The organism is Achromobacter sp. D7-1 (genome assembly GCF_059760445.1).
On the sequence record NZ_JCBAMT010000029.1, the window covers coordinates 1 to 56186 of the forward strand.

Genomic DNA, 56186 nt, shown 5'->3' on the forward strand with positions numbered 1-56186 from the left:
GTCTTCCGGCCCGGCTTTTTTGTTCTTCCGTCGGGCGGCGGAACCGGCGGTAGGCTTCCCGGTCGAACGCCCGTCCGCCGCGATTGCGTAGAATGCGGCGCCATCGACCTCACTTTTTTCTGTCTGGACACCATGACCAAGGCCTTGTTAGTCGAAGACGATCCGAAACTGTCGCGCCTGATCGCGCAGTTCCTGGAGCAGCACGGGTTCAATGTGGCCCAGGCCTACCGCGGCGATCACGCGGTGGAGGCTTTCCGCAGGCATGACCCGGCCATCACCATCCTGGACCTGATGCTGCCCGGCCGTGACGGCCTGCAGGTCTGCCGCGACCTGCGCGCGTTCTCGTCGGCGCCCATCCTGATGCTGACTGCCCGCGAAGACGACCTGGACCAGATCCTGGGCCTGGAATCGGGCGCGGACGACTACGTCATCAAGCCCGTGGAACCCCGCGTGCTGCTGGCGCGGATCCGGGCGCTGCTGCGGCGGCACAGCCAGCTGGACGAGCCGCCGGAGCGCCTGGAGTTCGGTCCCCTGGTCATAGACCGGCGCACGCGCGCCGTGGTCCATGCCGGCTCTGAAGTGGACCTGACCACGATGGAGTTCGAAATGCTGTGGGCGCTGGCCAGCCAGGCCGGCCAGGTGCTGACCCGCGACGACCTGCTCAATGCGGTGCGCGGCATCGAATTCAACGGGCTGGACCGCAGCGTCGATGTCTGCGTCAGCAAGCTGCGGCGCAAGCTGGACGACGATCCGCGCGACCCCGCGCGCATCAAGACCGTGTGGGGCAAGGGCTATCTGTTCTCGCCCAAGGCACACGAGGGCGGTGATGCTTAAGTTTGTCCTGCGGCTGTTCGTGGTGTTGGCGATAGGCTTCGTCATTTCCAACGAAGTGGTGGACCGGTCGGCCAATTACTTCTTCGAACCCGTCAGCGATGCTTACACGCGCGAAGCGGTGCGGGGCCAGATCCACAGCCTGGTGCAGGAACTGGGCGGCGTGCCGCCCGCCGAGCGCGAGGCGCACGTGCGCGACGCGCTGGCGCCGCATTACGGCCTGGCGCTAAAGGTGGTCGACGCCGACAGCTACGGGGCTACCGAAGACGAGCGCGCCATGGTGGAGTCCGGCAGCTTCTTCGTGCGCGACAAGCAGCAGACCTTCGTGGCGGCGATTCCGGGCCCGGGCAAGCAATGGCTCGAGGTCAAACTGCCGCCCGAACCGTCCATCGGCCCCTGGCTGATGGCGGCGGTGTATTCCGCCCTGGGCCTGCTGCTGTGCGCCTTCATGCTGGTGTGGGCCTTGCCCATCTGGCGCGACCTGGAGGCCCTGAAGACCGCAGCCCTGCGCATGGGGCAGGGCGATCTGCAGGCGCGCGCGCGCCTCTCGCGCCATTCCAGCATCCGCAACCTGGGCGATACCTTCAACCAGATGTCCGACCGCATCAGCGCCCTGGTAGGCAACCAGCGCGACCTGACCAACGCCGTGTCGCACGAACTGCGCACGCCGATTGCGCGCCTGTCGTTCGAGCTGGACATGATGGACCGGGAGGAGGACCCGGCCGCCCGCAAGCGGCTGGTCGAGGAAATGAAGAGCGACGTGGCCGAACTGGATGCCATGGCTTCCGAGTTGCTGATGTACGCCCGCCTGGAGCACAAGGGCGACGGCGTGGCGCTGCAGGCGCAGGATGCGCGCGGCTGGCTGGATTCGGTGGTGCAGCATGCCGCATTCGAGGCCGGGGTCTCGGGCGTGCGTTGCGAGGTGGCGCTGTGCCAGGTACCCGAGGTACACCTGCACCAGCGCTACATGACGCGCGCCTTGCTCAACCTGCTGCAGAACGCCATCCGGCATGCCGGCCGGCAGGTCCAGGTCAGCCTGATCAGTCCTGGCGCGCGCGAGTACGTGCTGATCGTGGACGACGACGGCCCAGGCATCCCGCCGGCGGACCGCGAGCGAGTTTTCGAGCCTTTCATCCGCCTGGACGAAAGCCGCGACCGCGGCACGGGCGGGGTGGGGCTGGGCCTGGCCATCGTCAGTCGGGTGGCACGCTGGCACAACGGCACGGTGCAGGCCAGCGACAGCCCCCTGGGCGGCGCGCGGTTCGTGATCAACTGGAAGACCGCCTGACGGCGCGGCGCGGCACACGTAAACAAACTTCACAAACCGCCGCCGCAATCTTCACAAACTCCATACAAAGCGGGAAAGATCGCGAATACGCGCGTGGCTAGCATGACGGCAGTTCTCTACAGAGGTCTTGCCGCTAGCCATGTTTTCCCTCAGCCGCCTGGTTGCCGTAGGTATGTTGCTGGTCGCCGCGGGCGGTTGCCAGGGCGTGCCTCCCGACACGCCGCCGCCGATCGCGCAGGGCGACTACCAGGCGGTCGTCGGCTATCTGGCCCAGCGCATCCCCTATGACATGGATGCGTCCGGCGTGCCGGGCCTGTCGATCGCCATCGTCGACGACCAGCGCGTGGTGTGGAGCACCGGCTTCGGCTACGCGGATCCGCTGCGCCACCGCAGCGCCACCAGCGACACGCTGTACCGCGTAGGAAGCATTACCAAGATCGTCACCGCGGCGGGCGTGCTGCGCGCCGCCGATGACGGACGCCTGGCGCTGGACCAGCCGGCCTCGCAGGCGCTGCCCGATTGGGACATCCAGCCGCGCCGTGGCGCCATGCAATGGCTGGGCACGCATCCCTTCACCGCCCGCAACCTGCTGGCCGTGCACCCGGGATCGCTGGAAGACACCATGGGACGCGCGCGTGCCGACATGGCTTACGCCTTGCTGGGGGACATGGTCGCGCACGTGGCCAGCGAGCCCTTCGACGCCTATGTGCGCCGCACGATCATGCAGCCCTTGAACATGCCGCGAGCCGGCTTTCATCCCAGCTCCCGCATGCTCGATCTGCGCGCCTCGGGCTACCGCCGCGGCGCGCCCTGGACCGAGGCGCCGCAGCCGAATGAGGCCGCGGACGGCCTGTGGCTCAGCACCTCCGAGATGGCGCGCTTCTCCAGCATGCTTTTCGCCGACGGCCTCTACCAGGGCCGCCGAGTGCTGAATGCCGAGTCGGCCCGCGCCGTGCTCGACATGGAAACGGTGGAGGGCGGCCTGGCGCTGGAATGCCGCCTGGCGCTGTCGTGGCTGGCGGCGCCCTGTGGCGAGGACATCGCCGGCGCGCCTTTGCGCCAGCACAGCGGCGCCACCGAAGCCTTTCATTCGCGCTTTGTGCTGGCGCCGCGCGACAAGCTTGCCGTGCTCGTCATGAGCAATTCCGACACCAGCGAACCGCTGGTCGCCGCGGTGTCGACGATGGCAATGGCGCTGATGCGCCAGGCCAAGCAGGGCGCTGTCACTCAATAGATCGGGCCGTCCTCGGCTCTACGGTTTTACCCCCTCAACCTCGTTTCTTGGAAGCTGTTATGAAGCGAAAAATCCGTTCTTCCCTGTTTACGCGCGGCGCCGGCGCCGCGTGCCTGCTGGCATTAGTTCCGGGACTATCCCTGGCCGATGACGCTGCGACCAGTTCCGTCTACGGCCAGCGCGGGGCCAGTTCGCGCGGGTTGACGGTAGCGACCGGAGAGGGGCCGGCCGAAGAATGGCTGTTCTACGGCACGCTGGGCGCCGGTTACGCGCCGCGCTATAGCGGCAGCGACGAATATTCCGCCGTGCCCATCATCGGCCTGGGCGTGCGCAGCCCGGGCGGCTTCTTCCTCGGCACCGACCATGGCCTGGGCTGGGAAACGCAGGCGCTGGACAGCACCTTCCGCTTCTATCTTGCGCCCAGCGCCTCGCGCAAGGACCACAAGAAAGGGTTCCAGGGGTCGGACAAGCTGCGCGGCATGGGCGACATCGAAAGCCGCGCGCAGATCGGCATGGACGCTGAAACGACGCTGGGCCCGGTGACCCTGTCGGCGACGGTGGCGCACGCGTTCAAGAAGGGCGACAACCGCGATGTGGGCAGCGCCTACACCATGTTCAATCTGGGTGCCAGCACCACGGTGTACGAGGGCAGCGCGGGAGCGATTTCGCTGGCGCTGTCCGGCACCTTCGGCGACGGCAATTACATGCGCACCTGGTACGGCGTGAGCGGCAACCAGTCGGCGAAGTCCGGCTATCGCAAGTACACGCCCAAGGGCGGCCTAGAGAGCGTGGGCCTGGGCGCGACCTGGACGGTGCCGCTGAGCAAGTCCTGGTCTTGGACCACGGCGGCGGAAGCGCGGCGCCTGTTTGGCGACGCCGCGGACAGCCCCATCGTGAAGGACCGCGCGCAGTACACCATAGGCACCATGATGACGTACTCGTACTGATCGGGGGAGAACCCGTTTCCGACTGGAAACGGGCGGGGCGGATCCGGACGGGCAGCGCCGCCGGTTCCGCCTGTGAATGTGTTTACAGGCCTTGCACGCGGCGGCCGGTGTCGGCTTCGAACCAGTGCAGCGGATGGCGGCCGTCCGGGCCCAGGTTGACGCGGTCGCCTACCTTGGCCGACGACTCGGACAACTGGCGCGTAGTGCAGCGCACGACCAGCATGGACTTGCCGCAGCGGCTGTGGACCAGTTGCTCGGAGCCCAGCGTTTCGACCATCTCGACTTCGGCCGGCACGCCCTGGGTGTTCAGCAGCATGTGCTCGGGGCGCATGCCCATGATGACCTTGCGGCCGCGCACCTGCGAGGGCACTTGCAGTGGAGAGATTTCCAGCGCGGTGCCGTCCAGCGTCTGCACCGTGCCGTCGCCGGCCACGTTTACTTCCATCAGGTTCATCGGCGGCGAGCCGATGAAGCCGGCGACGAAGGTGGATGCGGGCTTTTCGAACACTTCCATCGGCGTGCCGATCTGCTCGGGCACGCCCTGGTACATGACGATCATGCGGTGGGCCAAGGTCATGGCCTCGACCTGGTCGTGGGTCACGTACAGGCTGGTGGTGCCCAGGCGGCGGTGCAGCTTCATGATTTCCAGGCGCATCGCCACGCGCAGCTTGGCGTCCAGGTTCGACAGCGGTTCGTCGAACAGGAACACCTTGGGTTCGCGCACGATGGCGCGGCCCATGGCCACGCGCTGGCGCTGGCCGCCGGACAGCGCGCGCGGGCGGCGGTCCAGCAGGTGGCTCAGTTCCAGGATCTGCGCGGCCACGTCCACGCGCTTCTTGATCTCGTCCTTGGAGAACTTGCGGATCTTCAAGCCGTAGGCCATGTTCTCGAACACGGTCATGTGCGGGTAGAGCGCGTAGTTCTGGAACACCATCGCGATGTCGCGCTCGGCGGGTTCCAGGTTGTTGACGACCTTGTCGTCGATGACGATGTCGCCGCTGGTGACGGTTTCCAGGCCGGCGACCATGCGCATCAGCGTGGACTTGCCGCAGCCCGACGGGCCGACGATGACGATGAATTCACCGTCCTTGACGTCCATGTCGATGCCATGGATGACCGGCACGTTGCCGGCGTAGGTTTTCTTGACGTTGCGAAAGCTGAGAGTAGCCATGAGTTATTCGTGTTCGGAGTCGTGTTCGGGTGGGCGAGCGTGGGTAAGCGTCACTTTTCAGTGTCGACCAGACCCTTGACGAACCATTTCTGCATCAGGATGACGACCAGCGCCGGCGGGATCATCGCGAGCATGGCGGTGGCCATGGTGATGTTCCATTCGGTCACGCTGTCGCCGCCGCTGATCATCCGCTTGATGCCGATGACGACGGGGTACATGTCTTCCTGCGTAGTCACCAGCAGCGGCCACAGGTACTGGTTCCAGCCGTAGATGAACTGGATCACGAACAGCGCGGCGATGCTGGTCTTGGACAGGGGCAGCAGCACGTCGCGGAAGAATCGCACCGGGCCCGCGCCGTCGATGCGCGCGGCCTCGATCAGCTCGTCCGGCACCGTCAGGAAAAACTGGCGGAACAGGAAGGTGGCGGTCGCCGAGGCGATCAGCGGCAGGGTCAGGCCGGCATAGCTGTTGAGCAGGCCGAGATCGGCCACGACCTTGTAGGTGGGCGCGATGCGGACTTCAACCGGCAGCATCAGGGTGACGAAGATCATCCAGAAGAAGAACATGCGGCCGGGGAAGCGGAAGTACACCACTGCGAAGGCCGACAGCAACGAGATGGCGATCTTGCCGATGGAAATCGCCAGCGCCATGATCAGGCTGACGTACATCATGCGGCCCACGGGCGCGCCCGAGGAACCGCCGGACGAGCCGCCGAACAGCGCCTGCATGTAGTTGTCGACGAAATGCTTGCCGGGGATGAGGGACATCGGCGCGGAAGCCACTTCTTGCGCGGTCTGGGTGGACGCGACGAAAGTGACGTAGAGCGGAAATGCCACCATCGCCACGCCGCAGAGCAGAATGACGTGGGCCAGAATATCCAGCCAGGGACGGCGTTCAACCATTGTTTATAGCCTCGGACAAAATCAATACTGCACTTTGCGGTCGACGTAGCGGAACTGCACGACCGTCAAGGCAATCACAATGAACATCAGCACCACCGACTGGGCCGCGGACGAACCGAGGTCCAGGCCGCGGAAGCCGTCGCTGTACACCTTGTAGACCAGGATCGAGGTCGACGTGCCCGGACCGCCCTGCGTGGTCGTGTCCACCACGGCGAAGGTGTCAAAGAAGGCATAGATGATGTTGACCACCAGCAGGAAGAACGTGGTGGGCGAGAGCAGCGGGAACACGATGCTCCAGAAGCGGCGCGACGGGCTGGCGCCGTCGATCGCGGCGGCTTCGATGAGCGAGCGCGGAATCGATTGCAGGCCGGCCAGGAAGAACAGGAAGTTGTACGAAACCTGCTTCCACACGGCGGCGATCAGCACCAGGGTCATGGCCTGGTTGCCGTTCAGACGCGGGTTCCAGTTGACGCCGGAGTGGTTCAGCGCCACGGCCAGGATGCCGACCGAAGGCGAAAACAGGAACAGCCACAGCACGCCAACGACGGCGGGCGCCACGGCGTATGGCCAGATCAGCAGGGTCTTGTAGAGGCCGGCGCCGCGGATGACGCGATCTGCCATGACGGCCAGCAGCAAGGACACGCTCAGCCCGACAACCGCCACCAGGATCGAGAACACGGCGGTGACGCGGAAGGAATCCAGGTAGGCCTGTTGCGAGAACAGTTCCATGAAGTTGTCCAGTCCGACGAACTCGGAGGACAGTCCGAAAGCATCTTCCAGCCGCAGCGATTGCCACATGGCCTGGCCGGCAGGCAGGAAGAAGAAGACCACGGTAATGATGATCTGCGGCAGGAGCAGCAGATAGGGCAAGGTCTTGTGCCCGAATACAACGCGTTTTTCCATAGGGGGAACCCAAGGTACAGAAAAGCGGCGGTTGGAGTAACCGCCGCCTGAAACCGCCTTCGTAAAATACGAGAGGCTTAAAGCCCTGAAAATGCCGGGCCTTAAGCCTTGTACTGCGTGCTGCCGAAGCGCCCAAGTCCTTGTTACGGCATGGAAAATACCGATTGACAGGACTTGGTCGGTATTTCAGAAGGGCGTTACTTTACACTCTTCTCGAACTTTTCCAGCAGTTCGTTGCCGCGCTTGACGATGCTTTCGGCGCCGTCCTTGGCGCTGACCTTGCCGGAGACGATGCGCTCGATTTCAGCGTCTTCGATTTCACGGATCTGCGGCAGGAAGCCCAGGCGCAGGCCGCGCGATTGCGCGGTGGTTTCGACGTTCAGCTGCTTGACGCCGACTTCGGTGCCCGGGTTCTTGTCGTAGAAGCCGTCCTTCTTGGTCAGCTCGTAGGCGGCCTTGGTGACAGGCACGTAGCCGGTCTGCTGGTGCCAGCGGGCGGCGATTTCCGGGCTGGCCAGGAACTTGAAGAACGCGGTCACGCCCTTGTAGGTTTCCGGCTTCTTGTTGGCGAAGACCCACAGCGAAGCGCCGCCGATGATGGTGTTCTGCGGCGCGCCTTGCACGTCGGCGTAGTAGGGCAGGGTCGAGGTGCCGAATTCGAACTTGGCGTTCTTGGCGATGTTGGCGCGCAGGCCGGACGAACCGGTGATCATGGCGCACTTGCCGCTGATGAACAGCGAGTTCGGCTCGTCGCCGCGGCCGCCGTACATGAAGATGCCTTCCTTGCCCAGCTTGGCCAGGTTGTCCAGGTGGCGCACGTGCAGCGGGGTATTGATGGCGATGCGCGCATCCAGGCCGCCGAAACCATTGTCCTTGGTGGCGTAGGGCACGTTATGCCAGGCCGAGAACGTTTCCAGCTGGACCCACGACGGCCAGGATGTGGTGTAGCCGCATTCCTGGCCGGCTGCCTTCAGCTTCTGGCCGGCGGCGGCCAGTTCTTCCCAGGTCTTGGGCGGCTTGTCGGCGTCCAGGCCGGCCTTCTTGAAGGCGTCCTTGTTGTAGTAGAACACCACGGTCGAGCTGTTGAAGGGCATCGACACCAGCTTGCCGTCGGCCGACGAGTAGTAGCCGGCCACGGCGCCAATGAATTCCTTGGGGTCGATCGGGTTACCGACTTCCTCGGACATCTGCTGCACCGGCTTGATGGCGCCCTTGGCGTACATCATGGTGGCGGTGCCGACTTCGAACACCTGGAGGATGTCGGGAGCGTTGCCGGCGCGGAACGCGGCGATGCCTGCGTTCATGGATTCACCGTAGTTGCCCTTGTAGACTGCCTTGACTTGGTAGTCGGGGTTCTTTTTGTTGAATTCGTCGACCAGGCCGTTCACGCGGTCGCCCAGGGCGCCTTCCATCGAGTGCCAGAATTGGATCTCGGTGGCGGCATGCGCGGAGGCGCCTGCGAAAGCCGTCATGATGGCGGCAAAGGTTAGTGCAATACGGTGGGATCGCATAGAGAGGTTCCTCCAGTTGGGCGTGACGCGGCCGGGTTGTCCGGACGCGGAAAACACGACACCTTATGAATTGTTTGTGACAAAACCGTGACTTTCACATCACTCTAAACGCCTGTCAAATTGCGCGTTTCAGGCGCGAACGAACATTTTTCTTTTTTTTCCCAACGAGAACTCCCGTTTACAATCGTCTCCTATGAAAAACGAACTTTCGATTGCGTTCATCGGTGGCGGCAATATGGCTGCCGCCCTGGCCTCCGGCCTGGCCGGCAAAGTATGCGCCGCTGGCAACATCCATGTCATTGACATAAACCAGGATGCGCACGCCGCCTGGCAGGCCCGCGGCATGACTACCGCGACGGCCGCCGGCGAGGCCCTGGCGGCATGCCGCGTGTGGGTGTTCGCAGTCAAGCCACAGAACATGAAAGACGTTGTGGCTTCCACGCGTCAATGGCTGCGCGAAGACACTTTGGTGGTAAGCGTGGCGGCCGGCATCCGCGCCGACACGCTGGCCGGCTGGCTGGGCACGCCCGAAGCGCCGTTCAAGCGCCTGGTGCGCTGCATGCCGAATACGCCGGCCCTGGTGGGCGCGGGCATCACCGGCCTGGCGGCGCTGGACGGAGTGGACGCGGCCGACCGCGATCTGGCGGCGCAGCTGTTGTCCAGCGTGGGCGAAGTCGTCTGGGTCGCGGATGACGCCGCGCTCGACGGCGTGACGGCCCTGTCCGGCAGCGGCCCGGCCTATGTCTTCCTGTTCCTGGAAGCGCTGGTCGCGGGCGGCCAGAAGGTCGGCCTGACGGCCGAGCAGGCCAAGCAGCTGGCGCTGGGCACGCTGGCCGGCGCCACGCGCCTGGCGGCCGAATCCTCCGAGCCGCTTGCCACGCTGCGCGAACGCGTCACTTCCAAGGGCGGCACTACGGCTGCGGCGCTCAATGCCTTCGGCGCGGCGGGCTTTGCCGGCATCGTCGAAGAGGCCATGGCCGCTGCCGCGCAACGCTCGCGCGAGCTGGCGGAGGAATTCGGGAAATGACGGCCACGGACGGCAGCGCTGCTGCGCGGCGCTACGCTCTCATGAGCCGGCCGCAGTTCGCCATCGCCGTGCTGTGCATGCTGGTGGTGGTGGTCGGCTCGAACATCCTGGTCCAGGTGCCGCTGAATGATTGGCTGACCTGGGGCGGGCTGTCCTATCCGGTGGCTTTCCTGGTGACCGACGTGCTGAACCGCCGCTTCGGTCCGGCGGCCGCGCGCCGGGTGGTCTGGTTCGGCTTCGCCGCCGCCTTGGTGGTGTCGGTATGGGTGGCGTCGCCGCGCATCGCGCTGGCCTCGGGGCTGGCCTATATCTGCGCCCAGTTGGTCGACATCCAGGTGTTCGACCGCTTGCGCGACCAGCGCTGGTGGCGCGCGCCGCTGGTATCGGGCGTGCTGGGCGCCATCCTGGATACCGCCGTGTTCTTCAGTGTCGCCTTTGCCGCCACCGGCGCGCCGTGGATGACCTGGATGATGGGCGACCTGGCCATCAAGCTGGCGGTCAATATCAGCATGCTGGCGCCGTTCCGCGCGCTGATGTGGAATCTGGCCAAGCCGGCCAATGCTTAAGTAAGAGGCTGGGGCGGGCAGGCATTTTGGCCCGCTTACGCGCTTCAATGCAGTGAATTACTACGCGCGTTAATTATTATTCGTAAGGCTCGCGTAAGCACTGTATTTAAATGCGTCTTTAAACGGCGTATTAATCTGCGCGAATATATATCCTCAAGCACAAATTCTTGCCCCGCGCCAGATATTAAATAAGGCTCGGTCGCCGATTCTCCAGCGATTTCATGGGCTTGCCGCCGCTATCCGTCACGATTAAAGGCGCCGACCAAAATATTGGGGATTACACGCAGTGACAGTATGGCGGCTTGCTTCCAGAATACCGCCCACACCGTGTTTTTGCCCAAGAAGCCGGCGACGGGCGACGAGGATTAACGGATTACCCAACCGATAAACCGCGTCGGACAGAGCCGCTCAAAACCTCGCTGGAGAACTCCGCATGAAGTTTCTGAATCGCCTTACCCCGGTAGCCATGGCGCTTGGGGCACTTGCCTTGGCTGGCGCCGCGCACGCCGCCGACACGATCAAGATCGGCATTCCCCAGCCCATGACCGGCCCCAATACGCAATACGGCGACCAGATCCAGGCCGGCGCATTGACCGCGATCGAGACCATCAACGCCAAGGGCGGCGTCAAGGGCAAGAAGCTCGAACCCATCCTCATCGACGACGGCTGCGAACCCAAGCAGGCCGTGCCGGCCGCCAACCGCGTGGTCAACTCCGGCGCCAAGTTCGCCGTGGCCCATGCCTGCTCGGGCGTGACCGTGGCTGCCGTGAAGGTCTACGAGGAAGAGGGCATCGTCGGCATCACCCCGGGCGCGACCTCGCCGCTGGTCACCGACACGATCAAGCCGCACTTCTTCTTCCGCACCATCGGCCGCGACGACCAGCAAGGCCCGTACGCCGCCAGCTACATCGCCAAGACCTTGAAGCCCAAGAAGGTCGCCGTGCTGCACGACAAGCAGACCTACGGTTCGGGCGTGGCCACCCAGGTCAAGGATTCCCTGGCCAAGGAAGGCGTGAACGTCGCCATGTTCGAAGGCATCAACGTCGGCGACAGCGATTACTCGGCCATCATCACCAAGCTCAAGTCGGCTGGCGTGGACCTGGTGTACTTCGGCGGCTACCACCCGGAACTGGGCCTGTTGCTGCGCCAGTCGCGTGAACAGGGCCTGAAGGTCCAGTTCATGGGTCCGGAAGGCACCGCCAACCAGGATCTGGTGGCGATCGCCGGTCCGGCCATCGACGGCCTGCTGGTCACGCTGCCCGCCGACTTCACCAAGCTGCCCGGCAACGAAAGCATCGTGAAGGCCTTCAAGGACGCCAAGCGCGATCCGGACGGCGCGTTCCAGATGCCGGCGTACGCCGCTGTGCAAATCCTGGCCGACAGCATCAACGCGGTGGGCGAAGACCCCGCCAAGGTGGCCGACTACATGCACAAGACCACCTTCAACACCGGCATCGGCAAGGTCGAGTACGACGCCAAGGGCGATCTGAAGAACTTCGAATTCGCCGTCTATAAATGGGATAAGGACGGCAAGAAGACCCAGCTGTAAACTCGCGATCCGCCGGCACGTCGCCGGCGTGTAGGGCCTGTCGTCCTCGTTCTGCCGTAATCCGCGTAGCGATGCGCCAAAAGCGCTGTGCGGCCGGCAGGCGCAGATGTCAGGCCCTTATAAAATACGCCCAGGTTTCCGGCTCCGGGTCTTACCACCGGGGCCGGAACCATTTGGAGCAAGAGAAATAATGTCTGACCTCATACCCCAACTTACCCAGCAATTCTTCAACGGATTGTCTCTGGGCGCGATCTATGCGTTGATTGCCATCGGCTACACAATGGTCTACGGCATCATCGGTATGATCAACTTCGCTCACGGCGAAATCTATATGATCGGCGCCTATGTCGGCCTGGTCACCTTGACGGCCATCGGCACCAATAGTGGTTTGCCGATACCGTTCATCATCGCGGCCATGCTGGTTGTGGCCATCGTCGTTACCGGCATCTACGGGTTCAGCGTCGAACGCGTCGCTTACCGGCCCGTGCGCGGCAGCCCCCGTCTGGTGGCGCTGATTTCCGCCATCGGCATGTCGATCTTCCTGCAGAACTGGGTGGCCCTGGGCCAGGGCGCGCGCGACATGGCGGTGCCATCGCTGGTGTCGGGCGCCGTGCAGTTCCACATGGGATCCGACTTCGACGTGACGGTGCCGTATTCGCGCATCATGATCATCGTGGTCACGGTGCTGCTGATGATCGGGCTGACGCTGTTCATCAAGTATTCCCGCATGGGCCGCGCCTCGCGCGCCTGCTCGCAGGACATGCACATGGCGAACCTGCTGGGCATCGACACCAACCGCGTGATCTCGTTCACCTTCGTGATGGGCGCGATCCTGGCGGCGGTGGGCGGCGTGCTGATCGCCATCACCATCGGCAAGCTCAACCCCTTCATCGGCTTCCTGGCCGGCATCAAGGCCTTTACCGCGGCAGTGCTGGGCGGCATCGGCAGCATCCCCGGCGCCATGCTGGGCGGCGTGCTGCTGGGGCTGGCCGAGACCTTCGCGGCCGCCTACATCTCCTCGCAGTACAAGGACATCGTGGCGTTCTCGCTGCTGATCCTGATCCTGCTGTTCCGTCCCACCGGGCTGTTGGGCAAACCTGAGGTGGAAAAAGTCTGATGTCGAACAACAATCTGAAAAACGCCACGATGGCGGCCGTGTTGACGGCCGTCATCGTTACCCCCGTCTTCGGCCTGCAGCTGATCCGCCAGGGCGCGCGCACCACGATGGAGTCGAACTGGTCGCTGGTGGCGATTGCCGCCGCGGTGGTGTTCTTCTTCCAACTGCTGCGCCCCTGGATCGCCAAGCCGTTCCAGAAGCTGAAGACCAGCATGCCCACGTTGCCGGCCGCGCCGGCCAGTACCCACAAGCCGCTTGCGCTGCTGCTGTTGGCGATCGCGGTGATCTGGCCGTTCTTCGCCGGGCGCAGCTCGGTGGACATCGCCACGCTGGTGCTGATCTACGTGATGCTGGGCCTGGGCCTGAACATCGTGGTGGGTTTCGCTGGCCTGCTGGACCTGGGCTTCGTGGGCTTCTACGCGGTCGGCGCCTATACCTACGCCTTGCTGTACCACTGGGGCGGCTGGAGCTTCTGGGAAGCGCTGCCGTTTGCGGGCGCCATGTCGGCGCTGTTCGGCTTCATCCTGGGCTTTCCGGTATTGCGGCTGCGCGGCGACTACCTGGCGATCGTGACGCTGGGCTTCGGTGAAATGATCCGCCTGTTGCTGATCAACCTGAATACGTTGACGGGCGGCCCGGATGGCATTTCGGGCATTCCCAAGCCGACGGTGTTCGGCATGGAAATGACGCGCCGCGCCAGCACCGAAGGCGGCACCACGTTCCATGAATTCATGGGCTGGACCTTCCAGAACCAGCACATGGTGGTCTATCTGTACCTGATGGCGCTGCTGCTGGCGCTGGCCACGCTGTTCGTGTCGACCCGGCTGATCCGCATGCCGGTCGGGCGCGCATGGGAAGCGCTGCGCGAAGACGAGATCGCTTGCCGTTCGCTGGGCTTGAACCCCACGCGCATCAAGCTGTCCGCGTTCACGCTGGGCGCCATGTTCGCCGGTTTTGGCGGCGCGTTCTTCGCAGCGCGCCAGGGCATGGTGAACCCGGAGTCCTTCACCTTCATCGAATCTGCGTTGATCCTGGCCATCGTGGTGCTGGGCGGCATGGGCTCGCAGGTGGGCGTGATCCTGGCGGCCGTGCTGCTGACGGTGTTGCCGGAAGTCGCGCGCGAATTCGCCGAGTACCGCATGCTGATGTTCGGCCTGGTGATGGTATTGATGATGATGTGGCGTCCGCAGGGGTTGTTGCCCATGAAGCGTCCCCATGTGGAGTTGGCTAAATGAGCGAGGCATTGCTGAAAGTTTCCGGACTCACCATGCGGTTCGGCGGCCTGCTGGCCGTCGACAGCGTGGCGTTCGAAGTCAAATCCGACGAGGTGTTCGCCATCATCGGCCCCAACGGGGCCGGCAAGACCACCGTGTTCAACTGCGTGGGCGGCTTCTATGCGCCGACGGCGGGCGACATCACCATGGACGGCAAGGCCATCACCGGCCTGCCCAGCCATAAGGTCGCGCGCCACGGGCTGGTGCGCACGTTCCAGAACGTGCGCCTGTTCAAGCAGCTGACCGTGCTGGAAAACCTGCTGGTGGCGCAGCATACCCAGGTGGAATCTCGGCTCTTGCCGGGCCTGCTCAAGCTCAAGTCCTATCGCCAGTCCGAGACCGATGCGCTGGCGCGCGCGGCGCAATGGCTGGATTTCATGGGCTTGCGCGAGTTCGCCAACCGCGAGGCGGGCAACCTGGCCTACGGCCACCAGCGCCGCCTGGAGATCGCGCGCTGCATGATCACCAAGCCGCGACTCCTGATGCTGGACGAACCGGCGGCGGGCCTGAATCCTCAGGAAAAACGCGATCTGCAGTCGCTGATCGACCAGCTGCGGCGCGAGTTCGGCGTCGCGGTGCTGCTGATCGAGCACGACATGAGCCTGATCATGGGCATCTCGGACCGCATCCTGGTCATGGAGCACGGCAAGCCCATCACTACCGGCACCCCCGAGCAGGTGCGCAACGACGAGCGCGTCATCAAAGCGTACCTGGGGGAGGAATAATGCTTAAGCTGGACAACATTCATACCTACTACGGCGCCATCCAGGCGCTGAACGGGGTGTCGGTAGAAGTCAACAAGGGCGAGATCGTTACGCTGATCGGCGCCAACGGCGCGGGCAAGACCACGCTGTTGATGACGGTCTGCGGCAACCCCCGCGCCAAGGAAGGCACGATCACGTTCGAGGGCGAGGACATCACCCACAAGGACACGCACCACATCATGCGCAGTGGCATCGCCATTTCGCCGGAAGGGCGGCGGGTCTTCAAGGACCTGACCGTGGCCGAGAACCTGATGATGGGCGGCTTCTTCGCCAAGCGCGAGGAGATCCAGGCAGGCATCGACCACGTGTACGGACTGTTCCCGCGCCTGAAAGAGCGCGCCAGCCAGCGCGCCGGCCTGATGTCGGGCGGTGAACAGCAGATGCTGGCCATCGGCCGCGCGCTGATGACGCGGCCGCGCCTGTTGCTGCTGGACGAACCGACGCTGGGCCTGGCCCCGCTGGTGATCGCCCAGATCTTCGACATCATCCGCGAGATCCGCGAACAGGGCGTGACGGTGTTCCTGGTCGAACAGAACGCCAACAAGGCGTTGGGCGTGGCCGACCGCGGCTACGTGCTGGAAAACGGGCGCGTGGTGCTGCAGGACACCGGCGCCAACCTGCTGGTCAACGACCAGGTGCGCAAGGCGTATCTGGGCGGTTGATGGCAATTCCCCGCGAAGGGAAATTCGGGCGCATCGCAAGATGCGCTTTTTTTTCGTTTCCCCGCGGACGGGCTGCGGCGGCTCAAGCGGCCGCCAGTTCCTCGGCCTGGTAGTGCGCGATCGCCGCCCGAGCCAGCGCGTCGATCGAATCCGTCAGCGTTACGCCGAGGCTGGGGCGCAGCGCGTGCGGCACCGCCAGCGGCAGTTCGGTGCAGCCCAGCACCACGGCATCCGCGCCGCGCGCCTTGAGGCGGGCGATGCATTCGGCGGCCGGGGCGTAGGCGTCTTCCAGGCGATTGGCCTTGACCGCGCGGATCGAACCCATGCAGTAGCGCTCGACTTCATCGTCGTCCGGCACGATGCATTGGTAGCCTTGCGCTTCCAGATGCTGCTGGTAGAGGCCCAGCTTCAAGGTGGCGGCGGTGCCCATCAGGCCGATGCGGCCGGCGGGCAGGCCCAGGCGGCGCAGGTCGTCGATGACGGCCTGGATGATGTGCAGCACCGGCACGCCGGTGGACGCGGCGATCTGGTCGTACCAGAGGTGGGCCGTGTTGCAGGGAATCGCGATGAGCCGCGCGCCGGCGTCCTGCAGGAAGCGCACGCCTTCCTGCATGTAGGGCAGGGGATTCTCGCCGCCGGCCATGTAGGCGCTGGAGCGGTCGGGGATGCGGGGGTCGTTGCGCAGCAGTGTGGGAATGTGCTGCTGGTCGATCGCGGCGGGCGTAAGTGCCGCCAGGCGCAGGGCAAAGGCCGCGCCGGCCATGGGGCCCATGCCGCCCAATACACCCAGGTAACAACCCTGGGAATAGTTGTTCACGTTATTCACTCCGAGCTAATGCCGTCCCGGGCGTCAGAACCTGGCCCGGGCGTTCGGCGCCGGTTCGTTCCCCGTCCCAGACCTGCTTGCCGTTGACCCAAACTGCCTGGATGCCTTGGCTTGCCTGAATGGGAGCTGAAAAAGTGGCCACATCTGTCACGGTGGCGGGATCGAACAGCACCAGGTCAGCATGATACCCCTCCCGCAGCAGCCCGCGCTCTGCGATGCCGTATTGGTCCGCGGCGAGGCCGGTCATCTTGTGGATGGCGGTCTCCAGCGTCAGCAGGCCTTGTTCGCGCACCATGGCGCGCAGCACGTGGGTGAAAGTGCCCCATTGGCGCGGATGCGGATGCGGGTCGAACGGCAGGCCGTCGGAACCCACCATGGTCAGCGGATGCGAGAAGATGCGGCCGACGTCGGCCGGGTCCATCAGGAAGTAGATGGCGCCGGCGGGCGCCAGGCGGGCGATGGCGGCTTCGTCGTCCAGGCCCAGTTCAGCCATGACGTCGCTGAAGTCGCGGCCGGTGGCCTCGGGGTAGCCCTTGGACCAGGTGATCATGGTGCGGCTGGCCAGCCGCGCCCGGTCCAGCCGCAGCATCGTGGAGGTGGCGGGGTAGGGATGGCAGTCCAGGCACACAGCCTGGGTGGCGGCGGCGTGGCTGATCAGGTCCAGGGTTTCGCGGCTGCGGCCGTGGTTGCGTTCGCCGGCCAGCTTGTGGTGCGAGAACACCACGCGGCAATCGAGTTCGCGGCCGATCAGCAGCGCTTCTTCCATGGCCGGGACGATGTGGTCCGCCTCGTCGCGCAGATGGGTGGCGTACACGCCGGGACGGCCGCGCAGCGGCGCGCAGACGTCGATGATTTCGTCGGTGGGCGCGGCGCTGGCCGGCGGGTAGAAGGTGCCGGTGGAAACGCCGAAGGCGCCCGCGTCCAGCGCTTCTTGCAGCAATTCGCGCATGGCGGCGCGCTCCCCAGCATCGGCGGCGCGCGAGGTGTCCGCCATGACGGCCACGCGCAGCGTAGTGTGGCCGACCAGGGGCGCGACGTTGACGGCGGCGGGCGTGGCGCGCAGCGCGTCCATCCACGCGCGGAAGGTGCCGAAACGGAACAGCTCGGGCGGGCCCAGCAGATCCAGTGGTTGCGGGATCGCGGCGCCGGTCAGCGGCGCCAGGCTGATGCCGCAATTGCCGGTGACCACGGTGGTGATGCCCTGCGAGACCTTGGGCAGCATGTCCGGGTGCGCCAGCAGGTAGCCGTCGTCGTGGGTGTGGGAATCGATGAAGCCCGGCGCCAGCGTCATGCCGCTGGCGTCGATGACGGGGACGCCGGCGGGATGGGCGAACTCGCCCAGCGCCGCGATGCGTCCGTCCAGCACCGCCAGGTCGCCCTGGCGGGCGGGTCCGCCGCTGCCGTCGATGAGCGTGGCGCCTGCCACGATGAAGTCTGCTTGCAGCATGCGCGTGCTCATGTTCAATCGAGTTTCTCGATGCCGGCGCCGTCGATGATCTGTTGCCACTTGGCAGTTTCGCGGTCGATCAGCTGCTTGAAGTCGGCGGGCGAGCCGCTGGCCGGTTCGGCGCCCAGCGTGGCCAGGCCGGTGCGTACGTCAGGCGCCTGCAGCGCCTTCTGGATGGCGACGTTCAGGGTGGCGACCACTTCCGGCGGCGTGCCCTTGGGCGCGACCACGCCGCCCCAGGCGACGGTCTCATAGCCCTTCAGGCCGGCTTCGTCCAGGGTGGGCACGTCGGGCATCAGCGCGAGGCGCTTCAGGCTGCTTACGCCGATGGCGCGGACCTTGCCGCTCTTGACCAGCGGGGTCGCTTCCGAGGTGTTGACGAACAGGTAGTCGAGGCGTCCGCCCAGCAAGTCCTGGATGGCGGCGGGGCCGCCGTTGTAAGGGATGAACATGACGTTGATCTTGGCCATGCTCTTGAACAGTTCGCCGCCCATGTGGCCGGTGGTGCCCACGCCCGAGGCGCCGTAGGACAGGCGGCCGGGTTCCTTGCGGGCGCGGTCGATCAAGTCCTGCACACTCTTGACCGGGGAGTCGGCCGGTACGATCAGCGCGTTGTACAGGTCGAACAGATGCGCCACGGGAGTCAGGTCCGCGTCCACGTCATACGGCAGGCGCTTGAACAGTGAGCGGTTCACGGCCAGCGTGTTGATGTTGCCGTAGCCGACCGTGTAGCCGTCGGGCGCGGCGCGCTTGACCAGGGCGATGCCGATATTGCCGGCGGCGCCGGGGCGGTTTTCGACCACCACGGTGGCGCCGGTGTCGCGCGCCAGCTGGGTCGTGATCAGGCGCGACAGCACGTCGGGCGAGCCGCCCGCGGCGGACGGCACCACGAAGGTGATGGGCTTGTCGGGATAGGCGCCGGCGGTGGCAGTGGCGGTCAGGACGGCGCCGAGCGCCAGCGCGGAAAGGCCGCGGATGACTTTGCTGTGCATGGTGGATTTCCCCTGGTTTTCTAGTGTTGAGGCGGGCAGGTTACACCCCGGGACGGCGCTCGCCCTCATCGAAAAATGTCGAAAACCTATAATCGGGCGTTATCGGTTTGGGGCTGATTTGCCAGGGGAAAAAATGGATGAGCATGCCTACGCGGACGAGGTCGGACCCACTGCCGGTCGGCCTTTGAACCTGCGCCAGATCGAGGTGTTCCGGGCCATCATGATGGCCGGATCGATCAGCGGCGCGGGGCGCATGCTGCATGTGTCGCAGCCCGCGGTAAGCCGCGTGCTGGCGCTGACCGAGAGCCGGCTGGGCTACAAGCTGTTCGAGCGCGTGAAGAGCCGGCTGTCGCCCACGGCCGAGGCGCGCCGGCTGTACGCGGAAGTCGAGCAGGTCTATGGCGGCATCCAACGCGTGAACGATCTGGCGGCCAGCCTTGGCCAATCGGGCGCGGGCATGCTGAAAATCGTCGCCAGCGCCAGTTTCGGCCAGCGCCTGATACCGATGGCGCTGGACCGTTTCCGCGGCCGCAACGCCGACGCGCGGGTCGATTACCGCAGCGTGACCTTCGATGAACTGGCGGCGTATTTCCTGTCGGGCCAGGCGGACATCGGCGTTTCCATGCAACCGCCCGATCATCCCAATCTGCGATCCGTGCGCCTGGCGCAGGTTCCGATCCTGTGCGCGCTGCCTGCCGGCCATCCGCTGGCGGCGCGCGAAGTCGTACAGCCGGAGGATTTCTCCACGGCGGCCTGGATCGGCTATCCGCGCGACACGCCGCTGGCGCGGGCGCTCAAGCCTTTCTTCGGCGAGGGGCCGGCTTGCGCCGCGGCGGTGGAGGTGCATTCGCCCGTGACTGCCTGTTCGTTCGTGCAGCAGGGCTTGGGGCCGGCGCTGGTCGACGCCTGGTGTGTGACGCCGGACCAGGCCGCGCATATGGTGTTGCGGCCGATATCGCCGCAGGCCAGCGTGGACATCTGGGCCACGCATTCGAATCTGAGCGCGCCGCCCTTGCTGGCGCGGCGCTTTCTGGCGGCGGTGAAGAAGACGCTGGAAGAGGGCGCGCCGCCCGATCTGGCAGAAGCGTCAGACGCTTCCCGCTGAGGGCTTGCGCCAGTCGGCGCAAGCCTCGGAAAGCCTTACAGGCCTTCGGCCTTGAGCGCGGCCTGCACGCCCTTGTCGGCTTCCATGCGCTTGAAGAAGGCGGCCAGGTTGTCCAGGCCCGCCAGGTTCACTTCCTTGCCGTGCGCCCAGCGCAGCACCACGTACAGGTAGGCGTCGGCGATGGAGGGCTTGTCGCCGGTCAGGTAGGACTTGCCGGCGAGCTGGCCGTCCAGCTGCGCGAACAGCTTGCTCAGCAGCGCGGAAGCGGAAGCCGCCAGTTCCTTCTGCGCGGCTTCGTCGCCCAGGAAACGCGGGGCGCCGAAGATCATCGAGAAGGTCTTGTGGATGTCGGAGTTGATGAAGCCCAGCCAGCGGCGCACTTCGGCGCGCGAGCGCGGCGTGCCGTCGCCCAGCAGGTTCAGTTCCGGGGCATGTTCAGCCAGGTATTCGAGGATGGCGGCGTTCTGCGTCACGGTCCAGCCATCGTGCGCCAGGGCCGGCACGGCGCCCAGCGGGTTGACCTTCAGGAACTCCGGGCCCTTGAGCTCGTCGCGGCTCAGCTTGTGCGTTTCATAGGGTTTGCCGATCCATTCCAGAACGATGTGGGATGCGAGCGAGCACGCGCCGGGCATGTAGTACAGTTTCATCAGATGGGGTCTCCTGAGAGCAAGGACGGGGATCTCCGTTCCTGGCCGATATGGTACGCCACCCGTTGCCGGAGATGCCCATGCCGTCACGCCCCGCCGCGATCACGCGCGCGCTGTTCCTGTCGTTCACGCTGAGCGCCGCGTTGGTCGTGTCTGCGCAGCCCGGTCCCGAACCCGCATCCGTCCCGGCCCGCGTCACGGCCGTGGTGGGCGGCCTCAACCATCCCTGGGCCATGGCCTTTCTGCCCGAGGGCGGCGTGCTCATTACCGAGCGTCCGGGCAGCCTCAGGCTGCTGCGCATTCCGGGCGGATTGTCCAAGCCATTGGCCGGCGTGCCCAAGGTCGCGGCGCAGGGCCAGGGCGGCCTGCTGGACGTGGCGCTGTCGCCGGATTTTGCCAAGGACAGATACGTCTACCTGTCCTATGCCGAAGCCGAGGGCTCGAAGAGCGGTACCGCGGTAGGCCGCGGCCGGCTGTCCGCCGACGGCTCGGCGCTGGAGGATTTCCGTGTGCTGTTCCGCCAGCAACCCAAGCTGTCTTCCGGCCTGCATTACGGCTCGCGGCTGGTGTTCGACGGCAACGGCTATCTCTACATCTCGCTGGGCGAAAACAACCAGCGGCCCACCGCGCAGGATCTGGACAAGCTGCAAGGCAAGGTGGTGCGGCTGAAGGCCGACGGTTCGGTGCCGACCGACAATCCCTTCGTCGGCCAGGCCGGTGCGCGGCCCGAGATCTGGTCCTACGGCCATCGCAATCCCCAGGGCATGGCGCTCAACCCCTGGACCGGCCAGCTCTGGGAAAACGAACACGGACCGCGCGGCGGGGATGAGATCAATCTGGTCCAGCGCGGCAAGAACTACGGCTGGCCGCTGGTCACCCACGGCATCAACTATTCCGGCCAACCCATACCCGAAGCCAAGGGCGCCGAGCTGCCCGGCATGGAGGCGCCGCTGTACTGGTGGCCGAAGTCGCCGGCCATCAGCGGCATGGCTTTCTACAACGCGGACCGGTTTCCGGCCTGGCGCAACTCCGTATTCATCGGCGCGCTCGCCAACCAGAATCTCATCCGCCTGACCTTGGACGGCGACCGCGTGGTGGCCCAGGAGTGGCTGCTGACGGACCGCAAGCAGCGGATACGCGACGTGCGGCAAGGGCCGGACGGCTATGTGTACGTGTTGACCGACGCCTCGCCGGGCGAATTGCTGCGCCTGGCGCCGGCAGAACAGGGAGGATGAACGCCATGAAACCGTATGAGCTGATCGGGTCCGCCGGTTGCGGATCCGCCATCGTCGAGATGGCGCTGGTGCTGGCCAATGTGCCGCATACGCTGACAGACCTGCCGTACCTCAAGCCCTGCGCCGAGCGTGACCGGCTGCTGCAATTGAATCCGCTGGGGCAGGTGCCGACGCTGATCCTGCCGGACGGCGCGGTCATGACCGAAAGCGCGGCCATGATCCTGCATCTGAATGACGTGGCGCCCCAAGCCGGGCTGGCGCCCGCGGCCGACAAGGCAGAACGGGCGCTTTTTCTCAATCTGCTGATCCGCGTGGTGGCGGCGATCTATCCCACGTTCACCTACGGCGACGATCCGCCGCAGTGGACCACGGAGGGGCCCGCCGCGGAGTTGCTCAGGCAGCGGGTGCACTCGCGGCGGGCGGATATCTGGCTGGAACTGGAGCGGCAGGCCGGCGCGCCGCACATGCTGGGCCGGCGTTTTTCGGCGCTGGACCTGTATGTGACCGTGATGACGCGCTGGCGTCCGGGGCAGGCGTGGTTCGCATCCGAATGTCCTGCCTTGACGGCCGTGGCGCGCGGGGCGGCGCTGGAACCCAACGTGGCGCGGGTGCTGCGGCGGCACTTCCCGCCGCCCACGGAATAACGCGTCTTCAGCCTTTGGCCGGCTTGCGGGTGCGGGACTTGGACTTGGCCCGCGCTTCGCGCACGGCGATGTAGACGCCGCTGCTGGCGATGAAGAGCGCACCCAGATAGGCATAGGCGTCCGGGGTCTCGTGCCAGAAGACCCAGCCCAGGACGGTGGCCCAGATCAGTCCGGTGTAATCGAAGGGTGCGACCACCGAGGCGGGCCCGATGCGGAATCCCTGCGTGATCAGCGCCAGGCCCAGGGTGCTGAACAGCGCGACCGCGCCGAAGTACGGCAAGTCAGCCATTGCGGGCGGCTCCCAGACCAGGGGCAGGGCGACCGCGCTACAGACCAGCTGGCCCAGCACGATGTAGAGCGTGGTCGTCAGCATGCCTTCGTTGCGGTTGATGCCGCGGGCCGTGATCATCATGACCCCATAGAGCATGGCGGTGATCAGCGGCAGCAGGGTTGCGGCCTGGAAGGTGGCGGCGCCAGGCCGCACCACGATCAGCACGCCGGCAAAACCGGCCAGCACGGCCAGCCAGCGCTTGCCGTCCACGCGCTCCTTCAGGATCAGCACCGATAGGGCCGTCACGAACAGCGGCGCGGCGAAGGCGATGGCGGTGGCCTCGGCCAGCGGCAGCGTGCGCAGTCCCAGATAGAAGCAATAGGCCGACACCACGTTGATGGCGCCGCGCGTCAGGTGCAGCCCGGGATGGGCGGTGCGCAAGACCCGGCGCCCACCCAGCCACAGCGCCAGCGCCATGACGAAAGGCAAGGCGATGAGCGCCCGCAGGAACAGGATCTGCAGCGGGTTGTAGTGGGCGCCCAGCCATTTGGCATTGGCGTCGCTCAGGGTCAGAAAGAAAATGCCGCCCACCACACAGGCAATGCCTGCTGCGGCGGATTGGGTCTGGGGGGCGGGCAGTACGGAAGAAGTGGACATCTACAGCCTGGGAGGGTGGGCGGTTCCGGCCGCCTGAAAAGGAAAAGAGGAGGGAATTCAGCCTTGGGCGCGATAGGCCGCCAGCGCGACCATGCCCCACGACGCCAGGAAGGCAACACCGCCGAAAGGCGTGACCGCGCCCAGCCAGTGCGTGCCCGTCAGGGACAGCACGTACAGGCTGCCGCTGAACAGCACAATGCCGACGAACATCACCACGCCCGCCGCGGATAGCAGGGGCGAGCCGTAGCGGGCGCCCAGCAGCGCGACCACGAACAGGCCCAGCGCATGGATCAGGTGATACAGCACGCCGGTCTGCCAGACGGACAGCAGTTCCGGCGTGAGCATGCGCTTGAGGCCATGGGCGCCAAACGCCCCGGCGCCCACCGCCACCATGAGATTCAACGCCGCGAGTATCGTCAGCTGCCGGTCCGTCATCGCCAGTCCTTATTAGTGTCTGATTAATCGTGTTACAGCCGCCTATGATATGCCCAAATCCAGGGCTGCTCCGGAGCATGGCGTGCATGGGGACGGGTCTTGTGATGGGAATTCCAAATGAGATATCATGAATTCAATTTGGAATTTCATGGTGCGCCCGCAGCCGTGGCGCCCCGTCTTGCAGGAGCCAGGCCATGAGCGTAGCCGCCCTCGAAAAAAACACTGCCAAACGTCCGCCGCGCCATGCCGCCGCGCGTGCCAAACAGTTGTTCCGCAGTCTGGTCGACAGTCCCCTGGTCGACATGGCGCGCGACGTGCGCCGCGGCTTGCCCGCGCAGATGGTGGATGACGCGGCCGACTACCTGCAGGTGCCCAAGTCCGAGATCATGGCCATCACCGAGGTCAAGGCGGCATCCCTGTCGCGCTGGAGCCGCGAAGGCCTGATGCTGCCCCTGGGCGAATCCGACCGTCTGGCGCGCGTGGCACGGGTGGCGCGGGTGGCGCGTCAGGTGCTGGGCAGCGACGAAGAGGCGGTGGCCTGGTTGAACACGCCGGTGCCCGCGCTGGGCAACGTCAAACCGCTGTCGCTGCTGACCTCCGACGCCAGCAGCCGCATCGTCGAGGACACGCTGGCGCGCGCCGCGGCGGGCGTCTACGCATGACCGACGACAGCGTTTCCGTCTGGCGCATCGGCACGACCGCAGGCAAGTACCGCGCCGACGATGTGAGCGGGGCGGGGGCCGCGGCCGTGGGCGGGCGCTACAACAGCCCCGGCACGCCAGTGGTCTATGCCTCGGCCAGCGTGGCGCTGGCGGTGCTGGAAACCGTGGTGCACTTTGCGGCCCGCGCGTCCGAGCAGGCCAACCGCTATCTGATCGAACTGGCCGTGCCGCGCGCCGTGCATGAAGCCCGCCAGACGCTCAGCCTGACGCAGCTGCAAGAGGACTATCCGTTCTGGGATGCGGTGCCTTTCGCCGAGGCCTCGCAGGCCGTGGGCGACAACTGGGTGCAGTCCGGCGTGTCGGCGCTGCTGGAACTGCCCAGCGCCATCGTGCCCTATCGGGGCGTGCCGGATTGCAATTTCCTGATCAATCCGGCGCACCCCGACGCCGAGCATATCGTGGTGGTGCGGCGCGACCGCTTCATCTACGATCCGCGCCTGCGGCCCGTCTAGTTCAGTTCGTCAGCACCGCGCGGCCCACCACCTTGCCGGCCCGCAGCGACGCCAGCACGCTGTCGGCTTCGGCCAGCGCATGGCGGTGCACCGGCATGGGCGGCACCTTGCCGGCCCGCACCAGTTCCATCAGTTCCTGTAGTTCGGCCAGGTTGCCGACGTAGCTGCCGACGATGGACAGGGCCTTCATGGGGATTAGCGCGATCGGCCAGGACGAGGCGCCGCCGAACAGGCCCACGATGATCAGCTTGCCGCCCTTGGTCAGGAAGTCGAAGGCCAGCGAGGTGGTCGCGGGCGCGCCGACCAGATCGATGGCGGCCTGCACGGGCTTGCCGCCGGCTGCCTTGATGATCTGCTGCGCGGCGTCGGGTGCTGCACCGTCGATGGCGGCCAGGGCGCCGGCTTCCAAAGCGGCCTGGCGCTTGGCCGGGTCGATGTCGACCACGATGGCGCCCGCACCGCCCAGGGCCTTGATCAGCGTGAGGCTCATCAGGCCCAGGCCGCCAGCGCCGAAGATGACCACGGGGTGCGAGCGGTACACGTCGGCGCCGATCTTCTTCAGCGCGGAATAGGTGGTGAGCCCGGAGCAGGCATAGGGGGCGATCTGCGCGGGATCGAGGTCGCCGATGTCGATCAGGTAGCGCGGGTGCGGCACCAGGATGTGGTCGGCGTAGCCGCCGGCGCGGTGCACGCCCAGGCAGGCGGGCGCGGAGCAATGGTTTTCCATGCCGGCCAGGCAAGGCGGGCAGTTGCCGCAGCCGATCCAGGGATAGACCAGGTAGTTGCGGTCGGCCGACAGCCCCTGGGCGTCGGGGCCGGCGGCGACCACGGCGCCCACGGTTTCGTGGCCCATGGTCAGGGGCAGCGAGACTCCGCGGTCCTTCAGCGACAGCGTGCGGCCCTGGCCCAGGTCGTAGCCGCCTTCCCACAAGTGGATATCGCTGTGGCAAACGCCCGCTGCGCGTACCTTCAGCAGCACCTGCGACCCCTGCGGCGTCGGGGTGGGCGGGTTCATTTCCTGCAGGGGTTCGCGGAAGTTCACGACGCAATAGCACTTCATGGGATGTCTCCTCCTGGGTGTTTTTAACGGCCGGCCCGCAGGGCGGGCGCGGCGCGGCAACGCTATTTCTTCACGCTCGGGCATTCACTGTCCGCCAGGGACACGAAGACCTTTTCGCCCGGCACCGTGGACAGGATGCGGTAGAAGTCGCCGGGATATTTGGATTCGGCGGGTTTCTTCACTTCGACCAGATACAGATCCATGATGACGCGGCCGTCTTCGGGGCGCACCCGGGCATTCTTGATCAGTTTGGTGGTGATGGGCAACTCGCGCATCTTCTGGTTGACGGTGGCGCCGTCGAAGGAACCGGCGGCCTGGGCGGCCTGCAGGTAGTGCGTGGTGGCGACGTAGCTCAGCGCCTGCACGATGGACGGCGCGCGCGTGACGCCCATCTTCTTCTGCCAGCGCTGGGTCCAGGCGCGGGTGTCTGCATCGGCGTCCCAGTAGAAGCCGGTGGGGAAGGTCAGCCCTTGCGCCACCGGCAGGCCCATCGCCTGCACGTCGTTGATGAAGGTCAGGAAAGTCAGCATGCGCTGCTTGCCACCGGTCAGGCCGAACTCCTGGGCCTGTTTGATCAGATTGACCAGATCGCCGCCGGCGCTGGCCAGGCCCACCACGTTGGCCTTGGACGATTGCGCCTGCACCAGGAAGGACGCGAAGTCCATGGCGCCCAGGGGATGGCGCGTGCTGCCCAGCACCTTGCCGCCGGCCGCGTCGACGAAGCGCGAGGCGTTCGCTTCCAGCGACTTGCCGAACACGTAGTCGGTGGTGATGAAGTACCAGGACTTGCCGCCGCTTTCGACCACACTCTTGACCACCGCGTTGGCCAGGGCATACGTATCGGGAGCCCACTGCGTGCTGAGGTTGCTGCACTGCTTGCCGCTGAAGTCGCCGGCGAAGCCGCCGCTGATGAGAGCGGTCCCGCCTTTTTCCCGTGCCACGCCTTGCGCCGCAAGACCCGCGGAGCTGGCTCCGCCGTCCACCACGGCCACCAGGCCCTGCGTGTCGAACCAGCGGCGCACCAGGGCCGAGGCCACGTCCGCCTTGTTCTGGTTGTCCGCGCCTATGACCTCGACGGTCTTGCCGGCGACCTTGCCGCCGAAGTCCTCGACCGCCATGCGGACCGCCATTTCCGAGCCCAGGCCGCCCAGATCCGAATAGATGCCGGAGCGATCGTTGGACACGCCCAGGCGCACCACGTCGGATTGAGCTTGGGCCGCGCAGGCGGCCAGCGAGGCGGCCAGCGCCGCCAACAGGGGTTTGATACGCATCTGCTTGCCTCCCGGCCCGAACGGGCCGATTTATCGGTTTTTCGTTTGATGCTGTGTATCCGCTTGCGGGGCGCCAGTTCTCCATCTGGCTGAAAATTAATTCAGAATAGTGAAAGAAAATTCCTGTGCAAGAACTTAGATTCGCACATGTGAAAAGTCAACAGAGGGGATTTCCCAGGCCGGGGGGCGATCCGCCGGACTCGTCGGGGCGGGCGAGGGGGGGCGCCGAAATAGGGGAGTCAGGCAGAGCGCGCGCGGGTCACGTGCCATGCGCGGCCCGAGCCGGCGCATGGCTGTCACCGCATGGCGCAGGGGGCAGGCCGGCTCAGGAGCCGCGGCGCATCAGGGTGGACTTGCCGAACAGGCTTTCGATCAGGTCCACCGCCAGTTCCGCGGTCTTGTTGCGCACGTCGAAGGCCGGGTTCAGCTCCACCACGTCCAGCGAGCGCATCAGGCCGGTATCGGCGATCATTTCCATGCAGAGCTGGGCTTCGCGATAGGTCGGGCCGCCCGCCACGGTGGTGCCCACGCCGGGGGCGATTTCCGGATCCAGGAAATCCACGTCGAAGCTCACGTGCAGATGGGTGTCCTCGTCCAGCCCCGCCAAGGCCGCTTCCATGGTGGCGCGCATGCCCATTTCGTCCAGGTAGCGCATGTCGAAGACTTCCAGGCCGGCTTCGTGGACCAGGCGCTTTTCGCCCTGGTCCACGCTGCGTATGCCGATCTGCCGCACCCAGCCCGGTTCGATGTCGGGAGTCTGGCCGGACAGTCCGGTGATCTGCGCCGGACCATAGCCGCACAGGCAGGCCACGGGCATGCCATGGATGTTGCCGGTGGGCGTCAAGGCGTTGGTATTGAAATCGGCATGGGCGTCCAGCCACAGCACCCGCAGCTTCTTGCCAACTGCGCGGCAGTGGCGCGCCACCGCGCTGATCGAGCCTATGCCCAGGCAGTGGTCGCCGCCCAGCAGGATGGGCAGGCGGCCCTGGCTGAGTTCCTCGTAGACGGCGTCGTGCACAGCTCGGTTCCACGCGGCCACTTCGTCCAGATGGCGGTAGCCGTCCACGGGTGGCAGCCAGGGATTGGCGGGCCCGTAGAGGTTGCCGCGGTCGGTGACCTGAAAGCCCTGGGCCTCGATGACCGGACCCAGGTCCGCCACGCGCAGGGCCTCCGGACCCATGGAGGCGCCGCGCGCGCCGGCGCCGATGTCTGTGGGCGCGCCGATCAGGGTGATGTGTTGGGGCAGGTTGGCGGTGTTCTGCAAGTCGCGGGCTCCGGTGGGGTGCATCAAGTGGCGGATAGTACCGCGCTCAACTGATCGCAAGCCCAGTCGATCTGCTCGCGTGTCACGATCAGGGGCGGCGACAGGCGCAGCGTGTGGCCGTGGGTGTCCTTGACCAGCATGCCGCGTGCCTGCAGGCGTTCGCACCACAGGCGCGCGCCGCCGGCGTCGGGCTCCAGTTCCACGGCCAGCATCAGGCCGCGTCCGCGCACTTCGCGCACCGGGCCGGGCAGGGTGCGCAGGCGGTCCAGGAAGTACGCGCCCATGGCGGCGGCGTTTTCTATCATGCCTTCCTCGGTCAGCACGCGCAGCGCGGCGCGCGCGATGGCGCAGGCCAGCGGGTTGCCGCCGAAGGTGCTGCCGTGCTGGCCCGGCTGGAATACGCCCAGCACGTCGGCGTTGGACAGCACCGCGGACACCGGATAGAAGCCGCCCGACAGCGCCTTGCCGATCAGCGTCACGTCGGCCTCGATGCCTTCATGTTCTTCGGCCAGCAGCTTGCCGGTGCGGCCCAGGCCGGTCTGGATCTCGTCCAGGATCAGCGTGATGCCGCTTTCGGTGCAGCGTTGGCGGACCCGCGCGAAATAGCCCGCGGGCGGCAGGACCACGCCGGCTTCGCCCTGTATGGGTTCGACCAGGAAGGCCACCGTATTGGGCGTGATCGCGGCGTCGAAGGCATCGTAGTCGCCGAAGGGTACGACCTTGAAGCCCGGCGCGAACGGCCCGTAATGGCCGTAGGCGTCGGGGTCGGTCGAGAAGCCCACGATGCCCAGCGTGCGGCCATGGAAGTTGTTGGCGCAGACGATGATCTCGGCCTGGTCCTGCGGCACGCCGCGCACTTCGTAGCCCCATTTGCGCACCGCCTTGATGGCGGTTTCCACGGCTTCCGCGCCGCTGTTCATCGGCAAGATCTTGTGTGCCCCGGTCAGGCGGGCCAGGTCTTCGTAGAACGGCGCCATCTGGTCGTGGCGGAAGGCGCGCGAGGTCAGCGTGAGCTTCTGCGCCTGCTCGTTCATGGCGGCGAGAATGGCGGGGTGGCAATGCCCCTGGTTCACGGCCGAATAGGCCGACAGGCAATCCAGGTACTTGCGGCCGTCCACGTCGTAGAGCCAGACGCCGCTGCCGCGCGCGATGACCACGTCGAGGGGATGGTAGTTGTGCGCGCCGAGCTGGTCTTCCACGCGGTCGCGGTGGCTGGCGGCGGACTGCGCGCCCGGTTGGGTGTTCAATACCGCGCTCATGAGGGTCTCCCGCGGAGGTATTGCAGTCATCTTAGCGCCGCCAGCGGCTCCGCGGCATTGCCATTGCGTGACAAAAGGGCATTGCGGGCGGCCGCAGCAGGCTGCTGCACAATAAGCGCTTGTGCCGGGCAATGCCCTGTTTTTGATATCTGGATGGTCCTTATGTTTCTGCATCAACTGCTTCTGAAACTTACCCGCCGCGTCGCGGCCGCCGGGCTGGTCCTGGCTTGCGCAAGCAACGCCATGGCGCAGGACAAGCCGCTGCGCATCGGCGTGATTCCGAGCGTCGCGAACGCCGCCACCGAACTTGCCATCGCCCAGGCCAAAAAGGAGGGGTTGGACGTCAAGCTGGTGGAATTCAACGACTGGGTGCTGCCGAACATCGCGGTGGCCGATGGTTCGGTGGACGCGAACTTCTTCCAGCACGAACCTTTCCTGGAACTGTTCAACCAGCGCCGCGGCGCCAACCTGAAGCCCATCGCCTACGGTTATTCCACCACCATTGGCCTGTTTTCGAAGAAGCTGAAGAAGGGCGACGCGATGCCCGAGGGCGCGACCATCGCGGTGCCGAACGACCCGGTCAATACCGGTCGCGCGCTGTTGCTGCTGGAATCCATCGGCCTGATCAAGCTCAAGCCCGGCGTGGCGCATCAGGCCGCGCTGGAAGACGTGGTGTCGAACCCAAAGAAGCTGAAGTTCGTGCCGATTGAAGGTTCGCAGTCCGCGCGCACTTTCGACGACGTGACCGCGTCCGTCACCTACACCACCTTTGCCAAACAGGCCGGCTTGAACGAAAAGGACGGCCTGGCCTTCGACAACACCGATCCGGCCAATGTGCGGCGCTATGCCATCCGCTGGGTGGCCACGCCGGCCGGCGCGCAGGACCCGCGGCTGCTGAAGTTCATTTCGATCTATCAGAATTCGGCCGAAGTGAAGGCCAAGCTGCGCAGCTTGTACGGCGATCTGATCGACTTTCCCTGGTAGCGCGCAGGGGCCTGGCCAAGGGGACGTTGACGATTCTTGCCAGTTGGGCTCAGGGATTACTCGTATACTGGCCCCGATTTTTAACCCCTCGGCCTGTAGTCGCCACGATGGCCGCTATGCGGAGGGCCGCGCCGTCCTCCCCTCGATAGCAGAGCCATGCGTATTCCATCGTCTGATGATGTTGCCCATGCCCAGGTTCTGGCCGTGCAAGATGGCCGCATCCTGGCGGCCGCCAGCGCAATTCTGGCGGCGGGCCAAGACCGTTTTTTCCAGACGCTGGCCGGGCGCGCCGTGCAGGACATGGGCGCGGATTACGCCTGGGTCCGGCTGGATCAAGCCGATGACGCCGCAGGGCTGATCGCCAGCGCCAGTTGCCGCGACGGCATTGCCGCGGACCTCGCGGGCGCAGACGAGGCGGTGCATGCCCTGTTGGCGGACCGCGCGGCCTACGCCTGCCTGGATGGCATGCCGCAAGACGAGCCTTGGTTGAGCGAGGCCGGTGTGCTGGCCTGTGTGGCGCGCACCCTTTACGACGCCAATGCGGTGGCCTGCGGCCACATCGTTTTTGCGTTCAGGCGGGCGCTGGCGGACGTGTCCGCCTATGCCAACGCGCAAGATATCCTGGCCGCGTATGCGCAGCACGCCGTGCTGGGCGTGGCTGCCCGCGATCGCGAACTGGCGCGGCTCAACGAAGTCATTGTGCAGTTCGGCGCGCTGTTCAGGACGGCGCCGGTGCTGATCAACGCCTTCGATGCGGACGGCCGCTGTACCTTGTGGAACGACGCCTGCGCGCGCCGCTTCGGCTGGTCAGAAGCCGAGATCAAGCAGAGCCCGGACCCGTTCGCGCTGTTCTATCCCGACCCGACGGTCCGGGACCGCGCGATGGATAGCGTGGTCGCGCGGCCCGACCGCTCTTTCCGCGAATGGCAGCCGCGCACGCGCGACGGCGAGCTGTTGTCGGTGCTATGGTCCAACGTCAGGTTGCCCGACGGCAAAGTGGTCAACCTGGGGATGGATGTCACCGAAAGCCGGCGCGCCGAAGCGGCGCTGGCGCGGATGGCCAGGGTGGATAGCTTGACCGGCTGCTGGAACCGCGCCGAAATCCTCAAGCGCATGGAAGACCGTCTGGCAGACGGCCGGCACGGGGAGGTCGGACCGACCACGGCGCTGATGCTGGACCTGGATTACTTCAAGCAGGTCAACGACCGCTATGGCCATCTGGGCGGAGACGTCGCGCTGCGGCACTTCTGCGATCAGCTGCGCACCTGTCTGCGCGAGGGCGATTCGATAGGCCGGCTGGGCGGCGAGGAGTTCCTGGTGCTGCTGGCCGATGCGGACGCGGCGGTGGCGCGCGCGATCTGCGAACGCTTGCGCGCCAGCCTGCGGCAGCATCCGGCGGACATAGACGGGTCGGTGGTGACGCTATCGGTCAGCGGCGGCATCGCCGGCTTTCTACCCGGCGATGCCACGGCGTCGGATGTGCTGCGCCGCGCCGACTTCGCGCTCTATCAGGCCAAACGGTCGGGCCGGGACTGCGCCGTGGAATACCGGAGCTGAGCGGCGATCCGGCGATAGCCTTGGCGGTTCAGGCGGCAGCCTGGCCGCGCGCCGCGCGCCGGCCGTTCAGGCGCCAATGCAGGCCTAGCGCCGCGGCGGCCAGGGCGCTAGCCGCGGCCAATCCCAGCGCTTCGAAGCCGGCATGGGTATACAGGGTGCCGGCGATGGCAGTGCCCACGCTTGCGCCCAGGTAGGTGGTGCAGGTGTTCAGGCCGAGTACCGCGCCGCGCTCTTCGGGCCGGGCGCGCGACAGCAGCAACACCAGCAGGTTGAGGCTCAGCTGCGAGGCCGCGCCCCATAGCGTGGCGATGGCGAGCACCGCGGCCAGCGCATGGGCGGCCGGCAGCAGCCCCAGGTACACCAGCGCGATGACGCCCAGCGCCAGCGGCAGGGCGCGGCGCGGACCCAGCCGCTCGATCAGCGGGGCGCCGGCCACGCCGGCCAGCAGGAACCCGGCGCCGTAGGCAAAGGCGATGAAGCCCACTTGCCCGGCGCTCAGCCCCAGCAGGCCGCGCACGTGGTCGGCCAGGAACGCGTACACGCCATAGAAAGCCGACGAGAACGCCAGGCAGCCCAGCAGCAAGGCGGGCACGTCGCGGTAGGACAGGGGCGCCAGCAGGCGCGATAACCGTAGAGGGGCGGGATTGTCCGCGCGGCGTTCCGGCAGCTTGCGCAGCCCCAGCGCGGCGACCGCCGCGCATAGCGCCAGCGTGCCGTAGGTAGCGCGCCAGCCCACGGCATCGGAGATCAGGGCGGACAGTGGCACGCCCGCCACCAGCGACACGGACCAGCCCGCGATGACGCGGCCCAGCGTGCGGGCTTCCTGGCCGGGCTGAGCGATCAGCGAGGCGGATCCATAGGCCGCGGGCAGGATGACGCCCGCCGCGGCGCCTGCCAGGGCTTGCGCCAGCGTCAGCACGATCCAGTGCGGCGCGCAGGCAGACAGGATCAAGGCGGCGATCAGCACGGCCATCGCGCCCAGGAGCGAGCGGCGGATGCCGATGCGGTCGATGCGGGCGGCCAGGAAGAAGGCGCTGGCGGCGGTGGCCGCGCCGTAGGCGGAAATAGCGGTGCTGATGGTCAGCGGCGAGGTGGCAAAGGAGCGCGCCACGTCGCTCAGGATGGGGCTGAGCGCCAGGCCGTTGGAGCCTACGACGCTGACGGCGAACATCAGGGCGGGGACGGAAGAAGACTGGCGGGTGCTACGGTTCTGCATCGCCAAATTTTATTGGAATAAAATAAGGGTTAACGCGTATATTTCCTTATTCCATAAAAGTTCGAATGCCGTTCGGCAGAACCCGATTCCAATGCCTGATCTTGATGACCGCGACCGAAAGCTGTTAACGCTGCTGGCCGACGACGCCTCCCCCAGCTACGCCGAACTGGGCAAATTGCTGAACCTTTCCGCCCCGGCCGTGCATGAACGGGTCAAGCGCCTCAAGCGCGACGGCCTGATCAAGGGCATCGCCGCCAAGCTGGACGGCGCCCGGATAGGGCGGCCGCTGCTGGCCTTCGTGCACGTGGACACCAACAACTGGACCATCACGCAGCAGGTGCTGGGGCTGGCCGAACTGACCGAGGTGGAAGAGATCCACACCATCACCGGCAAGAGCGCGATGCTGTTGAAAGTGCGCGTGCGCGACACGCAGGCGCTGGAATCGCTGCTGGCGCGCATCCATCAGATCGACGGCATCACCAACACCACCAGCGACATCGCGCTGACCAGCTATCTGGAGCGCGGACCCTTGCCGGACAACGGCTGAGCTGCACGCTTCAAGCCGCGCGCAGGCGCAGTCGCGTGATCTCGGACGGGGCGCCCAGGCGCTTGGGCGGTCCCCAGTAGCCGGTGCCGCGGCTGATGTAGATCCACATTTTTCCCAGGCGATGCAGGCCCGCCGTGTAGGGCTGCTGGAACCGCACGAAGAATCCCCACGGAAAGAACTGCCCGCCATGGGTATGGCCGGACAATTGCAGGGTATAGCCCAGCGGCTCGGCCGCCGCCGCGCTGCGCGGCTGATGCGCCAGCAGAATCCTGGGCAGGGCGTCGGCGGGCGCGCCGGCCAGCGCGGCCTTGGGGTTGCTGCGCTGCTGCGGGTCGAATGAACCGGCGCTGTAGTCGGTAATGCCCGCCACCACCACGGGCAGGCCAGCCGGGTGGATGACCACGTGCTCATTCATCAGCACGCGCAGCCCCATGCGGCGGAATTCGGCGATCCAGGGCGTGGCGCCCGAATAATATTCATGATTGCCGGTGACCAGGTACACGCCGTGGGTCGCGCGCAGCTGGCCCAGCGGGCTGGCCTGGGCCGCAAGCTGTTCAACGCTGCCGTCGACCACGTCGCCGGTGATGGCGACTATGTCCGGCAACTGCTCATTGACGGCGTCGACGATGGCCTGCACGTAGCGCTTCTTGATGGTCGGGCCAACGTGGATATCGCTGATCTGCACGATGGTGAAGCCGTCCAGGTCGGGCGCCAGTCCGGCGATGGGCACCTCTACCTCGACGATACGTGCTCGTTTGCGCGCGTTGTACAGGCCAATCAAGGTGCCGGCGAGGGCCAGTACGGGCACGGCCCAGGCGCTGACCCAACGCAGCGTGGTCCAGGGCAGGTCGGCGCCGATGATCAGGTTCGCCAACCAGGTCACCAGCAGCAGCGCATCGCGCAGCACGGTCAGCACGAATAGCGACGAGAACAGGCCCATGGCGAACAGCCCGACCCAGGCGATGCGGTCGCCCCAAGGCGGGTGCACGGAAGAACGGCCCAGCATTCCCAGCGGAATCAGGATGCACGACAGCAGCAAGGCCAGGATGGCGACGGCGGAACCTGCGCCGCCCAACTGGGCATCCGGGATCAGGCGGGCGCCCACGTAGACGTGAGCCAGGGCCCCCAAGGTCAGGAAGCGCAGGAAGAAAGAAGATTGGCGTAGGGACACGGCGGCTCTGGGGCGCGCCGGGCCGGGAGCAGCGGCGCGCGTGGCAAGGGAATCGCCATTCTATGCCGGGCCCGGGGGCCCGTAACGTCTCTTGAAGTGCGGGCGCCGCGCTTGCAGCTAGGCTAGATGCGCAGTGCCCAGAATTCCTGGTCGAAGGCCTGGCCATAGGCAGCCTGGTCCGGCACCACCTTCACCGGCTGGAACCCCAGGCGCCGGTACAGCGCCCTGGCCGCAGTCAGGCAACTGTAGGTTTCCAGCTGGACTTCCTTCATGTCATGGGCGCGCGCGTGCTCCAGCACGGTGTCCATCATCCGGAGGCCAGCGCCTTTGCCGCGATGTTGCGGCAGGACCAGGACGAAATTGAGAAAGGCCACGCCGGCAGGCCGTTCGGAGACGGCGATCGACGCCACCCGTTCATCGCCGATGATGCCGATCCAGATGCGATTGAACGTGCTTGGCAGCCGGCGAAAGGCCTGCATCTTGCCGCCTATGTCATCCTCGAACCCGCGCTCGAAGCCGAACTCGGCCGCATAGACGTCGCCGTGCGCGGCAACAATCCATTCGTGGTCGCCCGGTAGCGCTGCGCGCACCTTCAGTTCATTTGCAGCCATGCTCGTTCACATGTTTCGATGGTCGGATGGCGCATTATGCGCCTGTCCGCTTAGGCAGCCGCGCGCATGAGCAGGTCCGCCTGCATTTCCCGCAGGTTGTTGATGCCCAGCATCGCCATATTGCGGTCGATCTCGGCGCGCAGCAGGCCGATGGCGTGCGACACACCGGCTTCGCCGCCGACGGCGGCCGCATAGTTGAAGGGCCGGCCGACGAAGACGAAGCTTGCGCCCAGCGCCAGGGCCTTGAGCACGTCGCTGCCGCGGCGCACCCCGCTGTCCATCATCACGGTCATGCCGCCCGCCGCCGCGACCACGCCGGGCAGGGCGCGCAGCGGCGAGACCGCGCCGTCCAGCTGGCGGCCGCCATGGTTGGACACGATGATACCGTCGGCCCCGTGCTGCCGCGCCAGCGCCGCGTCCTGCGGATGCAGGATGCCCTTGATGATGAGCGTGCCCGGCCATTGGCTGCGGATGCGCGCCACGTGCCCCCAGCTGAGGTGGTCGCGCGCGCTGAAGTCGCGCAGCACCGACGCCGACACTATCGGCGCGCCGCGCGTGGCGAAGGAGTTCTCGAAATGCGGCATGCCATGAGATAGCAGCGTGCGCATGAAGGTGCCGGCCAGCCAGCGCGGCCGCGTCAAACCGTCCCAGGCCAGGCGCAAGCTTGGTTTGAGCGGAGTCGAGAACCCGGTACGCACATTGTTCTCGCGGTTGGCCGACACGGGGATGTCCACCGTCAACACCAGCGTTTCGAAGCCGGCGCGGCGGGCGCGTTCGACCAGGGCGTCGATACGCTGCGGGTCGCCGGGCAGATAAGCCTGGAACCAGGTGCCGGGCGCTGCGCGGATAACGTCTTCCATCGGAATCAGCGAGGTGCCGCTGAGGATGGCGGGTATGCCCTGTTCGCGGGCGGCGCGCGCCAGCACGATGTCGCCGCGATAGGCCGACAGCGCGCTGATGCCCATGGGGGCGATGCCGAAGGGCGAGGCATAGCGGCGGCCGAAGATCTCGGTCTGCTGGGTGCGGCGCGATACGTCCACCAGCACGCGCGGCGAAAACGAATATTGCGCAAAGGCGCTGCGGTTGCCGCGCAGGGACTGGTTGTCTTCGGCCGCGCCCGCGACGTAGCCGAATATCGGGCGCGGCAGGCGCCGTTTGGCGGCGGCCTCGAAATCGTCCAGCGACAGCATGCGCGCCAGCGCGCGCGGCAAGGGGCGGTCGGCCGAGGCGGCGCGGGGACTGGCGGTGGTCGAGATGATGGATGTCATGGCGGGCCGGCAAAAGCCCGTAATCTAGCAACGCCGATTCATCGCATAAAGCGAATAAAACTAGACATCCAAATTCGATTCAATCGAAGAAGTTGCGGCGGAATATTACGCAGGCAGCGCCATCAGCTCGCCCATGCGCACCGGACCCAGCACAGAAGGCGTGTCGGCCCAGCGGATCTGATTGGGGCCGAACAGCACGATGGCGGTGGAGCCCAGCTTGAAACGGCCCATTTCCGCGCCCTTGGCAAGATGGATCGGGGCGCGCGCCGCGTCGTCGTAGCGGGTGGATTTCACGCGGCGCTTGTGCGGCGTGACCAGGCCGGCCCATACGGTCTCGATGGAGGCGACGATCATCGCGCCCACCAGCACCAGGGCCATCGGGCCGTGCTCGGTGTCGAAGATGCAGACCACGCGCTCGTTGCGCGCGAACAGGCGCGGCACGTTGCGCGCGGTCAGCGGGTTGACAGAGAACAGGCGGCCCGGCACGTGGATCATTTCGCGCAGGGTGCCGGCAACCGGCATGTGCACGCGGTGATAGTCCTTGGGCGACAGATAGATGGTGGCGAATTGGCCGCCCTGGAACGGCGCCGCGCGCTCGGCGTCGCCGCCCAGCAGGTCGGCCACGCCGTAGTTGTGGCCCTTGGCCTGGAAGATGCGGCCGTGTTCGATCGCGCCCATCTGGCTGATGGCGCCGTCGGCGGGACAGACCACCGAACCCGGTTCGTCGTCCAGCGGCCGGGCGTCTTCCTTGAGCGCGCGCGTGAAGAAGTCGTTGAAGCAATCGTAGGCCAGCGGCTCTTCCTGCAGCGCTTCGCGCATGTCCACGCCATAGCGGCGGACAAAGCGCGAGATCATCCAGTTCTTGACCGCCGGTTCCCGGCAGTCGGATGCGTACCCGAAGAGCCGCGACACCAGGTGGTGGGGGGCGAGATACTGGCTGGCGAGGAAAAGTTGGTCTTTGATCGACATCTAGGAGCGCTGAGAAATGACCCCGCGGCTGGCCGCGGCATGGGCAAGCCCCGTTGGGGGCCCGCCTGCAGGCCCGGGACTGGCCGCGTCAAAAAACGTCGTCCCGCGTTGCAGCGGGACGGCGTGGTGATGAGCAGAGGGTGAATTCTACCGCTTTCAGGCGCACTTCAGGCATATGGATGCGCGCATGCGGCGTCGGGCGCAAGGACCCGGCGCCGCACGCATGCAGGCCGCTACAGCTCCAGCACGATGCGCCCGCCCTGGGCGCGCGAGCAGCAGGCCATCATGCGGGTGCCGGCCTCGCGCTCGGCGCGGGTCAGCACCACGTCGCGGTGGTCGACCGCGCCGCCCAGCACGCGCACCTCGCAGGAGCCGCAGAGTCCTTCCTCGCAATCGCTCTGCACGTCGATGTTGGCGCCGCGCAGCGCGCTCAGCAGGGTTTGGCCGGCCGGCACCTGCACCACGATGCCGGAGTCCTTCAACTCGGCCTCGAAGGCATGCTCCTTGGACGGGTCCAGCGTGGCAAGCGTGGAATGGAAGTGCTCCACGCGCAGGCTGTCCTCGGGCCAGGCGCTGCATGCGGCCTGCAAGGCGTCCAGCATGCGTTCGGGGCCGCAGGCGTAGATCTGTGTGCCGGCCTCGGGGCGGGACAGCAGGGCGGCGAAGTCGTTGCGGCTGCCTTCGCCGCTGATATGCAGGCGCAGGCGCTCGCCATGCAACTGCTGCAGCTCTTCCAGCATGGCCATGCTGGCGCGCGAACGCCCGCTGTAATGCAGTTCGTAGGCCATGCCCAGTTCACGCGCGCGGCGCGCCATGGCGCTGATGGGCGTGATGCCTATGCCGCCGGCGATGAAGATCAGGCGCTTGGCGCTTTCATCCAGGCGGAAGTGGTTGCGCGGACCGCGCGCGCGCACGATGCTGCCGACGCGCAGGTGCTGGTGGATCCAGGCCGAGCCGCCGCGGCCCGCCGTTTCCTTGAGCACGGCGATCTCCAGCGCATTCGCGGCCGCCGGATCGCCGCAAAGCGAGTATTGGCGCGACAGGCCCGTATCGCCGCATTCGACATCGATGTGCGAGCCCGGCGTCCAGCGCGGCAGCGGCTTGCCGTCGGGCGATTCCAGCCGGATGCGCGCGATGCCGTCGGCCGCGGCCGTGACCTGGGTCACCACCAGCTTGCGGCTGATGGCATGGGTGGAAGGTTCGCCGATGCGCACCGGCTGCGCTTGGACTAGCAGGGCGGGATCGCGGCGCTCGGGGTTGTCGGCCGGGTTCCATTCCACCCACAGATGCTCGGGGCCGCGGAATGATGTGTTGGGCACGTAGGTGAACTGCTGCTGCGCCAGGCGCATGTGCGGCAGGCGGCGGGTCAGTTCTTCCAGGAAGATCTGCATCTCCATGCGCGCCAGGTTCTTGCCCATGCACTGGTGCGCGCCATAGCCGAAAGTCAGCTGGTCGCTGGCGTTGTCGCGGCGGATGTCGAAGAAGTCGGCGTCGGCGAAATGGCGCTCGTCATGATTGGCCGACGAGGACACGATCAGCAGCTTGGCGCCCGCCGGGATCGCCACCCCGGCGATCTCGGTGTCGCGCGTGGCCAGGCGGCGCCAGGCCGCGACCGAGCCATTGTGGCGCAGGCATTCCTCGACCGCGTTGGGCAGCAGCCCGGGGTCTTCGCACAGTTCACGCCAGGCGTCGGGATGCTGCAGCAGCAGCTTGATGGCGTTGGCCGAGGCGTTGGCGGTGGTCTCGTGGGCCGCGACGATGCCGGCCATCATCATGGAATGCAGGTACGAGTCGGTGACGACCTCGGGATGGTCCTTCTGCTTGCGGATGCCGTACTGCATCCAGCCCGGCGCGTCGGGATTCTGGCGCATCTTGTCCAGGATCTTGCCTGCCAATTGCCAGAAATTGCCCACCGCGTGCGCGACCTCAACTTGTTCCTCGGGCTTGGGCCGGCCCCAGGTGTTGACGGTGTGCGCAATGGAGTATTTGCGCAGCAGGTCCATGTCTTCCTCGGGCACGCCCAGGAAGTGCAGGGCCACCGTCAGCGGCACTTCCCACAGCATCTGGTCGACCAGATCGGCGCGGCCGTCGTCGATGAAGCGGTCCACGTACTCGCGCGTCAGGCGCCGCACCATGGGTTCGTGGTGCTTGAGCTCGTCCGGCGTGAAGGGATCCATCAGCACGCGACGGCGCGGCATGTGGGCCGGCTCGTCCTCGTTGACCAGGGTGCGGTTCATGGCGTAGCCGTAAGTGGCCAGCACGGCGTTGGCCTCGGGGCCGGTCGGGGTGATCTTTTCCAGCGCGATCGAGGGGCTGTAGGTGTGGTTGTCGCGGAACACCGCCTTGATGTCGTCGTAGCGCGTCACCACCCAGTAGCCCAGCTTGGGGCTATAGAACACGGGTTCCTGTTCGCGCGCCCAGCGCACGTATTCGGGAGGATCCTGCTGGTAGCCGTCGCCGAAAGGATCGAATTCCGCCGCTCGCGGGCTGACCGGACAGGCTTGGGCCCGGGCCAGCGCGGCGTGGTCGATGGGACAGCCGCCGGTGGTGGCGGGCGGGGTGGGTGCGGGGGTGGAAGGGTGGCCCATGGTGTCGCTCCGAATTACAATTGCGTAAATCATATACGCATTGCGTAATTATTCAATTGGGGTAATCTCCGGGCTGCGTCCCCAGCCGCCCGGCGGCTCCTTCATCGCACCCATGAAACAGACTCCCGATCCTTCCTCCGTCCCCGCCACGACCGCCGAGACGCCGCGTCCGCGGGAAAGGCGCCAGCGTGTACAAGCTGCCGAAACCGGCATGGCCGTGCTCAAGGGGCTGGGCCGGCTGGGCGGGCGCGCCAGCCTTACGCTGCTGGCCGCGCAGGTGGATGAAAGTCCCGCCAAGGTGCACCGCTATCTGGTCAGCCTGATGGAAGAGGGCCTGGTGGCGCAGGATGCCGCCACTCAACAGTACTACCTGGGCCTGGAGGCGATGCTGCTGGGCCTGGCCGCGCTGCGCCAGGCCGATCCCATCCGCCTGGCCGAACCCAGCCTGGTGCGCCTGCGCGAAGACCTGGAAGTGACCTGCTTCATCGCGGTCATGGGCAACAAGGGACCTACCATCGTGCGCTTCGAGGAGCCGGGCCTGCCGGTGACAGTGAATGTGCGCATGGGCTCGGTGCTGTCCATGCTCTGGTCCGCGACCGGACGGGTGTTCCTGGCTTTGCAGGACGATGCGCGGGTGCGGGCGCTTGCCGAGGCCGAACTGGCGCGCGCGCCGGCCGACATGCGCGCGCAGCTGGATGCCGCCGACCCGATCGGCCGCCTGCGCCGCGAGGTGCTGGCCGCGGGCTGCGCCTCGGTGCGCGATACCAATCTGAAGGGCATCAGCGCCGTATCGGCGCCGCTGCTGGACCACAACGGCCGGCCCTGCGCCGCGCTGACCGCGCTGGGCGCGACGGGCGGCTTCGACGCCGCGGCGGATGGTCCGATCGCGCAGGCGGTGCGGCGCGAAGCCGAGGCCGCCAGCGTGCTGCTGGGTTATCAGGCGCCTTAGTCCGACTGGACCCGACCGGCGCCTCCGGACAAGCTGCGCAGCCATTCCATCGCCGCCTGCACCACCGGCATGCCCGCCGTATTGCGGTTGACCACGGCGCCGATGGCGCCGAAGTTGGCTTCCAGCCGTAGCGGCAGCACCGCCACGCCGCCTTGCCGCTCGCAGTAGCGCGCTATCGCCTGGGGCAGGGCCGCCAGGCGGTCATCCTGGTCCAGCAGCGCCAGCGTGGCCAGCAGCGAGTTGGACTGGATGCTGGAATCGGGCGGGCGCGCCCCGGCATGCACGAAAGCCTCGTCCAGGCGCTCGCGCATCATGGTGGCTTCCAGCGGCAGCACCCAGGGCCAGCGCGCAAGCTCGGCGGCCTCCAGCGCGTCGCGTCCGGCCAGCGGGTGGCCAGGGCGGGCCACCACCAGGATTGGTTCTTCGTGCAGGCGGATCACCTCGCAGTCCGCCGGCAGCAGGCGACTGCCCAGGCGGCCCAGCACAATGTCCAACTCGTCGCGCGCAAGCTTGTCCATGAGTTCTCCGAGCGCGCCTTCCACCAATTTCACTTCCAGGCGGGGCGACTGGCGCAACAGATGCGTGATCAGTTGCGGCGCGAGTTTGGGCGCGGCCGAGGGCAAGGTGCCCAGGCGCAGCAGGCTGGCGCCGCGCTCTTCGGCGGCCAGCAATTCCGCTGCCACCCGCTGGGCCGCGCCCAGGCTGTGCCGGGCGTGGCGGATCATAACCATTCCGGCATTGGTCGGTAGGGTGCCATGGGTCCCGCGCTCGAATAGCGCATAGCCCACCTGTTCCTCCAACTGCGCCAGCGCCTTGGAGGCGGCGGGCTGGGACATATGCAGGCGCTCGGCGGCGCGGCCCAGGTGACGCTCGTCGTCCAGCGCGACCAGCAGTTCGGCATGACGCCGCTTGAGATGGGTGCTGGCGCGCTCTGGCATGGCGATTCATATTCATATGGTTATGAATCGTTCAGTTTATTTCATTTCACGCGGACACCGGGCCCTGGGCATACTTGCCGCTCTACGAAAGACAGGCGCGCCCCGGCCAGGCCAGGGAAGGGCGCCGCGATGGAGACGAAGCAATGAAGAAATTCTGGATGGCCCTGGCCGCAAGCTGGGCCTGTGGCATGACGGGCGCGGCGGCTGCCGCAGATGCGTATCCGGCGCGGCCGGTGCAGATCGTGGTGCCGTTCTCGCCGGGCGGCGCGGTGGACGTGCTGGCGCGCCAACTGGCGCAGCGCCTGGAACCCCGCGGCTACACCCTGGTGGTGGAGAACAAGCCGGGTGCGGGCGGCAATATCGCCGCATCCATGGTGGCGCGCGCCGCGCCCGACGGCTACACGCTGCTGATGGGCACCACCAATACGCACGGCATCAATAGCGCGCTGTACGCCAGCCTGCCTTATGACCCGGTGCGCGACTTCGCTCCGGTCGGCCTGGTGGCGGACAACGTGGTGGTGCTGCTGGCCAACGCCGAGTTTCCGGCTTCGACGCTGGCGGAAGCCGTCAAGCTGATCAAGGCCAATCCCGGCAAGTACACCTATGGCTCGCCCGGCCTGGGCACGGTGCACCAGTTGGCGATGGAGCAGTTGAAGCACGCTGCCGGCCTGGATGTGGTGCATGCACCGTACAAGGGCGCCGCGCCGGCGATGGCCGACCTGGTCGCCGGCCACGTGCCGCTGATGATAGGCGGCATCGCGCCGGCCATTCCTTTCCTGGCGTCCGGCAAGGTGAAGGTGCTGGGCGTGGCCAATACCGAAAAGTATGCCGCGCTGCCCGACGTGCCGCTGTTCTCCGACGTGGCCGCGGGCGTCGCGGTGCGGTCGTGGATCGGGCTGTTCGCGCCCGCCGGCACGCCACCCGCGGTGGTGAAGAAGCTGAGTGCGGACCTGCAGGCCGTGCTTACCGACGGCGCCTTCGAACAGGCGCTGCAGCCCCTGGGCATGGTGCCGATCTACATGACGCCCGAGGCGTTCGGCGACATGGTCAAGCGCGACATGCCGGCGTGGCGCGCGGCGGTGGAGATGTCCGGAGCCAAGCAATGAGCCGTGCCGCGAAGCCCGTCAATTTTCTGTTGTTCATCACCGACCAGCACCGCGCCGACCATCTGGGCGCCTATGGCAACCAGGTGGTCCGCACGCCCAACCTGGACCGCCTCGCCGCGTCCGGTTGGCGGGCTGACAACATGCACGTGGCCACGCCCATCTGCATGCCGAACCGCGCCAGCCTGATGACCGGGCGCTATCCGTCCGCCCACGGCGCGCGCCACAACGGCATCGCGCTGTCGCTGCGCAGCCGCACCTTTGTCGAAGCCATGCGCGAGGCCGGCTACGGCACCGCGCTGGTCGGCAAGGTGCACTTGCAGAACATGACCGACATCCCGCCGTCCTGGCCGGTGCGTGCGGAGGACAGACTGCCGCGCGAGGCGGTTGAACCCGATGCCGGCCGCTATGACCAGGAGCAGCGCAAGCTGTGGTTGGAACATGCCGACCACGAGTTGAGCTATCCCTACTACGGCTTCGACCAGGTGGACCTTGTCGACGACCACAGCGACGACGTGCACGGGCATTACCGGCGCTGGTTGCGACGCGTGCATCCTGAGATCGAGGCGCTGATCGGCCCGGCGCATGCCATTCCCACGCCGGAGTACGAACTGACGCGCATCCGCCAGGCTTGGCGCACGCGCGTGCCTGAAGAGCTGTATCCCACGGCCTACATCGCCGACCGCAGCATCGATGCGCTGCGCGGCTATGCGGCGTCGGACCAGCCGTTCTTCCTGCAATGCTCGTTCCCCGATCCGCACCATCCCTTCACGCCGCCGGGACGCTTCTGGGATCTGCACAAGCCCGAGGACATGGAGCTGCCCGCGTCCTTCCACGGCACAGGAACCCCGCCGCCGCACGTGGCCTGGCTGCGCGCCCAGCGTGACGCCGGCACCGCGGTCAAGCACACGCCCGCGATCTTCTCCTGCAACGAGCGCGAGGCGCGCGAAGCGCTGGCGCTGAACTACGGCTCGATCGCCAACATCGACAACCAGATCGGCCGGGTGCTGGCCGAGCTCGACGCGCTGGGGCTGGCCGACAACACGGTGGTGATCTTCACCAGCGACCATGGCGACTACCTGGGCGACCATCAGCTGATGCTGAAGGGGCCGATCCATTACCGCGGCCTGACGCGCGTGCCATTCATCTGGCACGATCCCGCGGCCACGCCGACGGCGGGCGCCGCCAGCGACGCCTTGCTCAGCACCATCGACGTCGCGCCCACCGTGCTGGCGCGCGCCGGCGTGCAGCCTTACAACGGTATCCAGGGGCGCGACATGGCCGGACTCATCAACGGGCGCGAGGCGGCCGTGCGCGACGCGCTCATGATCGAGGAAGAAGGTCAGCGCGTGATCCTGGGCTTCAACAGCCGCATCCGCTGCCGCACCTTGCTGGCGGACGGCTTTCGCGTCACGGTCTACGATGGCGCGCGCTGGGGCGAGCTGTACGACCTGAAGCAGGATCCGCACGAGCTGCGCAACCTGTGGGACGAGCCGGCGCATGCCGGTGATCGCGCGAGGCTGCTGGAACGGCTGGCCTTTGGGATGCTGGAGCACATCGACACCAGCCCCTATCCGAGCGCGCTGGCGTGATGCGTGGCGCGCGGCCCATCGGGGCCAGCGCGCAGCATCTTAAGCGGCCTTGGCGGCCAGCTTGGTCTTGTATAGCCAGTCCTTGTAGTCGTCCAGGTCGCCATCGAAGGGGCTGACCTCGCCGTCGGCCACGATGATGAATTCATCGGTGGTGGCACGCAGCAGGTGGCGGTCGTGCGATACCAGCATCAGCGTGCCTTCGAACTGGGCCAACGCGGTGGTCAGGGCTTCGCGGGTTTCCAGGTCCAGGTGGTTGGTGGGCTCGTCCAGCAGCAGCAGGTTGGGGCGCTGCCAGACGATCAGGGCCAGCGCCAGCCGGGCTTTTTCGCCGCCGGAGAACGGCGCGATGGAACTGGTGGCCATGTTGCCGTTGAAGTTGAAGCTGCCCAGGAAGTTGCGCAATTCCTGCTCGCGCACGGTGGGCGCGATCTTCGTCATATGCCACAGCGGTGATTCGTCATGGCGCAGCATCTCCACCTGGTGCTGGGCGAAGTAGCCGATCGACAGTCCCTTGTTGAACTGCGCCTCGCCGGCCAGTGTTGCCAGTTCGCCCGCGATGGTCTTGATGAAGGTGGACTTGCCGGCGCCGTTGATGCCCAAGAGGCCAATGCGCTGGCCAGCCTGCAGCGAAAAATTGATGCCCGACACGATGATCTTGTCGGACTCGACTTCCGTTTCCTCATCCGCGATGCGATAGCCGGCGCTGACCGCGTCCATGGTCAAGAGCGGATTCGGCGCGCGCAAGGGCTCGCGGAACTCGAACGAGAACTCGGCGGCCGCGCGCAGCGGCGCCACTTCTTCCATGCGGGCCAGCGCCTTGATGCGGCTCTGCGCCTGGCGCGCCTTGCTGGCCTGGGCCTTGAAGCGGTCGATGAAAGACTGCAGGTGCGAGCGCTGGCGCATCTGCTTTTCCATCATGCCTTGCGCCAGTTCCAGCTGGGCGGCGCGCTGGCGCTCGAAGGACGAATAGTTGCCCGAATAGCGCTTGAGCTTGCGCTCATCGATATGGACGATGACGTTGACCACGCCATCCAGGAAATCGCGGTCGTGCGAAATGACGATGAGCGTGCCCGGATAGCGCTTGAGCCAGTCTTCCAGCCAGATGATGGCGTCCAGGTCCAGGTGGTTGGTGGGCTCGTCCAGCAACAGCAGGTCGGACGGGCACATCAGCGCCTGGGCCAGGTTCAGGCGCATGCGCCAGCCGCCGGAAAAGCTCGTCAGCGGCAGGTGCATCTGCGCCTGCGTGAAGCCCAGGCCGGTCAGCAATTGCTCGGCGCGCGAATGCACGGTGTAGGCGTCGGCATCGGCCAGCGCGGCATAGATGTCGGCCATGCGCAGGCCGTTCTCGGTGCTTTCGGGTTCGGCTTCGAGCTGCGCCAGTTCCGCTTCCAGCTTGCGCAAGGTCACATCGCCGTCGATCGCGTACTCAATGGCCGGCCGGTCCAGCGCGGGCGTTTCCTGCGCCACATAGGCCATGCGCCAGCTGGAGGGGTAGTCGAGGTCGCCCTGGTCGGCGTGCAGCGTTCCGCGCAAAAGGCCGAACAGGCTGGACTTGCCGGCGCCATTGGCGCCGATCAGGCCGATCTTGTCGCCGGGGTTGAGCAGCAGGTCGACCTTGTCGAGCAAGGGCTTGACGCCCCGCATGAGTGAAACTTGTTGGAAGCGGATCATGGATGGTGCAACAGGGACGCGGCAGAATTCCCGCCGGCCGGGCGCGCTGAAAAATAATCGGGGAAGGGGGCGCACGGGCGGCGCGACAGGCGGACGGAACGGGCGTTCGTTCCACGTCAAAGGGCGGTATTGTACAGGGCGCGGCGCGCCAGGCAGGCGCGATGGCGTCGGCTAGCGCGAGGCGAACCGGCTGTCCAGCACCCGCCGCAGGCGAACCGCGTCGCCGAAGCGCGAGCCGCTGGTGCCCTGCGCGTTGAGCAGCACCATGGCCAGGTTGCGTTTGTCGACCTTCACCGCCATGACCAGGCAGTCGCCGGCTTCGCGCGTGGTGCCGGTTTTGGACACCAGGATGTCCCATTGCGGACGGCCCACCAGGATGTTGGTGTTGCGGAAGGTCTGGCCGGCGGCCTGGTAGCTGGTTTCGCCGGTGTACTGCGAGATCAGCGGCTGCGCGGAAATCGCAGTGAGCAACTTGACGAGGTCCCTGGCCGAGGACTGGTTTTCGTTGGACAGGCCGCTCGGTTCGGCGAAGCTGGAGTCGCTCATGCCGAGGGCGCGGGCTTCGGCGTTCATCGCCGCGACGAAGGCTGCCGTGCCGCCGGTATAGGTGCGCCCCAGGGCCTGCGCGGCGCTGTTTTCGGATGGGACCAGCGCCAGGCGCAGCAAATCGGCGCGGCTCAGTTTGGTGCCGGCCGTCAGGCGCGAGGGCAGCTCACTGGCGGAGCGGGTGTCGCTGGCGTCGATGGTGATGATTTCATCCATGGGCAGGCCGGCCTTCACCAGCGTCAACGCCGTCATCAGCTTGGTGATGGAGGCGATGGGCCGCACAGCGCCCTCGTTGCGCGCGAACAGGATTTCGGAGGTGTCCAGGTCCTGGACCAGGATGGTGCTGGACTTGAGCTTGCCGATTTCCTTGGCCGGATCGCGGGTGACCAGCGAGGCGTTGACGGCTGCGTCCGGGTCCTGCGGATCGGGCTGCGCGCCCCAGCGCTGGACCGCGATGCGCTTGCCGTAGCCATGCTGGCACATCGGCAGGGAGGGCTGGGAATTGCACGGGTGGAAATTGGCAGCTTGAGCCCGCGCCGGCGCCGGCAAGCCCGCAGCGGTGGCGGCCCATAGCGCCGCCGCGCAGAATGACATCGATACTTGCCGCAAGATCAGCGCCACGATCTCTCCCAGATTCGCCGGGTCCGCGCCCGAAGACGCGTTACCGGAATATGCATTTGAAAGCTGATATTACTGCGGCGGGCGCTTTTGTCGCCGCCGTGTTTGCCCGCGCATGGCGGCGCAGGCTACGCGCGTGGCCTTGCATCCGCACGGCCGTATCTGCGGGACAGGGCGCTAGGCGCGCGGAATGGCCTCGGCCAGCGCCAGCAGCCGTTCCGCCTCGCGCGCGTGCAGGTTCTCCACCAGGGCGCCGTCGACCACGGCCACGCCCAGACCGGCGGCCTGCGCGGCCTGCCAGGCGTCCAGGCGCTTGCGCGCGGTGGCAAGTTCTTCTTCCGTAGGCGCGAAGGCGGCGTTGGCCGCCGCGATCTGTTTTGGATGGATGAGCGTCTTGCCATCGAATCCCTGGTCTCGCCCCTGCCGGCAGGCCGCCTCCAGGCCGGCGTCGTCGTGCAGGTCCAGGTGCACGCCGTCCAGCGCCGCCAAGCCGTGGGCCCGCGCCGCCATCACCGCCATCGATCGCGCCCACAGGGTTTCTTCGCGCGATGGGGTGTGGCGCGCGTGCAGGTCCTTCACCAGGTCCGAGGTGCCGACGACGATGGCCGCCAGTCTCGGATGACCGCAGGCGATGGCGTCCAGACGCAGAAAGCCCAAGGGCGTTTCCGCCATGGCCCACAAGGGCAGGCTGGCAGGCGCGCCCGCCGCGTCCAGCGCCCGCGCGAGCGCGTCGAGTTCGGCGGCGGACTGTACCTTGGGCAACAGCACCGCGTCGGCGCCCGCCTGGGCTATGGCCCGGACGTCGTCCAGGCCCCAGGGCGTGTCCAAGGCATTGACGCGCACCACGCATTCGCGGCGGCCATAGCCGCCGGCGCGCAGCGCCGCGGCGACTTGGTCGCGAGCCTGCGCCTTGGCGTCGGGCGCGACGGCGTCTTCCAGGTCGAGGATCAGGACGTCGGCGTCGAGGTTGCGCGCCTTGTCCAGCGCGCGCGCATTGGCGCCAGGCATATAGAGGACGGAACGGCGGGGTCGGATCGGAGGATGCATGAGGCGGTTTCAGTTCTTGGCGTTGCCGACGATACGCACGGGCGTGGTGCACACATAGCCCACGCCGTACACCGTGCGTATGCCCATATCGCCGCCTGCCTGCGCGCGCAGCTTGCGGCGCAGGCGGTGCATATGGGCATCCAGCCGGTGCGTGTCGTAGGCCTCCACGCTGGCGCCCAGCGCTTCGATCAGGCGGTCGCGCGACAGGGGCAGCGGTGCGGCCTGGATCAGTGCGCCGATCAGCCGGCTTTCGGTGTCGGTGATGTCCACGCAGACTTGCTGCGGCGACATCAACGTGCGCCGCGCCGGATCGAAGCGCCAGGCGTCGGATTCGGGCGCATCGGCATCGCCCGCCGGCACCACGCGCAGGCGGCGCGATAGCGATACCAGAGTGGCCCCCAGCTCGGCCAGGTTGACGGGTTTGGTGAGGTAGTGGTCGGCGCCCAGGCTCAGGCCCGAGACCTTGTCTTCGCTCAACAGGCGTCCGGTCAGCATGATGATGCCCATGGACGGGAAGGAGGTCCGCAAGTGGGACACGCGGGTCAGCGCGTCGCCGTCCGGCAGCATGGCGTCCAGCACCAGGATGCCCGGCGTGACGGTGAGCAACAGCTGGTCCAGCTCGGCCAGGGAGCCGGCAGTGAGGATGCTGCGGTCCAGACCGAGGTCTTCTATGTACTCGGCGATGGTGTCGCGCCAGTCTCCGTGGTCGTCGACAATGATGATGGTCACGGCGAGTCCGGCGTCAGCGGTTGCGCGCAAGGAGGTTCGAGTGCAAACACGCCATCCGCTCCTTGTATCTGGGTCTTCTTGTATAGGGGGAGTCCGCGAGCGCGATATTTTTCGTATCGCGCGCTTGCGGAGAATATCATCATCGCCGCTGCGGCGCCGCGTCAAGAATCAAGGATGGCAGCCGCGCGATGGAGAACTTTGGGTTGGTCAAAAAATGAGCAGCCCGTTGCGCGTCGGCCGAACGGCCATCAGCCATGGGTTCGAGCCTGTTTTATCCACAGAAATTGTGGATAAGACCAGCGCTGTGGATACTGTGCTTTTTATGTAGGCAGGTGCTCGACCGGGACGCCGGGCGGCACCTTGCGCATACGGTCGCGCTCGATGCGCGGCGAGGCAAAACGGGTCTTGCGCGCGGCCGCATTCTGCAGCAGCACGGACAGCACCGCGCCCTTGTCCTGTATCCATTGGGTTTTGCCGCGCAGCAATTTCATCGCGCTCTCGGCCGTGCCCAGGCGATAGGTCATGGAGTTGATCTGGACCGAGGTCTTGCCGTTGAAGAGGGACACGTCCTGTTCGGTGATTGCTGCGGCGTCGAGGTTGTTGCTGTCGTGGTCGATGCGGTAGACGAACTTCAAGCCGCTGTGCGGGTCCAGCGCCACCACGAGTTTGTCGGACCCCGATATGTCGGACAGCATGCCGATCACCGGCGACTCGACCAATTGGTTGCCGCGCTGTTCCTCGGTGTAGATGTATATCGTGTAGCGCGCGGGCGCGGCGAAAGTCTGTTGCATACCTGGCTTCAATAGTGCGGGGCGGGCCTTGCGGCCCGGACAAGCTGCGAAAAGAGCGTGGCGGCCCGGCCTACGCGCCCGACCTACGCGGCCCGACGCATGCGCATCAGCAGGCGGGCTTTGACCGCGGGCCAGTCCTCGTCGAGGATCGCAAAGTAGATCATGTCGCGCGCGCGTCCCGATTGCGCAATCAGGTGCTTGCGGAACACGCCTTCCTCCACGCCGCCGATGCGCAGGATGGCCTGGCGCGATTGCATGTTGCTCACTTCAGTCTTGAATACAACGCGCATGATACCAATTGTTTCAAAGGCGTGCTGCAACAACAGAAACTTGGCCTCGGTGTTGGCGCCGCTGCGCTGGTTTGCGGGTGTGAGCCAGGTGCCGCCGATTTCCAGGCGCTTGTGGGCCAGCGCAATGTCCATGTAGCGCGTCGCGCCGATGATCTGGCCATTGTCCTGGCGCACGATGACGAACGGCAGGCAATGGCCTTCGCGTTGGCCGGCCAGCGCGCGATCCACATAGCGCTGCATGTCGTCCGGCGTCTGTACAGCTTCGGGCTGCAGGCGCCACAGCTCGGGATGCAGGCCAACCTGCGCGAGCGCGGCCGCATGGCTGGCGGCCAGGGGTTCAAGGCGCACGACCTCGCCAGCGAGCGTGACGGGTGGGAGGCGAGGGGGTGTCATGGCGTATTCCTTGGGAGCAACGAAGACGGTGGAGGCGTGCCGCGCAGGAAGGGATTCTACGCGCGAGCGCTCTTGCCGAACACCGCCTGCGAGAGCAGAATCCGCCGCATGAAAACAGACGCCTTGGTCTTGGGTGCGGGCATCGTCGGGGTCAGCACCGCCCTGCATCTGGCGGCGCGCGGCCGTTCCGTGGTGCTGCTGGACCGGCGCGGCCCCGGCGAGGAAACCAGTTACGGCAACGCCGGCCTGATCGAACGCGCCAGCGTGATTCCCTATGCCTTTCCGCGCGACTGGCGCAGCCTGTGGCGCTACGCCAGGAACAATACGCCGGACGTGAGCTACCACCCCCGCTTCCTGCCGCGCATCGCGCCGTGGCTGCTGCGCTACTGGTGGCATTCGGCGCCGTCGCGCCTGGCGCGCGCGGCCGAGGCCATGCTGCCGCTGATCGAGCGCAGCGTGGCCGAGCACGATGCGCTCAAGGACGAAGCAGGTATCTCCCATCTATTCCGGCGCAACGGCTGGATCGATGGCATGCGCAGCGAGGCGGGCCTGACCCAGGCCGTCGCCGAGGCGCAGGCGCTGGCGCCCTATGGCCTGAACTACCGCGTGCTGGACCGCCAGGCGCTGGCGGCGCTGGAGCCCTCGCTATCGCGCATGGCGGGCGCGGTGCATTGGCTGGATCCGGTCAACGTGTCGGACCCCGGCGCCGTGACGCGGGGCTATGCGGCCTTGTTCGAGCGGCGCGGCGGCGTGCTGGCGTGCGGCGACGCGCGCAGCCTCAAGCCATCGGGCAAGGGTTGGCAGGTGCAGGGCGAACAGGGCCTGATCGAGGCCCGCGACGTGGTCGTGGCGCTGGGTCCGTGGTCGCCGGACATCCTGCGCCCGCTGGGCTATCGCCTTCCCATGGCGGTCAAGCGCGGTTATCACCAGCACTTCGCGCTGGAGGACGGCGCGGCCTTGTCGCATCCGGTGGCCGACATCGAAAGCGGTTTCCTGGTGACGCCCATGACCCTGGGCGTGCGCTTGACGACCGGCGCGGAATTCGCGGCGCGCGATGCGCCGCCTTCACCGATCCAGATCCAGCGCACGCGCGCGCTGGCCCGCCAGCTGCTGCCGCTGGGCGAGGCCGTGGAGCGCGAGCCTTGGATGGGATGCCGGCCCTGCATGCCGGACATGCGGCCGGTCATCGGACCGGCGCCGCGCCATCCAGGACTATGGCTGGCCTTTGGCCACGCACATCATGGTTTCACGCTGGGACCGGTGACGGGCAAGCTGCTGGCCTGCATGATCACGGGCCAGGCGCCGGACATGGATCCGGCGCCTTACCGCGTCGGCCGCTGAGGGCGGACGCGGCAAGGCAGGAGGGAAAGGGCTTTCGGGCCTGAATCCCGGACCCGACACGCGGGCCGCAAATTCAGGCCGGAGCGTCAGGCCTGCTTTGCGGCCTTTTCGCGGCGCTGGCGCACGGCCAGGGCCAGCGTTTCCAACACGGGCGCGGTCTGCGACCAGCCCAGGCAGGCGTCCGTGATGGACACGCCGCGACGCAGCGGCAGGCCGGGCTTCAGGTCCTGGCGGCCCTCTTCGAGATGGCTTTCGATCATCACGCCGGTGATGCGGCCGTCGCCCTGGGCGATCTGCGCGGCAATGTCGTTGGCCACGTCGACCTGGCGCAGGTGCGACTTGTTGGAATTGGCGTGCGAGCAGTCGATCATGACCTGTTCGCGCTGCCCGGCCGCGCGCAAGGCGGCGCAGCAAGCGTCGACGCTTGCGGCATCGTAGTTCGGGCCTTGCTTGCCGCCGCGCAGGATGACGTGGGTGTCCTGGTTGCCGCGGGTTTCGAAGATGGCGGCCATGCCCATTTTGGTCATGCCCATGAAGGCATGCTTGGCGCTGGCGGCGACCATGGCGTCGGCTGCGATCTGCACGCCGCCGTCGGTGCCGTTCTTGAAGCCCAGCGGGCAGCTCAGGCCCGAGCTCAGCTGGCGGTGGCTGGGGCTTTCGGTGGTGCGCGCGCCGATGGCGCCCCAGGCGATCAGGTCGGCGATGTACTGCGGGCTGAGCAGGTCCAGGAATTCGGTCGCGATCGGCAGGCCCAGGCCGCTGATGTCCAGCAGCAGTTCGCGTGCGCGGCGCAGGCCTTCGTTGATGCGGAAGCTGCCGTCCAGGCGCGGGTCATTGATGTAGCCCTTCCAGCCCACTGTGGTGCGCGGCTTCTCGAAGTACACCCGCATGACGATGAGCAAGTCCTTCTGGTGCTGTTCGGCAGCGGTGCGCAGCAGGCGGGCGTACTCCATGGCCTGGCCATGGTCATGGATGGAACAGGGACCGACCACCAGCACCAGGCGGTCGTCGCGGCCGTGCAGCACGTCGGCGATCTGGACACGGCTTTGCTCGACCAGCGTCTGGATCTCGGTCGAAACCGGCAGCTCGTCTTGCAGCAGTGCGGGCGAAATCAAGGGGCGGACCGCGCTGATGCGGGTATCGTCCGTGCGCGTATTGTCCTGGGTGGAGTCGGCCGCGCCGACCTCGCGGTCGTGCAGGGGGTCGTCAATGCGGGTCAAGGGTAGCTCCGTGCCGTAGATGCGGAAATAAAGACATCTATTATGGCACCGGCCGCGCCGCGGGGCGACGGAAGGCTGCCTCCGTCTGGCTGATGTTCCCGATACTACGACTATCGGCGATGGGCTTGCATTAACCCGTTAGCAATAACGACAGTCCGGGCGCGAATGCCTTAGCATGGTGTACACAGTTTCCAGCGGCCGCCTGCGGGGGCCCGCCCTATATGAGTAGGACGGTAGACCATGCCTAAAACGGAACCCGGCGGGACCCGACGGATACTACTCGTCGAAGACCATCCGGTTGAACGCGCTTATCTGCAGAATGTGCTGCTGGCGCTGGGTTTCCGCCGGGTGGCCGGCCTGGGCAGCAGCATCGAAGCCGTCACCGCGCTGGCGCGCCAGTTCTACGACGTGGTCATCAGCGACATCGTCACGGGCGAGGGCGACGGCACGCGCCTGCCCAATGAGCTGCGCCGCCTGGTGGACGCCGGCCGCCTGAAGAGCATGCCGCCCATCATCTGGATCAGCAGCCTCAGCGATGAACTGTTGCAGTCGCATGTGCGGCTGGCCTTGCAGGCCGGCTGTCCGTCCGCGCAGGCGCTGTCCAAGCCGGTATCGCGCACGGCCATGCAGCAGGCGATCAAGACCGCGCTGCGCAGCCTGGACGAGGACGACGCCGAGTCGCCGCGGCCGCGTTCCCTGCGGCGCGACGTCATCGAGGCCGCGCTGGGCCATGCCTTGATCACGGGGCAGGGCATGAGCGTGGTGCTGCAACCGCAGATGAGCCTGTCCACGGGACGGGTGCTGGCCGCCGAGGCGCTGTCGCGCTGGGACCATCCCGAACTGGGCGCGATCCCCGCGTCGGACTTTGTGCCCGCCGCGCATCGGCTGGGCCTGGACCGCACCTTGTTCTGCCGGGTCACCGACCGGGTGCTGGAAGTCCTGCAGCGCATGCATGCCGAGGACATCGCCGTGCCCATCGCGATCAATGCCTCGGCCTCCACGCTATGCTCGCGCGACCTGCCGGGTCTGCTGGAGCAGCGCGTGGCGCAGGCCGGCCTGCCGGCGCGGCTGGTCAAGGTCGAGCTGACCGAAGACGAGCCGGTGACCGATTGGCTGGCCCTGTCCTCGGCGTTGAACCTGCTGCGGGTGCGCGGCTTTGAATTGGCGATGGACGATTTCGGCGCCGGCATTGCTTCCATGCGCCTGTTCTCGGCCATGCCGTTCACGGAACTGAAGATAGACCGCGACTTCATCGTGCACATGCACCGCGAGCCGGCGTCGCGCGCCGTGGTCGCGGCCGCCATCGAGATGGGCCGCGTGCTGGGCCGGCGCGTGGTGGCCGAAGGCGTGGAGCACGAGCGCGACGTGGAACTGCTGCGCGAGCTGGGCTGCGACATGGCGCAAGGCTACGGGATTTCCGTGCCGCTGGAAGCCGACGCCTTCATCGAGTTCTGCCGCACGCATTGATGCTGCGCGCGGCATGCCGACGGGCACACGGCTCCAGCAGGAAGCTTGCCAGATGCGCTGAGCGTCTCAGATTCCGGAAACCTCGATATCGCCCGGATAGTCCGCCGAGAACTTCAATACCGTTTCGCGCGACTTGCCGGGCTCCATTTCCCAGTCCCAGACCAGCTTGCCGTCTTCCTCGCGCTTGATCTCGCGATCGGCCGGCGACAACAGCTTGACCACGATCTTCTCGTTGCGAGAAATGGGCAGGCGGTCCTTGAACGACACTTGCTCCTTGGTGGCCTTGTTGTTCTTGACCGTGATCTTGTACTCGTAGGTCACGCGCTTGCCGCTGCCGGAAAAACCGGTGCTTTCGGTATAGCGGTTGACCAACTGGCGCTTGATCGAAATGCCTTCATCGGCGCCCAGCGCCAGTTCGAGCTTCTCGCCGGGCATCACCGCCTTCATGGCGCTGGCCGCCACGAAGGCGTCGTCCAGGAAGGTGTTGAGCGAGCCGGCCAGGAACGGGAAGTCGGTGTTGTTGCTGGCATGCGCCGTCAGGAACATG

53 protein-coding genes (1 of these 53 running past the window's edge) are annotated in these 56186 nt (G+C 66.6%); 24 read left to right on the forward strand and 29 right to left on the reverse strand.

The features are described from left to right. Positions 1-132 precede the first annotated feature (132 nt). The 4 genes from AC6LKD_RS14575 (at position 133) to AC6LKD_RS14590 (ending at position 4300) form a co-directional block, all read left to right on the forward strand. Positions 133-834: a response regulator gene (locus tag AC6LKD_RS14575; RefSeq protein ID WP_013393959.1), complete on the forward strand. Its 702-nt coding sequence runs from the start codon at positions 133-135 to the stop codon at positions 832-834. Beyond that, on the forward strand, positions 827-2119 hold the full coding sequence (locus AC6LKD_RS14580; protein WP_498116610.1) for an ATP-binding protein: 1293 nt from the start codon (positions 827-829) through the stop codon (positions 2117-2119). Before AC6LKD_RS14575 ends, AC6LKD_RS14580 begins: the two co-directional genes overlap by 8 nt. Positions 2120-2258: 139 nt before the next feature. After that, positions 2259-3353: a serine hydrolase domain-containing protein gene (locus tag AC6LKD_RS14585; RefSeq protein WP_492275223.1), complete on the forward strand. Its 1095-nt coding sequence runs from the start codon at positions 2259-2261 to the stop codon at positions 3351-3353. A 59-nt stretch (positions 3354-3412) separates the two neighbouring features. Then, positions 3413-4300: a MipA/OmpV family protein gene (locus AC6LKD_RS14590; RefSeq protein ID WP_207465068.1), complete on the forward strand. Its 888-nt coding sequence runs from the start codon at positions 3413-3415 to the stop codon at positions 4298-4300. Between the two features lie 82 nt (positions 4301-4382). On the opposite strand, the gene AC6LKD_RS14595 is transcribed toward AC6LKD_RS14590, so the two are convergent. From AC6LKD_RS14595 to ugpB, 4 genes are all read right to left on the reverse strand, one after another. Further along, positions 4383-5471, reverse strand: coding sequence for a sn-glycerol-3-phosphate import ATP-binding protein UgpC (locus AC6LKD_RS14595; RefSeq protein ID WP_013393955.1), 1089 nt, complete (start codon positions 5469-5471; stop codon positions 4383-4385). A gap of 50 nt (positions 5472-5521) precedes the next feature. Beyond that, entirely contained in the window at positions 5522-6373 is an 852-nt protein-coding gene (ugpE, locus tag AC6LKD_RS14600) for a sn-glycerol-3-phosphate ABC transporter permease UgpE (RefSeq protein WP_013393954.1), read from the reverse strand. 21 nt (positions 6374-6394) lie between these two features. Next, complete coding sequence (gene ugpA / locus AC6LKD_RS14605; RefSeq protein WP_492275222.1) at positions 6395-7276, reverse strand: sn-glycerol-3-phosphate ABC transporter permease UgpA; 882 nt, start codon at positions 7274-7276, stop codon at positions 6395-6397. A gap of 197 nt (positions 7277-7473) precedes the next feature. Then, a complete protein-coding gene (ugpB, locus tag AC6LKD_RS14610) occupies positions 7474-8787 on the reverse strand; it encodes a sn-glycerol-3-phosphate ABC transporter substrate-binding protein UgpB (RefSeq protein ID WP_013393952.1) in 1314 nt (437 codons plus the stop codon). Between the two features lie 193 nt (positions 8788-8980). On the opposite strand from ugpB, the gene proC reads away from it, so the two are divergent. The 7 genes from proC (at position 8981) to AC6LKD_RS14645 (ending at position 15746) form a co-directional block, all read left to right on the forward strand. Next, positions 8981-9814: a pyrroline-5-carboxylate reductase gene (proC, locus tag AC6LKD_RS14615; RefSeq protein ID WP_498116611.1), complete on the forward strand. Its 834-nt coding sequence runs from the start codon at positions 8981-8983 to the stop codon at positions 9812-9814. Further along, on the forward strand, positions 9811-10380 hold the full coding sequence (locus AC6LKD_RS14620) for a queuosine precursor transporter (protein ID WP_013393950.1): 570 nt from the start codon (positions 9811-9813) through the stop codon (positions 10378-10380). The genes proC and AC6LKD_RS14620 overlap by 4 nt, the downstream gene beginning before the upstream one ends. A 433-nt stretch (positions 10381-10813) precedes the next feature. Next, positions 10814-11929, forward strand: a complete 1116-nt coding sequence (locus AC6LKD_RS14625) for a high-affinity branched-chain amino acid ABC transporter substrate-binding protein (RefSeq protein ID WP_013393949.1) — start codon at positions 10814-10816, stop codon at positions 11927-11929. 190 nt (positions 11930-12119) lie between these two features. Beyond that, the gene (livH, locus tag AC6LKD_RS14630) at positions 12120-13046 is read left to right on the forward strand and encodes a high-affinity branched-chain amino acid ABC transporter permease LivH (RefSeq protein ID WP_013393948.1); all 927 of its coding nucleotides are present in this window, start codon (positions 12120-12122) and stop codon (positions 13044-13046) included. Continuing rightward, complete coding sequence (locus AC6LKD_RS14635; protein WP_013393947.1) at positions 13046-14281, forward strand: high-affinity branched-chain amino acid ABC transporter permease LivM; 1236 nt, start codon at positions 13046-13048, stop codon at positions 14279-14281. The genes livH and AC6LKD_RS14635 overlap by 1 nt, the downstream gene beginning before the upstream one ends. Next, on the forward strand, positions 14278-15045 hold the full coding sequence (gene livG, locus AC6LKD_RS14640; protein WP_013393946.1) for a high-affinity branched-chain amino acid ABC transporter ATP-binding protein LivG: 768 nt from the start codon (positions 14278-14280) through the stop codon (positions 15043-15045). The genes AC6LKD_RS14635 and livG overlap by 4 nt, the downstream gene beginning before the upstream one ends. Then, positions 15045-15746, forward strand: coding sequence for an ABC transporter ATP-binding protein (locus AC6LKD_RS14645; protein ID WP_498116612.1), 702 nt, complete (start codon positions 15045-15047; stop codon positions 15744-15746). The genes livG and AC6LKD_RS14645 overlap by 1 nt, the downstream gene beginning before the upstream one ends. 82 nt (positions 15747-15828) lie before the next feature. Here AC6LKD_RS14645 and cuyB read toward each other — a convergent pair whose 3' ends face one another. From cuyB to AC6LKD_RS14660, 3 genes are read right to left on the reverse strand one after another with little or no spacing between them, the layout of a single operon-like run. After that, the gene (cuyB, locus tag AC6LKD_RS14650; RefSeq protein ID WP_498116613.1) at positions 15829-16563 is read right to left on the reverse strand and encodes a cysteate racemase; all 735 of its coding nucleotides are present in this window, start codon (positions 16561-16563) and stop codon (positions 15829-15831) included. 1 nt (position 16564) lies between these two features. Then, positions 16565-18031 carry an N-acyl-D-amino-acid deacylase family protein gene (locus AC6LKD_RS14655; RefSeq protein ID WP_498116614.1) on the reverse strand — a complete coding sequence of 489 codons (1467 nt, stop codon included), beginning with the start codon at positions 18029-18031 and terminating at the stop codon, positions 16565-16567. Between the two features lie 2 nt (positions 18032-18033). Further along, on the reverse strand, positions 18034-19011 hold the full coding sequence (locus tag AC6LKD_RS14660; RefSeq protein WP_498116615.1) for a Bug family tripartite tricarboxylate transporter substrate binding protein: 978 nt from the start codon (positions 19009-19011) through the stop codon (positions 18034-18036). 133 nt (positions 19012-19144) lie between these two features. Between AC6LKD_RS14660 and AC6LKD_RS14665 the strand changes: the two genes are divergently transcribed. Continuing rightward, complete coding sequence (locus AC6LKD_RS14665; protein ID WP_013393941.1) at positions 19145-20116, forward strand: LysR family transcriptional regulator; 972 nt, start codon at positions 19145-19147, stop codon at positions 20114-20116. 35 nt (positions 20117-20151) lie between these two features. Here AC6LKD_RS14665 and AC6LKD_RS14670 read toward each other — a convergent pair whose 3' ends face one another. Then, positions 20152-20763 (reverse strand): glutathione S-transferase family protein, encoded by a 612-nt coding sequence (locus tag AC6LKD_RS14670; protein ID WP_013393940.1) that lies wholly within the window; start codon positions 20761-20763, stop codon positions 20152-20154. An 80-nt stretch (positions 20764-20843) separates the two neighbouring features. Between AC6LKD_RS14670 and AC6LKD_RS14675 the strand changes: the two genes are divergently transcribed. After that, on the forward strand, positions 20844-21998 hold the full coding sequence (locus AC6LKD_RS14675; RefSeq protein ID WP_498116616.1) for a PQQ-dependent sugar dehydrogenase: 1155 nt from the start codon (positions 20844-20846) through the stop codon (positions 21996-21998). 5 nt (positions 21999-22003) lie between these two features. Then, complete coding sequence (locus AC6LKD_RS14680; RefSeq protein WP_498116617.1) at positions 22004-22642, forward strand: glutathione S-transferase family protein; 639 nt, start codon at positions 22004-22006, stop codon at positions 22640-22642. Positions 22643-22649: 7 nt separating this feature from the next. Here the strand turns inward: AC6LKD_RS14680 and AC6LKD_RS14685 are convergent, their stop codons facing one another. Both AC6LKD_RS14685 and AC6LKD_RS14690 read right to left on the reverse strand, forming a co-directional pair. Then, positions 22650-23570: a DMT family transporter gene (locus AC6LKD_RS14685; protein WP_498116618.1), complete on the reverse strand. Its 921-nt coding sequence runs from the start codon at positions 23568-23570 to the stop codon at positions 22650-22652. A gap of 57 nt (positions 23571-23627) precedes the next feature. Beyond that, complete coding sequence (locus AC6LKD_RS14690; protein ID WP_207465043.1) at positions 23628-24005, reverse strand: DUF423 domain-containing protein; 378 nt, start codon at positions 24003-24005, stop codon at positions 23628-23630. Between the two features lie 194 nt (positions 24006-24199). Between AC6LKD_RS14690 and parS the strand changes: the two genes are divergently transcribed. Both parS and AC6LKD_RS14700 read left to right on the forward strand, forming a co-directional pair. Continuing rightward, entirely contained in the window at positions 24200-24667 is a 468-nt protein-coding gene (parS, locus tag AC6LKD_RS14695; protein ID WP_498116619.1) for a type II RES/Xre toxin-antitoxin system antitoxin, read from the forward strand. Next, a complete protein-coding gene (locus tag AC6LKD_RS14700) occupies positions 24664-25179 on the forward strand; it encodes an RES family NAD+ phosphorylase (protein WP_498116620.1) in 516 nt (171 codons plus the stop codon). Before parS ends, AC6LKD_RS14700 begins: the two co-directional genes overlap by 4 nt. Before the next feature lies 1 nt (position 25180). Here AC6LKD_RS14700 and AC6LKD_RS14705 read toward each other — a convergent pair whose 3' ends face one another. The 4 genes from AC6LKD_RS14705 to rocD form a co-directional block, all read right to left on the reverse strand. Then, positions 25181-26239 carry an alcohol dehydrogenase gene (locus tag AC6LKD_RS14705; protein WP_498116621.1) on the reverse strand — a complete coding sequence of 353 codons (1059 nt, stop codon included), beginning with the start codon at positions 26237-26239 and terminating at the stop codon, positions 25181-25183. A gap of 62 nt (positions 26240-26301) precedes the next feature. Further along, positions 26302-27510 (reverse strand): ABC transporter substrate-binding protein, encoded by a 1209-nt coding sequence (locus AC6LKD_RS14710; RefSeq protein WP_013393932.1) that lies wholly within the window; start codon positions 27508-27510, stop codon positions 26302-26304. Positions 27511-27835: 325 nt separating this feature from the next. Next, the gene (rocF, locus tag AC6LKD_RS14715; RefSeq protein ID WP_013393931.1) at positions 27836-28798 is read right to left on the reverse strand and encodes an arginase; all 963 of its coding nucleotides are present in this window, start codon (positions 28796-28798) and stop codon (positions 27836-27838) included. Beyond that, positions 28798-30033, reverse strand: coding sequence for an ornithine--oxo-acid transaminase (gene rocD, locus AC6LKD_RS14720; protein WP_498116622.1), 1236 nt, complete (start codon positions 30031-30033; stop codon positions 28798-28800). Before rocD ends, rocF begins: the two co-directional genes overlap by 1 nt. A 162-nt stretch (positions 30034-30195) precedes the next feature. Between rocD and AC6LKD_RS14725 the strand changes: the two genes are divergently transcribed. Then, positions 30196-31017 (forward strand): MetQ/NlpA family ABC transporter substrate-binding protein, encoded by an 822-nt coding sequence (locus AC6LKD_RS14725; RefSeq protein WP_013393929.1) that lies wholly within the window; start codon positions 30196-30198, stop codon positions 31015-31017. Positions 31018-31173: 156 nt separating this feature from the next. Further along, positions 31174-32574, forward strand: coding sequence for a sensor domain-containing diguanylate cyclase (locus tag AC6LKD_RS14730; RefSeq protein WP_498116623.1), 1401 nt, complete (start codon positions 31174-31176; stop codon positions 32572-32574). Between the two features lie 28 nt (positions 32575-32602). Here the strand turns inward: AC6LKD_RS14730 and AC6LKD_RS14735 are convergent, their stop codons facing one another. Next, entirely contained in the window at positions 32603-33790 is a 1188-nt protein-coding gene (locus tag AC6LKD_RS14735) for an MFS transporter (RefSeq protein WP_498116624.1), read from the reverse strand. Between the two features lie 91 nt (positions 33791-33881). On the opposite strand from AC6LKD_RS14735, the gene AC6LKD_RS14740 reads away from it, so the two are divergent. Further along, positions 33882-34337 (forward strand): Lrp/AsnC family transcriptional regulator, encoded by a 456-nt coding sequence (locus AC6LKD_RS14740; RefSeq protein WP_013393926.1) that lies wholly within the window; start codon positions 33882-33884, stop codon positions 34335-34337. Positions 34338-34347: 10 nt separating this feature from the next. On the opposite strand, the gene AC6LKD_RS14745 is transcribed toward AC6LKD_RS14740, so the two are convergent. The 5 genes from AC6LKD_RS14745 to AC6LKD_RS14765 all read right to left on the reverse strand — a co-directional run bounded on the left by AC6LKD_RS14745 (position 34348) and on the right by AC6LKD_RS14765 (position 40944). Then, positions 34348-35508, reverse strand: a complete 1161-nt coding sequence (locus AC6LKD_RS14745) for a metallophosphoesterase (protein ID WP_498116625.1) — start codon at positions 35506-35508, stop codon at positions 34348-34350. A gap of 122 nt (positions 35509-35630) precedes the next feature. After that, complete coding sequence (locus AC6LKD_RS14750) at positions 35631-36119, reverse strand: GNAT family N-acetyltransferase (protein ID WP_498116626.1); 489 nt, start codon at positions 36117-36119, stop codon at positions 35631-35633. A 50-nt stretch (positions 36120-36169) separates the two neighbouring features. Then, positions 36170-37387: an alpha-hydroxy acid oxidase gene (locus AC6LKD_RS14755; protein ID WP_498116627.1), complete on the reverse strand. Its 1218-nt coding sequence runs from the start codon at positions 37385-37387 to the stop codon at positions 36170-36172. A gap of 105 nt (positions 37388-37492) precedes the next feature. Continuing rightward, a complete protein-coding gene (asd, locus tag AC6LKD_RS14760; RefSeq protein WP_013393922.1) occupies positions 37493-38356 on the reverse strand; it encodes an archaetidylserine decarboxylase in 864 nt (287 codons plus the stop codon). A 233-nt stretch (positions 38357-38589) separates the two neighbouring features. Continuing rightward, a complete protein-coding gene (locus AC6LKD_RS14765; RefSeq protein WP_498116628.1) occupies positions 38590-40944 on the reverse strand; it encodes a cytochrome P450/oxidoreductase in 2355 nt (784 codons plus the stop codon). A 112-nt stretch (positions 40945-41056) separates the two neighbouring features. Between AC6LKD_RS14765 and AC6LKD_RS14770 the strand changes: the two genes are divergently transcribed. Then, the gene (locus AC6LKD_RS14770; RefSeq protein WP_498116629.1) at positions 41057-41893 is read left to right on the forward strand and encodes an IclR family transcriptional regulator; all 837 of its coding nucleotides are present in this window, start codon (positions 41057-41059) and stop codon (positions 41891-41893) included. Here AC6LKD_RS14770 and AC6LKD_RS14775 read toward each other — a convergent pair. Next, a complete protein-coding gene (locus AC6LKD_RS14775) occupies positions 41890-42831 on the reverse strand; it encodes a LysR substrate-binding domain-containing protein (protein ID WP_498116630.1) in 942 nt (313 codons plus the stop codon). The genes AC6LKD_RS14770 and AC6LKD_RS14775 overlap by 4 nt on opposite strands. 143 nt (positions 42832-42974) lie before the next feature. Here AC6LKD_RS14775 and AC6LKD_RS14780 point away from each other — a divergent pair, with 143 nt between their 5' ends. Both AC6LKD_RS14780 and AC6LKD_RS14785 read left to right on the forward strand, forming a co-directional pair. Next, on the forward strand, positions 42975-43937 hold the full coding sequence (locus tag AC6LKD_RS14780; protein ID WP_498116631.1) for a Bug family tripartite tricarboxylate transporter substrate binding protein: 963 nt from the start codon (positions 42975-42977) through the stop codon (positions 43935-43937). Then, a complete protein-coding gene (locus tag AC6LKD_RS14785; protein WP_498116632.1) occupies positions 43934-45526 on the forward strand; it encodes a sulfatase family protein in 1593 nt (530 codons plus the stop codon). The genes AC6LKD_RS14780 and AC6LKD_RS14785 overlap by 4 nt, the downstream gene beginning before the upstream one ends. Before the next feature lie 39 nt (positions 45527-45565). Here AC6LKD_RS14785 and AC6LKD_RS14790 read toward each other — a convergent pair whose 3' ends face one another. The 6 genes from AC6LKD_RS14790 to AC6LKD_RS14815 all read right to left on the reverse strand — a co-directional run bounded on the left by AC6LKD_RS14790 (position 45566) and on the right by AC6LKD_RS14815 (position 51611). Continuing rightward, entirely contained in the window at positions 45566-47197 is a 1632-nt protein-coding gene (locus tag AC6LKD_RS14790; RefSeq protein ID WP_013393916.1) for an ATP-binding cassette domain-containing protein, read from the reverse strand. Positions 47198-47368: 171 nt separating this feature from the next. Beyond that, a complete protein-coding gene (locus AC6LKD_RS14795) occupies positions 47369-48364 on the reverse strand; it encodes a serine hydrolase (RefSeq protein ID WP_498116633.1) in 996 nt (331 codons plus the stop codon). 174 nt (positions 48365-48538) lie between these two features. Then, a complete protein-coding gene (locus tag AC6LKD_RS14800; protein WP_492275207.1) occupies positions 48539-49408 on the reverse strand; it encodes an HpcH/HpaI aldolase/citrate lyase family protein in 870 nt (289 codons plus the stop codon). A gap of 9 nt (positions 49409-49417) precedes the next feature. Beyond that, on the reverse strand, positions 49418-50137 hold the full coding sequence (locus AC6LKD_RS14805) for a response regulator transcription factor (RefSeq protein WP_492275206.1): 720 nt from the start codon (positions 50135-50137) through the stop codon (positions 49418-49420). 320 nt (positions 50138-50457) lie between these two features. Further along, positions 50458-50928: a hypothetical protein gene (locus AC6LKD_RS14810; protein WP_013393912.1), complete on the reverse strand. Its 471-nt coding sequence runs from the start codon at positions 50926-50928 to the stop codon at positions 50458-50460. A gap of 83 nt (positions 50929-51011) precedes the next feature. Beyond that, the gene (locus tag AC6LKD_RS14815) at positions 51012-51611 is read right to left on the reverse strand and encodes a GNAT family N-acetyltransferase (RefSeq protein ID WP_498116634.1); all 600 of its coding nucleotides are present in this window, start codon (positions 51609-51611) and stop codon (positions 51012-51014) included. Between the two features lie 108 nt (positions 51612-51719). Between AC6LKD_RS14815 and AC6LKD_RS14820 the strand changes: the two genes are divergently transcribed. After that, positions 51720-52952 carry an NAD(P)/FAD-dependent oxidoreductase gene (locus AC6LKD_RS14820; RefSeq protein ID WP_498116635.1) on the forward strand — a complete coding sequence of 411 codons (1233 nt, stop codon included), beginning with the start codon at positions 51720-51722 and terminating at the stop codon, positions 52950-52952. A gap of 86 nt (positions 52953-53038) precedes the next feature. Here the strand turns inward: AC6LKD_RS14820 and AC6LKD_RS14825 are convergent, their stop codons facing one another. After that, positions 53039-54172 (reverse strand): 3-deoxy-7-phosphoheptulonate synthase, encoded by a 1134-nt coding sequence (locus AC6LKD_RS14825; protein ID WP_498116636.1) that lies wholly within the window; start codon positions 54170-54172, stop codon positions 53039-53041. Between the two features lie 240 nt (positions 54173-54412). On the opposite strand from AC6LKD_RS14825, the gene AC6LKD_RS14830 reads away from it, so the two are divergent. After that, a complete protein-coding gene (locus AC6LKD_RS14830; protein WP_498116637.1) occupies positions 54413-55639 on the forward strand; it encodes an EAL domain-containing response regulator in 1227 nt (408 codons plus the stop codon). 66 nt (positions 55640-55705) lie between these two features. Here AC6LKD_RS14830 and AC6LKD_RS14835 read toward each other — a convergent pair whose 3' ends face one another. Next, on the reverse strand, positions 55706-56186 hold the final stretch of the coding sequence (locus AC6LKD_RS14835) for a mucoidy inhibitor MuiA family protein (RefSeq protein WP_498116638.1). The gene runs 1178 nt beyond the window's last position; 481 of the gene's 1659 nt are visible here — the last part of the coding sequence; its start codon lies beyond the right edge, outside the window; its stop codon occupies positions 55706-55708.

Bases quoted from the DNA above. Each gene is read 5' to 3' on its own strand.
- AC6LKD_RS14575 (WP_013393959.1), top strand. From the start codon at position 133: ATGACCAAGGCCTTGTTAGTCGAAGACGATCCGAAACTGTCGCGCCTG.
- AC6LKD_RS14580 (WP_498116610.1), top strand. From the start codon at position 827: ATGCTTAAGTTTGTCCTGCGGCTGTTCGTGGTGTTGGCGATAGGCTTC.
- AC6LKD_RS14585 (WP_492275223.1), top strand. From the start codon at position 2,259: ATGTTTTCCCTCAGCCGCCTGGTTGCCGTAGGTATGTTGCTGGTCGCC.
- AC6LKD_RS14590 (WP_207465068.1), top strand. From the start codon at position 3,413: ATGAAGCGAAAAATCCGTTCTTCCCTGTTTACGCGCGGCGCCGGCGCC.
- AC6LKD_RS14595 (WP_013393955.1), bottom strand. From the start codon at position 5,471: ATGGCTACTCTCAGCTTTCGCAACGTCAAGAAAACCTACGCCGGCAAC.
- ugpE (WP_013393954.1), bottom strand. From the start codon at position 6,373: ATGGTTGAACGCCGTCCCTGGCTGGATATTCTGGCCCACGTCATTCTG.
- ugpA (WP_492275222.1), bottom strand. From the start codon at position 7,276: ATGGAAAAACGCGTTGTATTCGGGCACAAGACCTTGCCCTATCTGCTG.
- ugpB (WP_013393952.1), bottom strand. From the start codon at position 8,787: ATGCGATCCCACCGTATTGCACTAACCTTTGCCGCCATCATGACGGCT.
- proC (WP_498116611.1), top strand. From the start codon at position 8,981: ATGAAAAACGAACTTTCGATTGCGTTCATCGGTGGCGGCAATATGGCT.
- AC6LKD_RS14620 (WP_013393950.1), top strand. From the start codon at position 9,811: ATGACGGCCACGGACGGCAGCGCTGCTGCGCGGCGCTACGCTCTCATG.
- AC6LKD_RS14625 (WP_013393949.1), top strand. From the start codon at position 10,814: ATGAAGTTTCTGAATCGCCTTACCCCGGTAGCCATGGCGCTTGGGGCA.
- livH (WP_013393948.1), top strand. From the start codon at position 12,120: ATGTCTGACCTCATACCCCAACTTACCCAGCAATTCTTCAACGGATTG.
- AC6LKD_RS14635 (WP_013393947.1), top strand. From the start codon at position 13,046: ATGTCGAACAACAATCTGAAAAACGCCACGATGGCGGCCGTGTTGACG.
- livG (WP_013393946.1), top strand. From the start codon at position 14,278: ATGAGCGAGGCATTGCTGAAAGTTTCCGGACTCACCATGCGGTTCGGC.
- AC6LKD_RS14645 (WP_498116612.1), top strand. From the start codon at position 15,045: ATGCTTAAGCTGGACAACATTCATACCTACTACGGCGCCATCCAGGCG.
- AC6LKD_RS14655 (WP_498116614.1), bottom strand. From the start codon at position 18,031: ATGAGCACGCGCATGCTGCAAGCAGACTTCATCGTGGCAGGCGCCACG.
- AC6LKD_RS14660 (WP_498116615.1), bottom strand. From the start codon at position 19,011: ATGCACAGCAAAGTCATCCGCGGCCTTTCCGCGCTGGCGCTCGGCGCC.
- AC6LKD_RS14665 (WP_013393941.1), top strand. From the start codon at position 19,145: ATGGATGAGCATGCCTACGCGGACGAGGTCGGACCCACTGCCGGTCGG.
- AC6LKD_RS14670 (WP_013393940.1), bottom strand. From the start codon at position 20,763: ATGAAACTGTACTACATGCCCGGCGCGTGCTCGCTCGCATCCCACATC.
- AC6LKD_RS14675 (WP_498116616.1), top strand. From the start codon at position 20,844: ATGCCGTCACGCCCCGCCGCGATCACGCGCGCGCTGTTCCTGTCGTTC.
- AC6LKD_RS14680 (WP_498116617.1), top strand. From the start codon at position 22,004: ATGAAACCGTATGAGCTGATCGGGTCCGCCGGTTGCGGATCCGCCATC.
- AC6LKD_RS14685 (WP_498116618.1), bottom strand. From the start codon at position 23,570: ATGTCCACTTCTTCCGTACTGCCCGCCCCCCAGACCCAATCCGCCGCA.
- AC6LKD_RS14690 (WP_207465043.1), bottom strand. From the start codon at position 24,005: ATGACGGACCGGCAGCTGACGATACTCGCGGCGTTGAATCTCATGGTG.
- parS (WP_498116619.1), top strand. From the start codon at position 24,200: ATGAGCGTAGCCGCCCTCGAAAAAAACACTGCCAAACGTCCGCCGCGC.
- AC6LKD_RS14700 (WP_498116620.1), top strand. From the start codon at position 24,664: ATGACCGACGACAGCGTTTCCGTCTGGCGCATCGGCACGACCGCAGGC.
- AC6LKD_RS14705 (WP_498116621.1), bottom strand. From the start codon at position 26,239: ATGAAGTGCTATTGCGTCGTGAACTTCCGCGAACCCCTGCAGGAAATG.
- AC6LKD_RS14710 (WP_013393932.1), bottom strand. From the start codon at position 27,510: ATGCGTATCAAACCCCTGTTGGCGGCGCTGGCCGCCTCGCTGGCCGCC.
- rocF (WP_013393931.1), bottom strand. From the start codon at position 28,798: ATGCACCCCACCGGAGCCCGCGACTTGCAGAACACCGCCAACCTGCCC.
- rocD (WP_498116622.1), bottom strand. From the start codon at position 30,033: ATGAGCGCGGTATTGAACACCCAACCGGGCGCGCAGTCCGCCGCCAGC.
- AC6LKD_RS14725 (WP_013393929.1), top strand. From the start codon at position 30,196: ATGTTTCTGCATCAACTGCTTCTGAAACTTACCCGCCGCGTCGCGGCC.
- AC6LKD_RS14730 (WP_498116623.1), top strand. From the start codon at position 31,174: ATGCGTATTCCATCGTCTGATGATGTTGCCCATGCCCAGGTTCTGGCC.
- AC6LKD_RS14735 (WP_498116624.1), bottom strand. From the start codon at position 33,790: ATGCAGAACCGTAGCACCCGCCAGTCTTCTTCCGTCCCCGCCCTGATG.
- AC6LKD_RS14740 (WP_013393926.1), top strand. From the start codon at position 33,882: ATGCCTGATCTTGATGACCGCGACCGAAAGCTGTTAACGCTGCTGGCC.
- AC6LKD_RS14750 (WP_498116626.1), bottom strand. From the start codon at position 36,119: ATGGCTGCAAATGAACTGAAGGTGCGCGCAGCGCTACCGGGCGACCAC.
- AC6LKD_RS14755 (WP_498116627.1), bottom strand. From the start codon at position 37,387: ATGACATCCATCATCTCGACCACCGCCAGTCCCCGCGCCGCCTCGGCC.
- asd (WP_013393922.1), bottom strand. From the start codon at position 38,356: ATGTCGATCAAAGACCAACTTTTCCTCGCCAGCCAGTATCTCGCCCCC.
- AC6LKD_RS14765 (WP_498116628.1), bottom strand. From the start codon at position 40,944: ATGGGCCACCCTTCCACCCCCGCACCCACCCCGCCCGCCACCACCGGC.
- AC6LKD_RS14770 (WP_498116629.1), top strand. From the start codon at position 41,057: ATGAAACAGACTCCCGATCCTTCCTCCGTCCCCGCCACGACCGCCGAG.
- AC6LKD_RS14775 (WP_498116630.1), bottom strand. From the start codon at position 42,831: ATGCCAGAGCGCGCCAGCACCCATCTCAAGCGGCGTCATGCCGAACTG.
- AC6LKD_RS14780 (WP_498116631.1), top strand. From the start codon at position 42,975: ATGAAGAAATTCTGGATGGCCCTGGCCGCAAGCTGGGCCTGTGGCATG.
- AC6LKD_RS14785 (WP_498116632.1), top strand. From the start codon at position 43,934: ATGAGCCGTGCCGCGAAGCCCGTCAATTTTCTGTTGTTCATCACCGAC.
- AC6LKD_RS14790 (WP_013393916.1), bottom strand. From the start codon at position 47,197: ATGATCCGCTTCCAACAAGTTTCACTCATGCGGGGCGTCAAGCCCTTG.
- AC6LKD_RS14800 (WP_492275207.1), bottom strand. From the start codon at position 49,408: ATGCATCCTCCGATCCGACCCCGCCGTTCCGTCCTCTATATGCCTGGC.
- AC6LKD_RS14810 (WP_013393912.1), bottom strand. From the start codon at position 50,928: ATGCAACAGACTTTCGCCGCGCCCGCGCGCTACACGATATACATCTAC.
- AC6LKD_RS14815 (WP_498116634.1), bottom strand. From the start codon at position 51,611: ATGACACCCCCTCGCCTCCCACCCGTCACGCTCGCTGGCGAGGTCGTG.
- AC6LKD_RS14820 (WP_498116635.1), top strand. From the start codon at position 51,720: ATGAAAACAGACGCCTTGGTCTTGGGTGCGGGCATCGTCGGGGTCAGC.
- AC6LKD_RS14830 (WP_498116637.1), top strand. From the start codon at position 54,413: ATGCCTAAAACGGAACCCGGCGGGACCCGACGGATACTACTCGTCGAA.